General features: G+C 65.2%; 43 protein-coding genes and 1 pseudogene (2 of these 44 only partly in view). 21 read left to right on the plus strand and 23 right to left on the minus strand.

Features of this window, described 5'->3' with window-relative positions; all coding sequences use genetic code 11:
- Positions 1 to 659, minus strand: partial view of an AraC family transcriptional regulator gene (locus ACVWZM_RS19600; protein ID WP_057020892.1) — the 5' portion only. 244 nt of this gene lie to the left of the window's left edge; 659 of the gene's 903 nt are visible here — the first part of the coding sequence; its start codon is at positions 657 to 659; the stop codon falls past the left edge of the window.
- A gap of 302 nt (positions 660 to 961) precedes the next feature.
- Between ACVWZM_RS19600 and ACVWZM_RS19605 the strand changes: the two genes are divergently transcribed.
- Both ACVWZM_RS19605 and ACVWZM_RS19610 read left to right on the plus strand, forming a co-directional pair.
- Positions 962 to 2,602, plus strand: coding sequence for a flavin-containing monooxygenase (locus tag ACVWZM_RS19605; RefSeq protein WP_057020891.1), 1,641 nt, complete (start codon positions 962 to 964; stop codon positions 2,600 to 2,602).
- Positions 2,603 to 2,691: 89 nt separating this feature from the next.
- The gene (locus tag ACVWZM_RS19610; protein ID WP_057020890.1) at positions 2,692 to 3,885 is read left to right on the plus strand and encodes a methyl acetate hydrolase AcmB; all 1,194 of its coding nucleotides are present in this window, start codon (positions 2,692 to 2,694) and stop codon (positions 3,883 to 3,885) included.
- A 27-nt stretch (positions 3,886 to 3,912) separates the two neighbouring features.
- Here the strand turns inward: ACVWZM_RS19610 and ACVWZM_RS19615 are convergent, their stop codons facing one another.
- Both ACVWZM_RS19615 and ACVWZM_RS19620 read right to left on the minus strand, forming a co-directional pair.
- Entirely contained in the window at positions 3,913 to 5,046 is a 1,134-nt protein-coding gene (locus ACVWZM_RS19615; RefSeq protein ID WP_456854312.1) for a threonine synthase, read from the minus strand.
- Between the two features lie 38 nt (positions 5,047 to 5,084).
- Complete coding sequence (locus ACVWZM_RS19620; protein ID WP_456856715.1) at positions 5,085 to 7,163, minus strand: acetoacetate--CoA ligase; 2,079 nt, start codon at positions 7,161 to 7,163, stop codon at positions 5,085 to 5,087.
- A gap of 150 nt (positions 7,164 to 7,313) precedes the next feature.
- On the opposite strand from ACVWZM_RS19620, the gene ACVWZM_RS19625 reads away from it, so the two are divergent.
- Positions 7,314 to 8,315, plus strand: coding sequence for a glycoside hydrolase family 3 N-terminal domain-containing protein (locus tag ACVWZM_RS19625; protein WP_076834579.1), 1,002 nt, complete (start codon positions 7,314 to 7,316; stop codon positions 8,313 to 8,315).
- A gap of 376 nt (positions 8,316 to 8,691) precedes the next feature.
- On the opposite strand, the gene ACVWZM_RS19630 is transcribed toward ACVWZM_RS19625, so the two are convergent.
- A complete protein-coding gene (locus ACVWZM_RS19630; protein WP_456854314.1) occupies positions 8,692 to 9,087 on the minus strand; it encodes a hypothetical protein in 396 nt (131 codons plus the stop codon).
- 600 nt (positions 9,088 to 9,687) lie between these two features.
- Here ACVWZM_RS19630 and ACVWZM_RS19635 point away from each other — a divergent pair.
- Positions 9,688 to 10,290 (plus strand): helix-turn-helix domain-containing protein, encoded by a 603-nt coding sequence (locus tag ACVWZM_RS19635; protein WP_229192800.1) that lies wholly within the window; start codon positions 9,688 to 9,690, stop codon positions 10,288 to 10,290.
- 135 nt (positions 10,291 to 10,425) lie between these two features.
- On the opposite strand, the gene ACVWZM_RS19640 is transcribed toward ACVWZM_RS19635, so the two are convergent.
- From ACVWZM_RS19640 to ACVWZM_RS19650, 3 genes are all read right to left on the minus strand, one after another.
- The gene (locus ACVWZM_RS19640; protein WP_244559010.1) at positions 10,426 to 10,626 is read right to left on the minus strand and encodes a hypothetical protein; all 201 of its coding nucleotides are present in this window, start codon (positions 10,624 to 10,626) and stop codon (positions 10,426 to 10,428) included.
- Between the two features lie 204 nt (positions 10,627 to 10,830).
- Positions 10,831 to 11,550, minus strand: a complete 720-nt coding sequence (locus ACVWZM_RS19645) for a Crp/Fnr family transcriptional regulator (RefSeq protein WP_456854316.1) — start codon at positions 11,548 to 11,550, stop codon at positions 10,831 to 10,833.
- A gap of 188 nt (positions 11,551 to 11,738) precedes the next feature.
- A complete protein-coding gene (locus ACVWZM_RS19650; protein WP_063779960.1) occupies positions 11,739 to 12,449 on the minus strand; it encodes a Crp/Fnr family transcriptional regulator in 711 nt (236 codons plus the stop codon).
- Positions 12,450 to 12,999: 550 nt separating this feature from the next.
- Between ACVWZM_RS19650 and ACVWZM_RS19655 the strand changes: the two genes are divergently transcribed.
- The 6 genes from ACVWZM_RS19655 to ACVWZM_RS19680 all read left to right on the plus strand — a co-directional run bounded on the left by ACVWZM_RS19655 (position 13,000) and on the right by ACVWZM_RS19680 (position 19,810).
- Positions 13,000 to 14,523: a flagellin N-terminal helical domain-containing protein gene (locus tag ACVWZM_RS19655; protein ID WP_076834571.1), complete on the plus strand. Its 1,524-nt coding sequence runs from the start codon at positions 13,000 to 13,002 to the stop codon at positions 14,521 to 14,523.
- A 388-nt stretch (positions 14,524 to 14,911) separates the two neighbouring features.
- Positions 14,912 to 17,665 carry a hybrid sensor histidine kinase/response regulator gene (locus ACVWZM_RS19660; RefSeq protein WP_456854318.1) on the plus strand — a complete coding sequence of 918 codons (2,754 nt, stop codon included), beginning with the start codon at positions 14,912 to 14,914 and terminating at the stop codon, positions 17,663 to 17,665.
- A gap of 22 nt (positions 17,666 to 17,687) precedes the next feature.
- The gene (locus ACVWZM_RS19665; protein ID WP_253588546.1) at positions 17,688 to 18,161 is read left to right on the plus strand and encodes a chemotaxis protein CheW; all 474 of its coding nucleotides are present in this window, start codon (positions 17,688 to 17,690) and stop codon (positions 18,159 to 18,161) included.
- Between the two features lie 43 nt (positions 18,162 to 18,204).
- Positions 18,205 to 18,594: a response regulator gene (locus tag ACVWZM_RS19670; protein ID WP_018269419.1), complete on the plus strand. Its 390-nt coding sequence runs from the start codon at positions 18,205 to 18,207 to the stop codon at positions 18,592 to 18,594.
- A 37-nt stretch (positions 18,595 to 18,631) separates the two neighbouring features.
- Complete coding sequence (locus tag ACVWZM_RS19675) at positions 18,632 to 19,489, plus strand: CheR family methyltransferase (protein WP_168858878.1); 858 nt, start codon at positions 18,632 to 18,634, stop codon at positions 19,487 to 19,489.
- Between the two features lie 3 nt (positions 19,490 to 19,492).
- Positions 19,493 to 19,810: a pilus assembly protein PilZ gene (locus ACVWZM_RS19680; protein WP_076834731.1), complete on the plus strand. Its 318-nt coding sequence runs from the start codon at positions 19,493 to 19,495 to the stop codon at positions 19,808 to 19,810.
- Positions 19,811 to 19,948: 138 nt separating this feature from the next.
- On the opposite strand, the gene ACVWZM_RS19685 is transcribed toward ACVWZM_RS19680, so the two are convergent.
- A complete protein-coding gene (locus tag ACVWZM_RS19685) occupies positions 19,949 to 20,257 on the minus strand; it encodes a hypothetical protein (protein ID WP_456854320.1) in 309 nt (102 codons plus the stop codon).
- Positions 20,258 to 20,410: 153 nt separating this feature from the next.
- Here ACVWZM_RS19685 and ACVWZM_RS19690 point away from each other — a divergent pair, with 153 nt between their 5' ends.
- The 3 genes from ACVWZM_RS19690 (at position 20,411) to ACVWZM_RS19700 (ending at position 23,776) form a co-directional block, all read left to right on the plus strand.
- On the plus strand, positions 20,411 to 21,043 hold the full coding sequence (locus tag ACVWZM_RS19690) for a response regulator transcription factor (RefSeq protein WP_018269422.1): 633 nt from the start codon (positions 20,411 to 20,413) through the stop codon (positions 21,041 to 21,043).
- 175 nt (positions 21,044 to 21,218) lie between these two features.
- Positions 21,219 to 22,952: an L-arabinonate dehydratase gene (gene araD, locus ACVWZM_RS19695; RefSeq protein ID WP_057021243.1), complete on the plus strand. Its 1,734-nt coding sequence runs from the start codon at positions 21,219 to 21,221 to the stop codon at positions 22,950 to 22,952.
- Positions 22,953 to 23,056: 104 nt separating this feature from the next.
- The gene (locus ACVWZM_RS19700) at positions 23,057 to 23,776 is read left to right on the plus strand and encodes a ribonuclease activity regulator RraA (RefSeq protein ID WP_057021244.1); all 720 of its coding nucleotides are present in this window, start codon (positions 23,057 to 23,059) and stop codon (positions 23,774 to 23,776) included.
- Between the two features lie 224 nt (positions 23,777 to 24,000).
- Here the strand turns inward: ACVWZM_RS19700 and ACVWZM_RS19705 are convergent, their stop codons facing one another.
- The 8 genes from ACVWZM_RS19705 to ACVWZM_RS19740 all read right to left on the minus strand — a co-directional run bounded on the left by ACVWZM_RS19705 (position 24,001) and on the right by ACVWZM_RS19740 (position 35,902).
- The gene (locus ACVWZM_RS19705) at positions 24,001 to 26,109 is read right to left on the minus strand and encodes a S9 family peptidase (protein WP_456854323.1); all 2,109 of its coding nucleotides are present in this window, start codon (positions 26,107 to 26,109) and stop codon (positions 24,001 to 24,003) included.
- Between the two features lie 183 nt (positions 26,110 to 26,292).
- Complete coding sequence (locus ACVWZM_RS19710; RefSeq protein ID WP_456854325.1) at positions 26,293 to 28,008, minus strand: ABC transporter permease; 1,716 nt, start codon at positions 28,006 to 28,008, stop codon at positions 26,293 to 26,295.
- Between the two features lie 215 nt (positions 28,009 to 28,223).
- Complete coding sequence (locus ACVWZM_RS19715) at positions 28,224 to 29,288, minus strand: extracellular solute-binding protein (RefSeq protein ID WP_456854327.1); 1,065 nt, start codon at positions 29,286 to 29,288, stop codon at positions 28,224 to 28,226.
- A 22-nt stretch (positions 29,289 to 29,310) separates the two neighbouring features.
- Positions 29,311 to 30,363: an ABC transporter ATP-binding protein gene (locus ACVWZM_RS19720; protein ID WP_456856716.1), complete on the minus strand. Its 1,053-nt coding sequence runs from the start codon at positions 30,361 to 30,363 to the stop codon at positions 29,311 to 29,313.
- 319 nt (positions 30,364 to 30,682) lie between these two features.
- Entirely contained in the window at positions 30,683 to 31,867 is a 1,185-nt protein-coding gene (locus tag ACVWZM_RS19725) for a pyridoxal-phosphate-dependent aminotransferase family protein (RefSeq protein ID WP_057021087.1), read from the minus strand.
- Positions 31,868 to 31,998: 131 nt separating this feature from the next.
- Positions 31,999 to 32,832, minus strand: coding sequence for an LssY C-terminal domain-containing protein (locus tag ACVWZM_RS19730; RefSeq protein ID WP_229191476.1), 834 nt, complete (start codon positions 32,830 to 32,832; stop codon positions 31,999 to 32,001).
- A gap of 144 nt (positions 32,833 to 32,976) precedes the next feature.
- Positions 32,977 to 33,702, minus strand: a complete 726-nt coding sequence (locus tag ACVWZM_RS19735) for a thermonuclease family protein (protein ID WP_016845489.1) — start codon at positions 33,700 to 33,702, stop codon at positions 32,977 to 32,979.
- Positions 33,703 to 34,174: 472 nt separating this feature from the next.
- Positions 34,175 to 35,902 carry a hypothetical protein gene (locus ACVWZM_RS19740; protein WP_168859253.1) on the minus strand — a complete coding sequence of 576 codons (1,728 nt, stop codon included), beginning with the start codon at positions 35,900 to 35,902 and terminating at the stop codon, positions 34,175 to 34,177.
- A 372-nt stretch (positions 35,903 to 36,274) separates the two neighbouring features.
- Between ACVWZM_RS19740 and ACVWZM_RS19745 the strand changes: the two genes are divergently transcribed.
- Entirely contained in the window at positions 36,275 to 37,126 is an 852-nt protein-coding gene (locus tag ACVWZM_RS19745) for a caspase family protein (RefSeq protein WP_057021090.1), read from the plus strand.
- Between the two features lie 208 nt (positions 37,127 to 37,334).
- Here the strand turns inward: ACVWZM_RS19745 and ACVWZM_RS19750 are convergent, their stop codons facing one another.
- The 4 genes and pseudogenes from ACVWZM_RS19750 to ACVWZM_RS19765 all read right to left on the minus strand — a co-directional run bounded on the left by ACVWZM_RS19750 (position 37,335) and on the right by ACVWZM_RS19765 (position 44,112).
- Complete coding sequence (locus ACVWZM_RS19750) at positions 37,335 to 38,213, minus strand: efflux RND transporter periplasmic adaptor subunit (RefSeq protein ID WP_076834752.1); 879 nt, start codon at positions 38,211 to 38,213, stop codon at positions 37,335 to 37,337.
- A gap of 7 nt (positions 38,214 to 38,220) precedes the next feature.
- Positions 38,221 to 39,117, minus strand: coding sequence for an alpha/beta fold hydrolase (locus tag ACVWZM_RS19755; RefSeq protein WP_456854328.1), 897 nt, complete (start codon positions 39,115 to 39,117; stop codon positions 38,221 to 38,223).
- A 377-nt stretch (positions 39,118 to 39,494) separates the two neighbouring features.
- A pseudogene (locus ACVWZM_RS19760) lies at positions 39,495 to 41,934 on the minus strand (adenylate/guanylate cyclase domain-containing protein).
- 129 nt (positions 41,935 to 42,063) lie between these two features.
- A complete protein-coding gene (locus ACVWZM_RS19765) occupies positions 42,064 to 44,112 on the minus strand; it encodes an AsmA family protein (protein WP_456854330.1) in 2,049 nt (682 codons plus the stop codon).
- Positions 44,113 to 44,323: 211 nt separating this feature from the next.
- On the opposite strand from ACVWZM_RS19765, the gene ACVWZM_RS19770 reads away from it, so the two are divergent.
- Complete coding sequence (locus tag ACVWZM_RS19770; protein ID WP_057021095.1) at positions 44,324 to 44,998, plus strand: Crp/Fnr family transcriptional regulator; 675 nt, start codon at positions 44,324 to 44,326, stop codon at positions 44,996 to 44,998.
- Positions 44,999 to 45,242: 244 nt separating this feature from the next.
- On the opposite strand, the gene ACVWZM_RS19775 is transcribed toward ACVWZM_RS19770, so the two are convergent.
- On the minus strand, positions 45,243 to 46,103 hold the full coding sequence (locus ACVWZM_RS19775) for an AraC family transcriptional regulator (RefSeq protein ID WP_057021096.1): 861 nt from the start codon (positions 46,101 to 46,103) through the stop codon (positions 45,243 to 45,245).
- A gap of 185 nt (positions 46,104 to 46,288) precedes the next feature.
- On the opposite strand from ACVWZM_RS19775, the gene ACVWZM_RS19780 reads away from it, so the two are divergent.
- The 6 genes from ACVWZM_RS19780 to ACVWZM_RS19805 all read left to right on the plus strand — a co-directional run bounded on the left by ACVWZM_RS19780 (position 46,289) and on the right by ACVWZM_RS19805 (position 53,423).
- Complete coding sequence (locus ACVWZM_RS19780) at positions 46,289 to 47,866, plus strand: ABC transporter substrate-binding protein (protein WP_057021097.1); 1,578 nt, start codon at positions 46,289 to 46,291, stop codon at positions 47,864 to 47,866.
- A complete protein-coding gene (locus tag ACVWZM_RS19785; protein ID WP_057021098.1) occupies positions 47,863 to 48,864 on the plus strand; it encodes an ABC transporter permease in 1,002 nt (333 codons plus the stop codon). The genes ACVWZM_RS19780 and ACVWZM_RS19785 overlap by 4 nt, the downstream gene beginning before the upstream one ends.
- Complete coding sequence (locus ACVWZM_RS19790; protein WP_057021099.1) at positions 48,864 to 49,697, plus strand: ABC transporter permease; 834 nt, start codon at positions 48,864 to 48,866, stop codon at positions 49,695 to 49,697. Before ACVWZM_RS19785 ends, ACVWZM_RS19790 begins: the two co-directional genes overlap by 1 nt.
- Positions 49,694 to 51,382 carry a dipeptide ABC transporter ATP-binding protein gene (locus ACVWZM_RS19795; RefSeq protein WP_456854333.1) on the plus strand — a complete coding sequence of 563 codons (1,689 nt, stop codon included), beginning with the start codon at positions 49,694 to 49,696 and terminating at the stop codon, positions 51,380 to 51,382. The genes ACVWZM_RS19790 and ACVWZM_RS19795 overlap by 4 nt, the downstream gene beginning before the upstream one ends.
- Positions 51,379 to 52,680, plus strand: a complete 1,302-nt coding sequence (locus ACVWZM_RS19800) for an ArgE/DapE family deacylase (RefSeq protein WP_057021101.1) — start codon at positions 51,379 to 51,381, stop codon at positions 52,678 to 52,680. The genes ACVWZM_RS19795 and ACVWZM_RS19800 overlap by 4 nt, the downstream gene beginning before the upstream one ends.
- A 107-nt stretch (positions 52,681 to 52,787) precedes the next feature.
- Complete coding sequence (locus tag ACVWZM_RS19805) at positions 52,788 to 53,423, plus strand: pyridoxamine 5'-phosphate oxidase family protein (protein WP_057021102.1); 636 nt, start codon at positions 52,788 to 52,790, stop codon at positions 53,421 to 53,423.
- Here the strand turns inward: ACVWZM_RS19805 and ACVWZM_RS19810 are convergent.
- On the minus strand, positions 53,420 to 54,451 hold the full coding sequence (locus ACVWZM_RS19810) for a DDE-type integrase/transposase/recombinase (RefSeq protein WP_082654080.1): 1,032 nt from the start codon (positions 54,449 to 54,451) through the stop codon (positions 53,420 to 53,422). The two genes, ACVWZM_RS19805 and ACVWZM_RS19810, sit on opposite strands and share 4 nt — an antisense overlap.
- Positions 54,452 to 54,847: 396 nt before the next feature.
- Positions 54,848 to 57,671: the 3' portion of an efflux RND transporter permease subunit gene (locus tag ACVWZM_RS19815; RefSeq protein WP_057021104.1), read on the minus strand. Its footprint extends 329 nt past the window's final position; 2,824 of the gene's 3,153 nt are visible here — the last part of the coding sequence; the start codon falls outside the window, past its right edge; it ends in the stop codon at positions 54,848 to 54,850.

A 57,671-nucleotide genomic window follows, 5' to 3' on the forward strand; every position in this document is an offset into this window, starting at 1 on the left:
GTGCAATTGCAGATGTTCGCGAGCTCCTCCAGCGTGATGTTCCGGAAGATGTTCTGCTCGATATAGTCCTCGATCAGCCGGGCATGCGCCGGGCGGAAGCGTCCTTGCGCGCAGGGCATCTTGAACTCGATCGCCGCATATTTCCGCAGGATGTGCACGCTCGCCTGCAGCGCCAGCGCATCATAGCAGAGGCGTCCGCCGGGACCGCCCGCGGCGACTTCCTGGACCATTTGATCGTTGATCCAGGTCAGCATTGGGTCTTCGACCTTGAGCAGGTCGTGAATCTCGATCGTTTCGGCGTCGCGGTCGAAGGCATCGCTCGCGGTCTTCGTCATGAGGGCAGGGGAGATGTAGAAATGGCTGACCTCAATGTCGTTGTTCCAATGCCAGCTTGACGGCTCGGCGCGCGTCATGAGCGACGTGACGCCGCGACCGACCTGATCCTGCTTCCATGTGCCGGTGACGCGGCGGTTCATCGACGTGACGCCGTCGCGATAGAGCACTAGGAGGAAGTTTGCCGACGGCGGGACCCAGATGTCCGACGGCGCATAGCGGAAAATTCGCAGCCGGAAATCGCTTCTCCCGACTGACAAACTATCCAGCTTCATCTCGCCGGGAGCGTAGCGCGGCAGCTCCTCGACCGTGATCAACTGGCCCATCGCGTGAGCCTCCTCCCTGGGATTGGTGGCGCGGTTGACCGCTTGTTCTTGGCCGGACGGCTGAGCGCAGAATAGGCCGCTTTCGCCATTTGCCAAGCCGACCAACGGCTGGTGCTCGATTGCACGGTCGCGTTCCAGAGATTGTCGGTTTCATCCAAGCCGCGCGGCCGAACGGCCCGTAGCCTGCTCTGCGTTTCGGCGACAACGCGAACGGCCGAAACCCAAATTGACGCAACGCACCATCATCCGGCGACACCGCGGGTGGGAAGGTGCGTGCGAGAAGCCAGACACAGGAGGAAACCATGACCGAGACCGTCACAAGGTCGAATGGAAGCAATGGTGCGCATGCAACGACCAAGCTCGACGCCGTGGTCGTCGGCGCCGGCGTCGCCGGTCTCTATCAATTGTTCCGCCTGCGTGAGCAGGGACTGAGCGTGAAGGCGATCGATGCCGGGTCTGGCGTCGGCGGCACCTGGTACTGGAACCGTTATCCCGGGGCGCGCTTCGATTCCGAAGGCCACACCTATCAGTACCTGTTCTCCGAGGAGCTCTACAAAGGCTGGAGCTGGAGCGAGCGCTTCCCGGGCCAGCCGGAAATCGAGCGCTGGCTGAACTACGTCGCCGACCGCCTCGACCTCAGGAAGGACATCCAGTTCGGCACCACGGTGAAGAGCGCGCACTTCAATGAGGCGACGCAACGCTGGCTGGTCGCGACCGACCAGGGCGACGTGATCGATACCCAGTTCCTCGTCACCTGCTGCGGCATGCTCTCGGCCCCGCACGTGTCCTTCCCGGGACAGGAGACGTTCAAGGGCGAGCTGTTCCACACCGCGCGCTGGCCCAAGGGGCCGATCGAGCTCGCCGGCAAACGCGTCGGCGTGGTCGGCAACGGCGCGACCGGGATCCAGGTGATCCAGTCGATCGCCGGTGAGGTCGGCCACCTCAAGGTGTTCATCCGCACCCCGCAATACATCATCCCGATGAAGAACCCGAAATGGGACGCGTCGGATGCCGAGGCCTACAAGTCGAAGTTCAAATTCCTCACCGAGCGGCTGCCGAAGACGTTCACCGGATTCGAATTCGACTTCGAGCACGCCTGGGCCGACCTGACGCCACAGCAGCGCCGCGAGGTGATCGAGGACTGCTGGAACGACGGATCCCTGAAGTTGTGGGTCTCGTCCTTCGCCGAACTGTTCTTCGACGAAGCCGTCAACGCCGAGATCACCGAATTCGTCCGCGAGAAGATGCGCGAGCGGATCAAGGACCCCAAGCTGTGCGAACAGCTGATTCCCGCCGACTACGGCTTCGGCACGCACCGGGTGCCGCTCGAGAGCAATTTCCTCGAGGCCTTCCACCGGCCCAATGTCGAGATCGTCAGCGTCAAGAACAATCCGATCGCCCGCATCACGCCTGAGGGCATCCAGACCGCCGACGGCACGGTGCACGAGTTCGACGTCATCATCCTGGCGACCGGCTTCGACGCCGGAACGGGAGCGCTGACGCGGATCGACATCCGCGGCCGCGACGGGCGATCGCTGAAGGACGATTGGGGCAGGGACATCCGCACCACGATGGGCTTGCAGGTCCATGGCTATCCGAATCTGTTCACAACGGCGGTGCCGCTCGCGCCCTCGGCCGCACTCTGCAACATGACCACCTGCCTGCAGCAGCAGGTGGAGTGGATTGCCGACTGCATCAGATATTTGCGCGGCAAGAACCTGAACGTCATCGAGCCGACCAGGGATACCGAGGATCAGTGGGTGGCGCATCACGATGAGACCGCCAACGCAACGCTGATCGCCAAGACCAACTCCTGGTACCTGGGCTCCAATGTCGAGGGCAAGCCGCGCCGGGTGCTGTCCTATTGCGGCGGTGTCGGCACCTATCGCCAGAAATGCGATGAGGTCGCCGCGAGCGGCTATCGCGGTTTTGCCACGCAGTAGGGCTGACCGCATTTCGACCGCGTAGCCGGATGGAGCGAAGCGTAATCCGGGCTGCGCGGGTCAACATCACAAAACACAGGAGGAAGACAATGAGCACGAATTTCAGTGCAGCCGCCGATGCAATCCTTGACGGAGTCGTGACTTCAAACCCGCGCGTTCCCGGCGTCGTTGCGATGGTGACCGACCGCCATCGCAACATCTATGAAGGTGCCGCCGGCAAGCGCCGCCTCGACCAGCCCGCCGATATGACGGCCGATAGCGTGTTCGCGATCTTCTCGACCACCAAGGCGATCACCGGGACGGCCGTCCTGCAGCTCGTCGAGGAAGGCAAGCTCGATCTCGACGCACCCGCCAGGACCTACGCGCCCGACATCGGCAAGCTCCAGGTGATCGAGGGTTTTGACGACAAGGGCGAGCCGCGGCTGCGTCCGCCGAAGCGCGACATCACCACCCGCATGCTGATGGTCCACAGCGCGGGTCTGAGCTACGACTTCATCAATCACACCTATAACCGGCTGGCGCAAGAGAAGGGGCAGCCCAGCGTCATCACGGCATCCAAGGCTTCGCTGATGACGCCGCTGCTGTTCGATCCAGGCGAGCGCTGGGAATACGGCACCAACATGGATTGGTGCGGCCAGATCGTCGAGGCCATCGCCGGCAGGCGGCTCGGCGAGGTCTTCAGGACGCGGATCTTCGAGCCGCTCGGGATCATGGACACGACGTTCGAGCTCACCGACGCGATGCGTCGCAAGCTCGCCGGCATCCACGCCCGCAACGCCGACGGCTCACTCACGCCGATGGATTTCGAGCTGCCGGCCAATCCCGAGATCCACATGGGCGGCCACGGGCTTTACGGCACGATCGGCGACTACATGCGATTCATCCGGATGTGGCTGAACGACGGCGCCGGCGAGCATGGGCGGGTCCTGAAGGCGGAGACCGTGCGGATGGCGGAGAAGAACCATCTCGGCAACAACAAGGTCACCGCGATCACCGGCGTGATCACCTCGCTCGCCAACGACGCCGAGTTCTTCCCCGGTCAGTCGAAATCCTGGGCGCTGAGCTTCATGATCAATGAGGAGCAGGCTCCGACCGGCCGCCCCGCCGGCGCGCTCGGCTGGGCTGGGCTCGCCAATTTGTTCTACTGGATCGATCGGCAGAACGGTTTTGGCGGATACTGGGCGACGCAGATCCTGCCGTTTGGCGATCCGACGTCCTTTATCGGCTACATCAATTTCGAGACCGCGTTCTACGAATCCCTGAGGCTGCGCAAGGCGGGATAGGGACAGCCAATCGGAGCGTGCTAAAGGCTAGCTCGCTCCGAGCAGCTCCGTGATCAGCCCCGCCGCCTTGATCCCGGTGCCGCTGATGATGACGACGGTGCGCTCCGCCGGCCGGATCGCGCCGCGCGCCTTCAGGACATCGAGCGCGGCGGCGGCCGAGGCCGAGGTCGGCTCGACGAACAGACCGGTCTGCGCCAACCGCTTCAACGCGGCGACGATGCCGTCTTCGGGAATTGCGACGGTGCCGCCGCCGCTCTCCTTCAGTGCCGCGATCATCTGCTTCAGCCGCAGCGGATGCTTAATCGCGGTGCCCTCGGCGATGGTCTTGCGGACCGCGCGATCGACCGGCGTGTCGACGCCGGCGGCGAAGCTGGCATCGACCGGCGAGCAGTTGAGCGGCTGTGCCGCGAACAGGCGCGGCAGGCGCGCGATCTGCCCGGCCGCCAGCAGCTCGTTGAAGCCGATATAGCAGCCGAGCAGGCTGCTGCCGGCGCCGACCGGCATGATGACGTTGTCCGGCGCGGTGAAGCCGAAATCTTCCCAGATCTCATAGGCCAGCGACTTGGTGCCCTGCAGGAAGAACGGTTGCCAGTTGTGGCTGGAGTAGAAGATCTGCTTCGACTGGCGGATCGCCTCTGCCTCGGATTCCTCGCGCGGGCCTTCGATCAGCTGCACCTCGGCACCGAAGGCGTGCATCTGCGCCACCTTCATCGGCGACGTCGTCGCCGGCGCAAGGATCCTGACCCGCATGCCGCCGGCCGCGCCATAGGCCGAGACCGACGCGCCGCCATTGCCGGAAGAGTCCTCCAGCACCGCATCGACGCCGAGCTGGCGCAGGAACGACAGCATCACCGTGGTACCGCGATCCTTGAAGCTTGCGGTCGGATTGAACCATTCGAGCTTGAAATGCGGCCGCAGATCATCCCACGCCTTCTCGACGGCTGGCGTGCAGCCTTCGCCCATCGTGATCGGCCGCCTGATCTCGACCGGCAGCGCCGCGCGATAGCGCCACAGCGACCGCGTCGTGCGATCGATGTCGTCGCGGGAGATGCCCGGCAGCGGCGTTATCAGGAGCGGCTTGCCTTCGTCGGAGCACCAGCGCGGGATATCCAGCGGATAGAGCTTTCCGTTGAGCGGGTCGATGTAGCTGGGTGAAGGCATGTCGTGAAATCCCAAACGCGAGTGGCATTCAGCGGCCGTTACGCCGCGCCGGCCTGCCTGCTCAGATAACTCTTTGCAAAATCGAGATACCAGTCGAGGCATCCTGGATTGGCCATCGCATCGCGATTGATGATCTTCTCGACGGGGTGGCCGAGCAGCAGCTTCTTGACCGGCAGCTCCTGCTTTTTGCCGGACAGCGTGCGCGGAATTTCCGCCACCACGAAGATGTCGTTGGGCAGGAAGCGGCGCGACAGCCCGGCCTCGACCGCCTTGTTGATCTTCGCCTTCATCGCGGCATCGAGCGCGATGCCCTCGCGCAGCACCACGAACAGCGGCATGTAGCTGTCGCGGCCGAGATATTCGAGGTCGACGACCATCGAATCCAGCACCTCCGGCAGCGCCTCGATCGCGGAATAGAGCTCGCTGGTGCCCATCCGCAAGCCATGGCGGTTGATGGTGGCGTCGCTGCGGCCATAGATCACGCAGGAGCCGTCGGGGTTGATCTTGAGCCAGTCGCCATGCCGCCACACCGGGCCGCGGCCACTTCCGTCGAAATTGTCGGGGTAGGTCTCGAAATAGCTGGAAAGGTAGCGCGCATTGCCGGGATCGTTCCAGAAGCGCAGCGGCATCGAGGGCAGCGGCTCGGTGCAGACGAGCTCGCCGACCTCGTCGATCACCGCGCGGCCCTGCTCGTCGAACGCTTCCACCGCGCAGCCGAGCAGGCGGCATTGCATGATGCCCGGCGTCTGCGGCAATTCGCGATTGCCGCCGATGAAGGCGCCGGCGAAGTCGGTGCCGCCGGAAATATTGGCCCACCACATATCGGCCTGCGCGGCGTTGCCGTTGTGCTTCGCAAGCGCGGCGAAGCGCTCGTTGAACCAGGCCTGGGTGTCGGCGCTGAGCGGCGAGCCGGTCGAGCCGAGCGTGCGCAGGCCGGAGAGGTCGCCGACGGCAGCGAGATCGATTTCCGCCTTGGTGCAATTGGCAAAGAACGCCGCCCCTGCGCCGAAGAAGGTGGCCTTGGCGTCGGCGACGAAGCGCCACAGCGTGGTCCAGTCGGGCTTGTCCTTGGTGCCGCCGGGACTGCCGTCGAAAATGCAGCAGGTCGTGCCGTTGAGCAGGCCGTTGGCCTGGCAATTCCACATGATCCAGCCGGTCGAAGAGTACCAGTGGAAGCGTTCGCCGAACGAGTTTGGCTGATAGCTGCAGCCGATGTCGTTGTGCAGGGTCGAGAGCGGCAGCGCCACGACGATGATGCCGCCATGGCTGTGCAGGATCGGTTTCGGCAATCCGGTGGTGCCTGAGGAATAGACGATCCAGAGCGGATGATCGAACGGCAGCCATTCCGGCTCGAAGGCGTCGATCTCCGCGCTCCGGCCCGCGAGGATCGCTGACAATCGCGTCTCGGACGGCGCGGCGTCGCTGTGCAGGATGACATGCTGCACGGTCGGCAGCGCGCGCCGCAATTCCTCGATCACACCTTGCCGGTCGTGGCGGCGGCCGGCATAGGTCACGGCGTCGCAGGCGATCAGCACCTTCGGCTCGATCTGCTTGAAGCGATCGATCACCGCGGGTGCCGCCATGTCAGGCGCGCAGACGCTCCAGACCGCGCCCAGGCTCGCGGTCGCGAGGAACGCGATGATCGTCTCGGGAATGTTCGGCAAGTAGGCGGCGACGCGATCGCCGGCGCGCACGCCGTTGGCCTTCAGATGCAGCGCCAGCGCTGCCGATTTGCGCTGCAGCTCGGGCCAGCTCGTCTCCGAGAGCTTGCCGTCCTCTCCGCTCGAGATCAGGGCCGGCAGGCCTGCGGCATGCGCCGGCGCGACGTGGCGGAAGACCTGGCGCGCGTAGTTCACCGAAGCGCCGGGAAACCACACCGCGCCCGGCATCTTGCGCTCGGCCAGCACCGCCGAATGCGGCGTCGGCGAGCGCAGGTCGAAATAATCCCACACGCTCTGCCAGAAGGCGTCGATATCGGTGACCGACCAGCGCCGCATCGCCTCGAAATCCGCAAATTCAAGGCCGCGCGTCTGCTTCAGCCATTGGCGGTAAAGAGCCATTTGCGGGACGTAAGCTGCTGTCATGGGCGGTTTCCGAAAGTCCTTGTGTCGTGGCAGGCGACCGAGGCCCGCCAGCGTGTCTTAACATAGTGATGCGAGCACGGGGAACGCGGTCGAGCAGCAAGCTGCGTCATATTCTTACCGCCGCCGCAGCGTGCTATTCCATCGGGTGCGGCTGATTCCATGCGGCAACTGAATCGAGCGGCCATGTCCGTCGGCGAACTCTTCATTCTCGGCTTTTACGGCAAGGTCGTTCCGCCCTGGCTGAAGGAATTTGCCGCGCAGTTCGGGCTCGGCGGGGTAATCCTGTTCGACTATTCCTGCCAGACCCGGCAGTATGACAACAACATCGCCTCGCCCGCGCAGGTGCAGTCGCTCTGCGCCGAGATCGCGGCGCTGCCGTCGCGGCCGCTGGTCTTCATCGACCAGGAGGGCGGCCTGGTGCGCCGGCTCAAGGACAGCTGCGGTTTTCAGCCGCTGCCGAGCGCGAAGGAGTTCAACCTGCTCGCGCGCGCGGAAAAGCAGACGGTGCTGGCCGCAAGCTACGGCGAGCTGCGCCGGCTCGGCATCCGCTACAATTTCGCGCCTGTCATCGACGTCGACTACAATCCCGACAATCCCAACATCGGCAGGATCAAGCGGTCCTATTCGCCCGATATCGGTGAGGTCGAGGCCAATGCCCGGCTGGTCGACGCTGCGGCGCGGCAGGCGGGAGTAGGCCTCTGCCTGAAGCATTTTCCGGGCATCGGCGGTGCAAGCGTCGATTCGCACCTGGAGTTCATGGACATTTCCGATGCGCTGCGTCCCGAGCAGGAGGAGCTGTTCTACGCGTTGGCGCCGCGCACCTATGGCGATGCGGTGCTGGTCAGCCACGCCATTGTCCGGCAGTGGGACGCGCAGCGTCCGATGACATTGTCATCGGCCGGGCTCGGCCGGCTTCGCCGTCGTCTGCCCGAGACGCTGCTGATCACCGACGACATGCAGATGCAGGGGCTGCAGAAGGCGCTCGGCACAAGCGCGGCCAGCCTGCAGTCGATCGCCGCCGGCATGGACATGATCTGCATCGGCAACAATCTGTTCGACCAGGAGCAGGGGATGGCCGGCATCGCCGCGGCGGTCGCGGGTGCGGTGCAGGATGGATCACTCGATCAGGCCGCGGTGCGGCGATCCATTGCGCGCGTGCAAAAGCGCAAGGCGCTGTTCGCCTGACGGCGTTGAACCAAATTTTGCGTCGGGCGACCACAAGGTGTGGAACCAAATTTCATTGCCGCGATTTAACAATGACGCTCATCGGGGCTGACAACCATGAAGATGCTCAAGCGTCTCTTCCGATTGACCTGGCTACGTCGGGCCGCACGCAAACCAGCCGATTTTCCGCCTGCCTCCATCGATCCTGACGAATTCAGCCGCCTGCTTTGCAGCGGGCGCGCCGAGGATTTGCGGACACTGGCAAAGCGATTGAGCCAGCGCTCGCGGGCTCACGCATAGGCGGTGGATCGGATCCAATCGCTAGCCTGGTCTTCGGCCAAAACCGGCAAGTCCGGCGCGCGGCCCTGACTCCCGGCATCGGTCTCGATGCGACCCGCTACTGCTTTGCTTTTTCATGATTGCCGATCCCGACCGCCTTGTAGTCGTAGGTCGGGTAGAACTCGGTGTGGTAGGCGCCCCAGGCGCTGTTCTCGATGACGCGGTTGACCTCGCGCAGCCGCGATGCCGGCAACCGCAGCGTCACCACCTGGCCGATCCCCATCATCACGTACCAGCTGACGACCTCGACACCCTCGGGCGGAAACGCCTTGTAGAAGCCCTGCCGCTCAAGCTGGGCATTGAGCTCACCGAGCGGTCGTGACTGATCATGCTTGAAGAAGATGGTGAGCATGACCGCGGTGTCGGGCGTCGGCGTTGCATCGCTGGTCGGCGGGGTCTGGGCCTGCGCGCCTGCGCTAAGCAGCAGTGCCGCGGCGAGCGCCGCAATCGACATCAAGGAAATCCAGGATCCGTTCCGCCCTCGCTTCATGGCCGCGCCCTTATTGCTGATCGAGAGGCGGCGATCATCGCGACGCCTGCCGGGGCTGTAAATTGACATTCGCCTGATCCGGTGCCTGCCCGACGCTTCTCGGTTGATGTGAACCGTCTCATAGGTGCGCGCGCCCGCGTGCGGTATGCCGGGGCCATCCCGATGCCCAGAGGGATGATCGATGACGACCCGGCGAATGGCGTATTGGTGGTTCAGGTTCGTTCTTTCGGGGCGGTTCCTGCAGAAATTCCTTCGGCTCCGGCGCCCCTGAGGCGCCGGGCCGCGAATTCCGGCCTTTTTCAATCCGGAACCAGGGGGGCCGGAAATGGCTGCCCGAACCGTTGAAGGTCGATGCCCGGCGGAGAATCCCGCCGGTAGCAGCCTCGCCCATCCGTCCCGTAAGAATACTGTAATTCGACTCAAATATGCGAGATTCGTTGCCAAATCAGCGGTAACCTGCGCCTGCTTGGCAGGTCGGGGACCGAGGTCACAGTTGCGTCACCCGTAGTTCTACGGAGCCCCATGTTAACGCGGCCACAAGTTCACCTTTGGTAAACCATACTTATGACGCAACATGACAACCGAGCCGAGGCGCGCCTTCCGGCATGGACGGGTGGAACCGCGACGCTCGAGCCGCAGTCGCTTGACACTCAGGGACCCGCAGGGCCGCGGCCGCAGGCGGACGCCGGTGCCGCGATCGTCCGGCAGTTCAATGGGCCGGTGACGGCGCTGCTGCTCTATATGAACGAACTCAAGCAGCACAGTCAGCAATTCGCGCACGCGCCCGGCAACGGCGTCTATCTGCGGCAGGTGATCGAGAACGCGCTCGAGCAGACCGAGCGCGTGTCCGCGATGCTGAAGCAGATTTCCGACCTCTATCCCAATGCCGTCCCGGCCGCAGACCTCAAGCCGCCGGGCGACGACAAGCCGGCAGGCTCCCGGCCGCCGGATGTCGTGTTCGCACCGGAAGCCGGCCGCAAGCCATTGACCAAGCGCGAGCGTGAAGTGCTAAGCCTGATCAGCGACGGCTATTCCAACAAGCAGGGTGCGCTGCGGATGAACATCAGCCCGCGCACGTTCGAGAGCCATCGCGCCGAGGCGATGCGCAAGCTCGGCGCGCGCAACACCGCCGATCTCGTCCGCAAGGCCTTGCTGCATTCCGCATAGAGCGATTTCAAGCGAAGTGGTTCGCGCAAAGAAGACGCGTCAAAACTGAAAACCAGAGCCCCGTTCCGATTCCATCGGAATGGGGCTCTGAGCGGTGTTCGGTTCGTTAGGACCCGGTTCTCAGAAATCGTCTTTTCAGAAATCGTCTTCCGCGGCGAAGCACAGGCGCGGTGCGAGCCGCGCGGCCGTCGCGGATGCCTTCGGTTCATCCGGAACGATCGTGACCACCCATGCCGCGGTCGCGCCAGACCTGCTTTCGACGATCGCGCGCACGCGTCCCGTGACGATCGCGCCGGCCGACCGTATGGTGGCGGTCCGGCCGTTGAACTGGGCCATGCGGAAGCGCCGGGCTTCCTTCCGGTCGGTCGTCTGGTACGTGAACATCGGCTCCCCCGTGCGTCCACGTGAATGTGAGGAAACAGCGTTATCCGACGATGAAAATCGCACGCCGTAGAAGTACGGCTTGCACAGCGGTCAGAGCGCTTTTGAGCGAAGCGGGTGCCGGCTTGCGCGAAGAAGACGCGGCAAAAACAACAAACTCTAACGGCCGACTTCCTGACAATTCAGCAGTCCGGCATATTGCGCCTTGACCGCGGCGTAGCATTCGCACGCCGTCTTGATCAGCCCATCCGCGTTGGTGATCTCGATGTGCCCGCGGCTGTAGTGGATGAAATTGGCCTGTTGCAGGGTATGCGCGACCAGCGACACGCTGTTGCGGCGCGCGCCGATCATCTGCGCCATCGCCTCCTGCGTCAGGACGATCTTGCTACTGCCGGAGAGATCGCGCGTGTGCAGCAGGCATCGCGCCAGCCGTGACTCCACGGTGTGCGCGGCGTTGCAGCCGGCGGTCTGCTGGATCTGGGCATAGACGGCGAGCCCGTGCCGGATCAATCTCGCGCGAAGCGTCGGGCTCTGGCCGGCAGCTGCGCGCAACGGCTCGAGTTCCACGGTCGAGGCGACGCCGGGCACCAGCACCGTGGCGTTGTTGAGGACAGGCCCTTCGACGAGCGGGGCGAATGCGCCATAGATGCTGTCGCGGCCGACCATCGCGACCTGCACGCGCTCGCCTCTAGCCAGCTTGACCACCAGCGAGATCACGCCCTTGTGCGGCATGTATGTCCGCTTGAGCATCTCGTCGGTCTCGACCAGGACCGAATCGGCCGCGAGGTCGACCGTCCGCAGATGCGGCCGAATCAATTCGAAATCGCTCGCCGAGAGCGACGCCAGGAATCCGTTGGGTGATCGAGGAACCGTTTCCAAAGCAACCTCCAGCCTGCCGGCAAAGCTTGTCTCTGGGCCCAGGGCTGACGTGCGGCTGGACGTCCTTGCAACCTATTCTGGCACGCCAGGGTTCCAATGGAAACATGTCTTGGTTCCAATAGGAATAGACCTATCGCCGCACATTCGGGTTGTCTGCTCGATCACAGTTGGGGCTGGCGGCGCGCCAGTCAGTCTTCCGGCCCGATCAATTGTTCGGCGTGCGCCTTGACCGTCGTATAGCATTCACACGCCGCCTTCCGCAGGCCGTCGATATCGGTGATCTCGATATGACCGCGGCTGTAACGCAGGATGCCGGCCTGCTGAAACCCATGTGCGACAATCGAAACCGCATTGCGCCGGACGCCGATCATCTGCGCCAGCATCTCCTGGGTTAGCGGCAACGCCTCGCTGCCGCACAGATCGCGTGCGCGCAGCAGCCATCGTGACAGCCGTGCCTCCACCGGATGCGAAACATTGCAGGCGACGGATTGTTGCGTCTGCGCCATCAGCGCCTGCTCATAGAGCGCGACCAGGGTCCGGAAATCCGCGCTGCGATTTGCTGCCTCGCGGAAATCCTCCGCCCGCATCATCGAGGCTGAGCCTGGCACCACGACAATCGCATCGGCAAGCAGCGGCCGCTCGTGCAGGGCGGCAGACGCGCCCACGACGCCGTCGCGACCGACGGTTGCAATCTCGACAGATTGCCCGTCGGACAGATTGATCATCATCGAGACCACGCCGCTATGCGGAAAATAAACCCGCTGCACCGGCGCGCCGGCATCGGCGAGCGCCGTTTCCTTGGTCAGGTCGACGGTTTCCAGGAGGGGATGAAGTTGCGCGTACTCCGTGGGGGGAAGTGCTTGCAACAGACGATTGGGCGGACGCGATACCGCGGACATTGCTGCTCCTGCCGAGGGCGGGAGCACTACGGTCTCGCATCACCTACTCTTGGCGTGTGGAAGGACTGCGAACATAGCTTGCCTGTCCAATTGCACAAGGGTTGTGGTGTTGAAACTATACCCTCTGGAGGGCAGACGGCGTGGCCGCCGCCGGGACCGGTGATCGACGTCGATCCGCGCGGCGCGAGATCCCAGCGCGACTTTGTCTCTCATTTATTGATTTCCATTAACTCTGTTCCTCGCTGGACTTTGCATCGTGGTGACCTGCAACGCCGGCTATCGACGCGCCGGGCCTGCCGCGCCGGGATGTCGCAAGTCCTGCACATGCGCAGGAAATTCACGGCCATGACGTCGGTCCGGCGCCGACCGCGCGCTGCCGCGGCCAGCCATCGCGCCGGCCGCCCGTCGAATCACCGGCAAGGCCGTCCTGGGTATTTGTACGGACCAGCCCTTTAACGAACGGGTAGCGCGGACGGACCAGTGTGACGTGGGTCGCCGTGCGAAATTTACGGCGTCGCGTCAATCGTGTTCATCCAGAAGGGTATCCAGTATGTCCGGCATCGTTCTTTCGGCATCGGTCCGTCAAAACCTGCTTTCGCTGCAGTCGACCGCTGACCTGCTCGCCACCACGCAGAACCGCTTGTCCACCGGCAAGAAGGTCAACACTGCTCTCGACAATCCGACCAACTTCTTCACGGCGCAGTCGCTCGACAACCGCGCCAGCGACATCAACAACCTCCTGGACGGTATCGGCAACGGCGTGCAGGTGCTGCAGGCCGCCAACACCGGCATCACCTCGCTGCAGAAGCTCGTCGACAGCGCCAAGTCGGTCGCCAACCAGGCCCTGCAGGCCGCCGTCGGCTATTCCGCGAAGTCGTCGGTGACGACCGCCGCGATCCCCGGCGCGACCGCCGACAACCTGCTCGGCACCGCGACCCCGACCAATGCGACCCTCACCAGCACCGCCGCCTATACCGGCATCGACCTCACCGCGGCCGGCGCGAACCTGACGTTCCAGATCAACAGCCAGACTGTGACCTTGAACTCGGGCACGAACTACTCCGCCACCCAGGTTCGCGATGCGATCAACACGCAGGTCGGCGCCAGCGCCAAGGTCGCCGCCTCGATCGACGGCACCGGCAAGCTGGTCCTGACCAGCACCAACACCGCCGGCACCGGCGACACGCTCACCGTCGGTACGTTCAGCTCGGGCGACGCGACGCAGCTCGGCCTCCCGGCCGGTGCTACGGCAACCGCAACCGGCACGGCTGGCGCGAGCCCGCTGGACACCCTCACGCTGACCATCGGCGCAACCGGCAACGGCACCGCGACCAACATCACCTTCGGCACCGGTGCCGGCAAGGTGAAGTCCCTCAACGACCTGAACGCCGCGCTGGCGGCCAACAACCTGCAGGCCTCGCTCAGTGCGGCCGGTGCGCTCACCATCAGCACCACCAACGATGCCGCTTCGGCGACCATCGGCACGATTGGCGGCACGGCGGCCGGCGCCGGCAAGCTGTTCAACGGCCTTGCGGGCAGCGCTCCGGTGCAGGACCCGACTGCGCTGGCGAACCGCGCCAACCTGGTCAACCAGTACAACAACATCCTGGACCAGATCACCACGACCGCCCAGGACGCGTCGTACAACGGCATCAACCTGCTCAATGGCGATCAGCTCAAGCTGACCTTCAACGAGACGGGCTCCTCGACGCTGAAGATCCAGGGCGTGACCTTCGACGCCACCGGCCTCAACCTCACCAAGCTGACCGCCGGCACGGACTTCGTGGACAACGCTTCGGCCAACGCGACGCTGAAGACGCTGAACAGCGCGAGCGGCCTGCTGCGCACCCAGGCTTCGACCCTTGGTTCGAACCTGTCGATCGTGCAGATCCGCCAGGACTTCTCGAAGAACCTGATCAACGTGCTGCAGACCGGCTCGTCCAACCTGACGCTGGCAGACACCAACGAGGAAGCGGCCAACAGCCAGGCGCTGTCGACCCGCCAGTCGATCGCGGTGTCCGCGCTGGCGCTGGCCAACCAGTCGCAGCAGAGCGTGCTGCAGCTGCTCCGCTAAGCGTAGCCGCGACAGGCATCGACTATCGAGGCGGCGGAGGAAACTCCGCCGCCTTTCCTTTGGCTGCGCTTAGCCATCCCGCCGGGTTCAACCAATGAGCGATCGCGTTCGGATGCAGGCGGTCGTCATGTCGCGAACGTTTTGCCAGACTTAGCGGTCCTCAATTCCAATTAGTTCAAATTGCGATGACCGGTGGAGCGGCCTCTTTCCCGTCCGGGTGGTAAGGCCTGTCCTTGTGAGACCGGCTGTGTTGTCGTGATGCGTCGTCGAACTGCAGAAGGGCTTCATCGTCCGTATTTGCACGGACGGCAAAATTAACGTCGCCGTGAAGCCGGCCAAGTTATCGATGCAAGGCGAGCGTTCCGTAGCACCTTGAGGGGACCTATCCATGGACGATCTGTTGCGCGAGTTCCTGACGGAGAGCAGCGAGAGCCTGGATACGGTCGACAACCAGCTGGTGCAGTTCGAGCAGGATCCGAACAACGCGAAGATCCTGGATAACATCTTCCGGCTGGTGCACACCATCAAGGGCACCTGCGGCTTCCTCGGGCTGCCGCGGCTCGAGGCGCTGGCGCATGCCGGCGAGACCTTGATGGGCAAATTCCGCGACGGCATGCCGGTGAAGGCGGAAGCCGTGACGCTGATCCTGTCCTCGATCGACCGCATCAAGGAGATCCTTGCAGGGCTCGAGGCGACCGAGGCCGAGCCTGAAGGCAATGACCGCGATCTGATCGATCAGCTGGAGGCCATGGTCGAGCACGGCATGGCGGCGATGTCCGATTCGACGCAGTCGATATCGTCAGGCTCGACGCAGTCGATGCCGGTTGCTGCCGATGAAGATGTGCCTGTCGTCGAAGCTCCGTCCGTGCAGGCGGCAATGACCGAAGGCGCGCTGGTGGTGCAGACGCTGGAGCGTCCGCTGCGTCCGGGCGAGGTCTCGCTCGACGAGCTCGAGCGCGCCTTCCGCGAGACCGAGACCGAAGTCGCCGCACCGGCGCCGGCCGTGAAGCCTGCACCTGCTGCCGCCGAGCCGGCTGAGGCTGCGAAGAAGCCGGCCCGCAAGGCGGCCGCTGAGGACGTCCAGGAAGGCGACAAGATCGCCAACCAGTCGATCCGGGTCAATGTCGACACCCTCGAACACCTCATGACCATGGTCTCCGAGCTGGTGCTGACCCGCAACCAGCTGCTGGAGATCTCTCGCCGCAACGAGGACACCGAGTTCAAGGTGCCGCTGCAGCGGCTCTCCAACGTCACCGCCGAGCTGCAGGAAGGCGTCATGAAGACGCGCATGCAGCCGATCGGCAATGCCTGGCAGAAGCTGCCGCGCATCGTCCGCGATCTCTCCGGCGAGCTCGGCAAGCAGATCGAGCTCGAGATGCACGGTGCCGACACCGAGCTCGACCGCCAGGTGCTCGACCTGATCAAGGATCCGCTGACGCACATGGTGCGCAACTCCGCCGATCACGGGCTCGAGACCACCGCCGAGCGCCTCGCAGCCGGCAAGCCGGAACAGGGCACCATTCGCCTCTCCGCCTACCACGAAGGCGGCCACATCATCATCTGCATCGCCGACAATGGCCGCGGGCTCAACACCGAGCGGATCAAGGCCAAGGCGCTCCAAAACGGTCTCGTCACCGAGGCCGAGCTCGAGAAGATGACCGAGGCCCAGATCCACAAGTTCATCTTCGCGCCGGGCTTCTCGACCGCCGCGCAAGTGACTTCGGTGTCCGGCCGCGGCGTCGGCATGGACGTGGTGCGCACCAATATCGACCAGATCGGCGGCACCATCGACATCAAGAGCGTGGCCGGCGAGGGCGCCTCGGTCACCATCAAGATCCCGCTGACCTTGGCGATCGTCTCCGCTTTGATCGTGGAAGCCGGCGGCGACCGCTTTGCGATTCCTCAATTGTCTGTCGTCGAGCTGGTGCGGGCCCGCGCCAACTCCGAGCACCGCATCGAGCGGATCAAGGACACCGCAGTGCTGCGCCTGCGCAACAAGCTGCTGCCGCTGATCCACCTCAAGAAGCTCTTGAAGATCGACGACGGCGCGACGACCACGGATGCCGAGAATGGCTTCATCGTGGTCACTCAGGTGGGCAGCCAGACCTTCGGCATCGTGGTCGACGGCGTGTTCCACACCGAGGAGATCGTGGTCAAGCCGATGTCGACCAAGCTGCGGCACATCGACATGTTCTCCGGCAACACCATTTTGGGCGATGGCGCCGTGATCATGATCATCGACCCCAATGGGATTGCAAAAGCCCTCGGCGCGTCCGGCTCCTCGGCCCATGACCTCGCCGACGACAATGCGAACGCCCACGCCGCAAGCGGCGAGCAGCTGACCTCGCTGTTGGTGTTCCGCGCCGGCTCCTCGCAGCCCAAGGCGGTGCCGCTCGGCCTCGTCACCCGGCTGGAGGAGATCGCAACCGACAAGATCGAGCTCTCGAACGGCCGCTACATGGTGCAGTACCGCGAGCAGCTGATGCCGCTGGTGCAGATGGCCGGGGTCGAGGTGCAGTCGCAGGGCTCGCAGCCGATCCTGGTGTTCGCCGACGACGGCCGCTCGATGGGGCTCGTGGTCGACGAGATCATCGACATCGTCGAGGAGCGGCTCAACATCGAGGTTGCGGGTTCGCAGGACGGCATTTTGGGCTCGGCCGTGATCAAGGGCCAGGCCACCGAGGTGATCGACGTCGGCCACTTCCTGCCGATGGCGTTCGCCGACTGGTTCTCGCGCAAGGAGATGCGGCCGTCGGCCTCGGCGCAGTCGGTGCTGCTGGTCGATGACTCAGCCTTCTTCCGCAACATGCTGGCGCCGGTCTTGAAGGCCGCCGGCTACAAGGTCAGGACCGCGGGCGGCGCGCAGGAAGGGCTCGCCGCGCTGCGTTCGGGACAGAGCTTCGACGTCGTGCTGACCGACATCGAGATGCCCGAGATGAACGGCTTTGAGTTCGCCGAGAACATCCGCTCGGACCACAATCTGATCGGGCTGCCGATCATCGCGCTGTCGGCGATGGTGTCGCCGGCGGCGATCGAGCGCGGCCGGCAGGCCGGCTTCCACGACTATGTCGCCAAGTTTGATCGTCCCGGGCTGATCGCGGCGCTGAAAGAGCAGACCGCCGAACTGCGCCGCGCGGCCTGACACGGGATAAGGACAGGGATCGATGACCAGCAAGACCGAGACAAGCGAAGGCGCGATGGCCGAATACGTCACCGCCGTGATCGGCGGGCAGCTGTTCGGCCTGCCGATCTCGCGGGTGCAGGACGTGTTCATGCCGGAGCGGCTGACGCGGGTGCCGCTGGCCTCCAGCGAGATCGCCGGCGTGCTCAATCTGCGCGGACGTATCGTCACCGTGGTCGACATGCGCGCCCGGCTCGGGCTGCCGAAGGCCGACGACGGTAAGCCTCCGATGGCGGTCGGCGTCGACCAGCGCGGCGAATCCTACGGCCTGTTGATCGACCAGATCGGCGAAGTGCTGCGGCTCTCCGAAAACAGCCGCGAGGACAATCCGGTCAACCTCGATCCCCGCATGGCCAAGCTCGCCGGCGGCGTCCACCGCCTCGACGGCCAGCTCATGGTCGTCCTCGATATCGATCGCGTGCTCGAACTGGTGCCCAAAACAGCTGCTGCAGCGTAACACTCCACCGCGGAGACGGTGGATTCCACAAGGAGGCCAACACATGAAGACATGTCTCGTCGTCGACGATTCCGGCGTGGTGCGAAAGATCGCGCGCCGCATTCTGGAAGGAATGGAGTTCACGGTCATCGAGGCCGAGGACGGCGCGGTCGCGCTCGAAGCCTGCAAGCGCGCGCTGCCGGATGCCGTGCTGCTCGACTGGAACATGCCTGTGATGGACGGTTTCGAATTCCTCGTGCAGCTCCGCCGCATGCCCGGCGGCGATCAGCCCAAGGTCGTGTTCTGCACCACCGAGAACGGCATCGACCACATCTCGCGGGCGCTGCATGCCGGCGCCAACGAATACATCATGAAGCCGTTCGACAAGGACATCGTGATCGCGAAATTCCAGGAAGTGGGCCTGCTGGCGCTCGACGCGTCGGCCGAAGCCTGACACCCAGTTTCACCATTCAGTCCCTTGTGAGGCTCCCGTGACGCCCCCCGACTACGAGTATCTGCGTAAGCTCCTGAAGGACCAGTCCGGTCTCGATCTGTCCGCGGACAAGCAATATCTGATCGAGAGCCGCCTGCTGCCGCTGGCGCGCAAAAGCGGCCTGTCCGGCATTCCCGACCTGGTCGCCAAGATCAAGGCGGGCTCGTCCACGCACACCGTTCAGGTGATCGAGGCCATGACCACCAACGAGACGTTCTTCTTCCGCGACAAGGTGCCGTTCGAGCACTTCCGCGACACCATCATGCCGGAGGTGCTGAAGGCACGCGCCGCGCGCCGCAGCGTCCGGATCTGGTGCGCCGCCGGCTCGACCGGCCAGGAGCCCTATTCGCTGGCGATGTGCCTGAAGGAAATGGGCGCGGCGCTTGCCGGATGGCGCGTCGAGATCATCGCGACCGATCTGTCGCAGGAGGTGCTGGAGAAGTCGAAGGCCGGCATCTACAGCCAGTTCGAGGTGCAGCGCGGACTGCCGATCCAGATGCTGGTCAAGTACTTCAAGCAGTCGGGTGAGTTCTGGCAGGTCAATCCCGAGTTGCGCGCGATGGTCCAGCACCGCCAGCTCAATCTGCTGCACGATTTCTCCCAGCTCGGCACGTTCGACGTGATCTTCTGCCGCAACGTGCTGATCTATTTCGATCAGGACACCAAGATCAACATCTTCAACCGTCTCGCCCGGTTGATGGAAACCGACGGCTTCCTGGTGCTGGGCGCCGCCGAAACCGTGGTCGGCCTGACCGACACGTTCAAGCCGATTCCCGAGCGGCGCGGCCTGTACCGGCCGAGCGGGGTGCGGGCCGGGCTCGGCATGCCGAAGCCTGCCATGGCGGTCGGATATTGAGCGATGACCGAGGACGGCAAATCCATTGAGCGGGTCACCTTCAGCCGGGGTGTCGATGTCTGCATCATGGCCATCGACGGCACCTGGCGGCGCGACTGCCAGCTCAATGCCATCTCGGACACCGATGCCTCGCTGACCGTCGAAGGTTCCATTCAGGGGCTCAACCTGAAGGAGTTTTTCCTCCTGCTGTCCTCGACCGGCCTTGCCTATCGCCGTTGCGAACTGGTCCGCGTCAACGGCACCGAAATGGACGTCAGTTTCCTCAAGGGCAAGCCGAGCAAACGCCGATCGGCCGCGGACGAAGAGCGGGCCAGGGCCTGACGTCAAGAAGGCCTATCCGACCGGGCGGGCAAGGCCCGCGGCCAATCCGGACGATGCGTGGAACGGATCGTCGCCTGATGGGTTGGGCGTCGTCGGGACAATCGAGGTGATTGGGCCGAACCCGTCGGTGGTGGCGGGTCAGTTCAGCGGACGCGCTGCTGCCCCGGAATCGCACAGGCGGTCGAGCGTCGTGCCGAGGCCGGCATCGCATGTCTTCAGGGCGGTGGATGCTGTGAGATAGCGCGGGGTAACGTCGTCGAGAACGACGGTGTCGACGTCGGCCTGCCGCGCGGCCAGCACGGCCTCGCGCGCGATCGCCGCTTCGATCAGCCGCAGGCTCGCCTGGACATGGCCAATCAGCGCGACCAGGTCCGTCACGATCAGACCGTAGGGATCATGGCCCTCGTCCAAGCGCGCTGCAACGCGGTCCGACGCTGCATTTTCCATGCATGTTTCTCCACACCCCCCACTTTAAGGGAACGCGGTGCTACTTGTGCGTTAAGCGGACGTCCCGTACAAATACGGGTCCATTGATCGAGATGGTCGAGTTAGTTCTTGTGCGGTCAGGGCAGCACGCTTCACCACTGATGGACGATGCATATGGTTGAAAATGGCGCTCCGCGCGGGGAAATCTTTGTAGTCGACGACGATCCTGCCGTTCGCGAGACGCTTTCAGTGGTCCTGTCGACCGCTGGTTACAAGGTGATCTGCTTTGCGGACGGCGCGGCGTTGCTCGCGGTGGCGCGCAGCAGGACGCCAGCCTGCATCCTGCTCGACGTGCATATCCCCGGCAAATCCGGCCTCGATATCCTGAGAGAGCTGCATGGCGAGGATTATCCGGCGCCGATCTTCATGATCTCCGGTCAGGGTGACATCGCGATGGCGGTCAGCGCCATCAAGAACGGCGCGCTCGACTTCATCGAGAAGCCGTTCCGCGGCAACGAGATCGTGAGCCGTCTGAACGAGGCGATCGACGCCTACACCAGGCGCCAGGCCGAGACCTCCGCGTCGCGGATCGCCGCGCTGCACTTCCCGGGTCGCGAGCCGCTGACCCGCCGCGAGCGCGAGGTGCTCGAGCAGTTCACCGCGGGCGCCTCCAACAAGGAAGCCGGGCGCCACCTCGGGATCAGTCCGCGCACGATCGAGGATCACCGCGCCAACATCATGAAGAAGCTCGGCGCGCGCAACGCCGCCGATCTGGTCCGCATCGTGATGACGGCGCAGCAAAAATAACCTAGGGCCGGTTTACGTTCCGATTGCCACATTGCGGAGCGTGTGCGGCGCACGTTCAGCGAACGGCACGTCTGCGCCGGGGGCGGGACGACATGTCTGAAAATCGAGTGTATGCCTGACGCAGGGCAAGCGCGCCGGAACCGCGCGCGTGCGAGCAATGTCGAGACCCATGCCGATGACGAAGAAGACCCCTGATCAATTGCGCAGCGCGCGCTGGTTTGCGCCCGATGATTTGCGCGCCTTCGGCCACAGATCGCGGGCGATGCAGATGGGTTACGCGCCGGAGGAGTGGCGCGACCGGCCGGTGATCGCGATCATCAACACCTGGTCGGATGCGCAGCCCTGCCACATGCATTTCAAGAGCCGGGTCGACGACGTCAAGCGCGGCGTGCTGATGGCCGGCGGTTTTCCGCTCGAGCTGCCGGCGCTGTCGCTGTCGGAATCCCTGTTGAAGCCGACCACGATGCTCTACCGCAACATGCTGGCGATGGACGCCGAGGAACTGCTGCGCGGCCATCCGGTCGACGGCGTGGTGCTGATGGGCGGCTGCGACAAGACCACGCCCGGCCTGCTGCTCGGGGCCACCAGCATGAACCTGCCGGCGATCTACCTGCCCGCCGGACCGATGCTGCGCGGCAACTGGAAGGGCCGCACGCTCGGCTCCGGCTCGGACGCCTGGAAATACTGGGACGAGCGCCGCGCCGGCAAGATCTCCGACAAGGACTGGGTCGACATGGAGGCCGGCATCGCCCGCAGCTACGGCACCTGCATGACCATGGGCACGGCCTCGACGATGACCGCGATCGCGGAAGCCATCGGCATGACGCTGCCGGGCGCCTCGTCCATCCCCGCGGCCGACGCCAACCACATCCGCATGAGTTCGGAGGCCGGCCGTCGCATCGTCGAGATGGTGTGGGAGGATCTCACGCCGCAGAAGATCCAGACCCGCAAGGCCTTCGAGAACGCGATCACGGTCGCGATGGCGATGGGCTGTTCGACCAACGCCATCATTCACCTGATCGCGCAGGCGCGCCGCGCCGGCCAGGACATTTCGCTGGACGATTTCGAGAAAGCGAGCCGCAAGGTGCCTGTCATCGCCAATGTGCGGCCGAGCGGCGACCTCTATCTGATGGAGGATTTCTTCTATGCCGGCGGGCTGCCCGGCCTGATGAACCGCATCAAGCCGCATCTGCATCTCGACTGCATGACCGTGTCAGGCAGGACGCTCGGCGAGAACATCGATGGCGCCGAGGTGCACAATGACGACGTCATCCGCACCGTCGACAACCCGATCTACAAGGAGGGCGCGCTCGCGGTGTTGAAGGGCAATCTCGCGCCCGACGGCTGCGTCATCAAGCCAAGCGCCTGCGATCCGCGTTTCCTCAAGCACACCGGGCCTGCGCTGGTGTTCGACGACTATCCGTCGATGAAGAAGGCGGTCGATGATCCCGATCTCGACGTCACGGCCGATCACGTGCTGATCCTGCGCAATGCCGGTCCGCAGGGCGGGCCGGGCATGCCGGAATGGGGCATGCTGCCGATCCCGACCAAGCTGGTGAAGCAGGGCGTGCGCGACATGGTGCGGCTGTCGGACGCGCGGATGAGCGGCACCAGCTACGGCGCCTGCATCCTGCACGTCTCGCCGGAATCCTATATCGGCGGCCCGCTGGCGCTGGTGAAGAACGGCGACCGCATCACGCTCGACGTCGCCGCGCGCACCATCAATCTTGATGTGCCGGAGGCCGAGCTCGCCAGGCGCCGCGCCGAATGGAAACAGCCCGAGCAGCGCTTCGAGCGCGGCTATGGCTGGATGTTCTCGAAGCACGTCAAGCAGGCCAATGAGGGCTGCGACTTCGATTTCCTCGAGACCGGCTTTGGTAAGCCGGTCGGCGAGCCGTCGATTTATTGATCACTGTCGTTCCGGGGCGATGCGCAGCATCGAACCCGGAACCTCGAGATTCCGGGTTCGGTCGCTGTAGCGCCCGCCCCGGAATGACAATCGGAAAAATCATCATGTCAAAACTCAGCGACACCACCCGCAACAAGCTGAAATCCGTCTCCACCGCGACGGTCGCGACCGCGCTGTTCAAGCGCGGTTTCCGCATCCAGATGATCCAGGATGTTCATCCCCTGGGCCCGGATCAGCCGACCATGGTCGGCGAGGCCTTCACGCTGCGCTACATGCCGGCGCGCGAGGACCTCAACAAGATCGAGGTGTTCCGCGATCGCGCGCATCCGCAGCGCAAGGCGATCGAGGAGTGCCCCGTGGGCGCGGTGCTGGTGATGGACAGCCGCAAGGATGCGCGCGCCGCGTCGGCCGGCGCGATCCTGGTGACGCGGCTGATGAAGCGTGGCTGCGCCGGCGTTGTCACCGACGGCGGCTTCCGGGATTCGGCCGAGATCGCGCGGCTCGGCTTCCCGGCCTTTCATCATCGCCCGAGCGCGCCGACCAACCTCACGCTGCACCAGGCGATCGAGATCAACGTTCCGATCGGCTGCGGCGATGCGCCGGTGTTTCCCGGCGACGTCGTCCTTGGCGACAGCGACGGCGTCATCGTGATCCCGGCGCATCTCGCCGACGAGATCGCCGACGAGACCTTCGAGATGACCGCGTTCGAGGATTTCGTCACCGAGCAGGTCCAGAACGGTCGCGGCATCTTCGGGCTCTATCCTGCGACCGACGAACAGACGCTGAAGGATTTCGCGACGTGGCGGAAGGCGAAGGGGCGGTAGCGCCTCACTCTCCGCCGTCGTCCTTGATAAGCGATCGCCATACATCCCGCCGTCGTCCCGGCGAAAGCAGGGACCCATAACCACAGGGAGGAGTTTGGCGAAGACTGGCAGTTGCGTTGTGTGCCGTAATACTGTGACTGCCTTGCTCGATAGATCACGCGGTATGGGTCCCGGCCTTCGCCGGGACGACGATGGGGAGGGGACCGCGCAAGCCAACCGGCACCCTACACCTCCGCCTTGTCAGCCATCCCGACCGCCCACAGCGCGAACGCATAGACGATCGCGACCTCGTCGAGGCGGTTGAAGCGGCCGGAGGCGCCGCCGTGGCCGGCGCCCATGTTGGTGCGCAGCAGCACCGGGCCGCCGCCGCGCATGGTGGCGCGCAGCCGCGCGATCCATTTCGCCGGCTCCCAATAGGTGACGCGCGGATCGGTGAGCCCGCCCATCGCCAGGATCGCCGGATAGTCCTTGGCCGCGACATTGTCGTAGGGCGAATAGGACAGGATGGTGCGGAAATCCTTCTCGCTCTCGATCGGATTGCCCCATTCCGGCCATTCCGGCGGCGTCAGCGGCAGCGTGTCGTCGAGCATGGTGTTGAGCACGTCGACGAACGGCACTTCGGCGACGATGCCGGCGAACAGCTCGCCGGCGCGGTTGGCCACCGCGCCCATCAGCATGCCGCCCGCCGAGCCGCCATGGCCGACGATGCGCTTCTCACCGGTGTATTTCGTCTCGATCAGCGCACGCCCGGCGGAGGCGAAATCGTCGAACGTGTTGGTCTTCTTCTCGCGCTTGCCGTCGAGATACCAGCCCCAGCCCTTGTCGGCGCCGCCACGGATATGCGCGATCGCATAGACAAAGCCGCGGTCGACCAGCGACAGCCGGTTGGCGGCAAACGAGGCCGGCATCGCCATGCCGTAGGAGCCGTAGCCATAGAGCAAGAGCGGCGCCTTGCCGTCGCGGACAAAATCCTTGCGATGCAGGATCGAGACCGGCACTTGCGCGCCGTCATGCGAGGTCGCCATGATGCGGGTGGTGACGTAGTCGGCCGGGTTGTGGCCGGACGGGATCTCCTGGCGCTTGCGCAGCACCCGCGTCCGCGTCGCCATGTCGTAGTCATAGACTTCCGACGGCGTCGTCATCGACGAATAGGCAAAACGCAAGTTGGTGGTGTCGAACTCGTAGCCGCCCATGGTGTCAAGCGAATAGGCCGCCTCGTCGAAGGCGATCGCGTGCTCTTCGCCGCTGTTGAGGTCGTGGATGATAATCGCCGGCAGCGCATTGGCACGCTCCAGCCGCACCATGTGGCCGGCATAGAGCTCGACGTCGAGCACATAGACGCCTTCGCGATACGGGATCAGGTCGCGCCAGTTGCTGCGCTCGGGCGCGGTGAGCGGCGCGGTGACGACCTTGAAGTCGATGGCGTCGTCGGCGTTGGTGAGGATGAACAGCTCGTCGCCGCGGTCGGCGATCGAATATTGTACGCCTTCCTCGCGTGCCGCGACCAGCCGCGGCGGCGCGTCGGGACTGGAGAGATCGATCAGCCGCTGTTCCGAGGTCTCATGGTCGCCGCCCGCGATCACGCAGAAGCGGCCGCTCGCGCTCTCGTGCAGGTGGGTGAACCAGCCGGAATCCTGCTCCTCATAGATCAGGGTGTCGTCGGCCTGTTTGGTGCCGAGCTTGTGCCGCCACACCTGCATCGGCCGGTGATTGTCGTCGAGCTTGACGTAGAAGAAGCTTTTGGAATCCGCGGCCCAGACCACGCCGCCGTCGGTCTCCTCGACGAGGTCGTCGAGATCACCGCCGGTGGCCCAGTCGCGCACCCGGATCGAGAAATATTCGGAGCCCTTGGTGTCGGCGCTCCAGGCGTGCAGGCGGTGATCGTTGGAATGCCGGCTGCCGCCGAACTTGAAATATTTGTGGTCCTTCGCCAGCGCGTCGCCGTCGAGCACGACATGGGCGTCGCCGCCATCGCGCGGCGTGCGGCAGTACAGCTCGTGCTGGCCGCCCTCGCGGAACTTGCGGAAATAGGCGAACGGGCCGTCCGGCGACGGCACGCTGGAATCGTCCTCCTTGATCCGCCCGCGCATCTCCTTGACCAGCCGCTTCTGCAACACGTCGGTATGGCCGAGCAGGCTCTCGGTGTAACCGTTCTCGGCTTCGAGATAGGCCCGGATGTCGGGATCGAGGATCGAGGGATCGCGCAGCACCTCCTGCCATTTCGGATCCTTGATCCACGCATAGTCGTCGGTCACCGTGATGCCGTGGGTGGTGAAGGAATGCGGCCGGCGCGGCGCGACCGGGGGCGATGTTGTGGTGGCGGATTTGGTCACACGATCCTCATGGTGCGGGGTTCCGCTCTATATCGGGATGAATGTGGCGATTGCCAGATGGGGCGGGCATCCTTGGTTGCCTCGTCATTGCGAGCGAAGCGAAGCAATCCATCGTTCCCCGAAGGGATAGAATGGATTGCTTCGTCGCTTCGCTCCTCGCAATGACGACGTGGTTAGGGCGAGCTACCCGTTCCGCAGCCGCGCGCCGGCATTGCCGCCGGACATCGGAATCCGGTTCACTGCCAGCACCACGGCGAAGGTGATCACCAGCATCGCGATGCCGAGCACCGCGATCGCGGCGAGGTCGCCGCCTTCGTTGAGGTCGTAGATCAGGACCGACAGCACCTTGGTCTGCGAGGTGAACAGCACGATCGCCGCCGACAGTTCCCGCATCACGCCGATGAAGATGAAGCACCAGGTCGCGATCACGCCGGTGCGCAGCAAGGGCGCGGTGATCTGGCGCAGCGCCTGCAACCGGGTCGCGCCGAGAATGCGGCTTGCCTCCTCGAGCTCGGGATGGATGGTCGCGAACGCCGCCTGCAATTGCTGGTAGGCAGAGGGCAGGTTGATGGTGAGGAACGCCAGCAGCAGGATCCACAGCGTGCCGTAGAGCACGAAGGGCGGCCGCGTGTAGCTCAGGAACAGGCCGACGCCGAGCACGATGCCGGGGACCGCGACCGGCGCGGTGGCGAGGAAGCCGAGCACGCGGTAGCCCGCGATCACCTTGCGCGTCGTGACATAGGCGATGACGAGCGCGAGGATGGTGCCGATGGTCGCGGTCGCGGTGCCGAGGATCACGGTGTTCTTGAGCGCGAGCTGGGTCGACGACAGCTCGGTGAACACGAAGACGATGTTGTGCAGCGTCGCCGTCGATGGCGTCACCAGCGTGGTCGCGTTCGGCGAGAACGCGGCGTTGAGCAGCGCGAGGTAAGGCAGGAACACCGGGTTGAGCAGCACCAGGAGGCAGAAGCCGAGCGCGGCCCAGCGCCAGCCGCGCAATTCGACCCGGCGCGGCGCGCCATATTTGCCGCCGATCACCGAATAGCCGCGGCGGCCGAGCAGCGCCTTCTGGCCCTGCAGCAGCAGGATGGTCAGCACCAGCAGCGGCACCGCGGCGGCGGCCGCGAGCTCGAGCTTCGGCGGATACTGGAACAGGCTCCAGATCTTGGTCGTCATGGTGTGGAAGCCGGCCGGCAGCGCCAGGATCGCGGGCGAGCCGAACAGCGTCATCGCCTGCAGGAACGCGATCAGGGCGCCCGCGACCAGCGCGGGCAGCGCGAGCGGGATCGTCACCCGCCGCGCAGTGGTCCAGGCATTGCCGCCGAGGATCGCGGAGGCGTCCTCGAGCTCGCCCGGCATGGTGTCGAGCGCATTGGCCACCAGCACGAACACGAACGGGAACGTGTAGCAGGAGATCACGAAGATGATCCCGGTCATCGAATAGATGTTGAACAGCGCGTCGGCGTCCTCGCCGGCGAACAGCCGGTAGAGCTGGTTCAGCAGCCCGGAATTCGGCGCCGCCAGCAGTTCCCAGGCGACCGCGCCGAGAAATGGCGGCGTCACGAACGAGGCCGTGACCAGTGCGCGGATGGTCTGCCGCCCCGGCATGTCGGTGCGCGACACCAGCCAGCTGATCGGCGCCGCGACGATGCAGCAGATCAGCGCCGACGTGGTCGCGATGATCGCGGTCGTCAGCAGCGGATCGAGGAAATCCGGATTGCTGAACAGCGTGACGAAGTTTTGCAGCGTCGGATGCCGGCTCTTGTCGGTGAAGGCAAACACCGCGAGCCACGACAGCGGCAGCAGGATCAGCAGGATGAGCAGCGCCGCGAACAGCCACATCACGGGGCGTGTCCAGTCGATGCGGGGCTTTGCGGCGGGGGAGGCGGTTGTTGTCATGTTGGCACGCTGCAAGCTGTTTCGACTCCCTCGCCCCGCTCTTGCGGGGTCGAGACAAGCGAAGCTTGCTCTTGGAGGGGTGGGGTGAGGGGCTGCCTCCGCAGACACCGAATGCGCGGAGAGTCCCCCTCACCCGCCGCGCATCTTGCGATGCGCGTCGGCCTCTCCCCGCAAGCGGGGCGAGGCAAGGAAGTGTGCACCGCGCCCTTCATCGCTCAAACCCTGAACAAGCGCGCATAGCGCGTCTTGATTTCTTCGGTCATCGCTTCCACCCCCGCCGGATCCTCTTTCATCAGCTTGATGTCGGAAAGCTTGCGCCGGCCGGCCTTCGGCTGCACCTGGGCGTGCAGCGAATATTGGCCGGTGAAGTCGACGAAGAATTGCTGGGTCGCGCGGGTGTGCAGCCAGGCCTGGAACAGCTTTGCGGCGTTCGGATGCGGCGCACCGGCGAAGATGCCGGTGGGACCAGAGATCGTCGGCGTGCCTTCGGTCGGATAGACCGGCTCGACCGGCTGTCCGGCTTCCTTCAAGAGCACGATGCCATACTCATTGCCGTCGGCCATCACGGCGCGCTCGCCGAGCGAGAGCTTCTTCGGCGGGTCGGTCGAGGACTGCACCTGCATCACGCGCTGTTTTGCGAGCTTTTCGAGGTAAGGCCAGCCGAGCTCGCGCACGATCTGGAATGTGGTGGTCATGATGGTGCCGCTATAGGCCGGATGGCCCTTCACCATCTTGCCCACCCATTTCGGGTCGAGCAGGTCGGCAAAGCTCTTCGGCGCGTCCTCCGCCTTCACCAGATTGGTGTTGTAGGCGATCGACGACAGCCACAGCCGCGTGGTCACGGCCATGCCGTCGGGGTCGCGGTAATTGTCGGGAAAATGCTTCGCGACGTCTTCGGGCACGAACGGCATCAGCCAACCGCTCTTCTTCCAGGGGATGAAATGCGAGGCATCGGCGCTGTTGACGACGTCGGCGGCGTGGATGTTGGAATCGAATTCCTGCGCCACGCGCTGAAACAGCCGCTCCGAGCCTGAGCGTTCGATCTGCACGGTGATGCCGGGATAGGCGGCCTCGAACGCCTTGCCGAGCTTTTCGCCGACCGGCAGGTCCATCGACGAATAGAACACGAGCTTGCCTTCCTTGGTCGCGGCGGCGACGAGATCGGGCGTGATCGCGACCGGCTCGGGCGCGGCGGCGCGTACCGGTGACGCGAACACCTTGCCGACCGCAAGCGCCGCAGAGCCTTTCAGGACGCCGCGTCTGGAAATCGGCTTCGGCATCGGCTCGCTCCGTTTCTTGTTGTTATCGGCTCAGCGCCCGGCAGCGCGCGGGCGGCAAGGTCAGCCAGACCTCGCTGCCCTTCTCGACTGCGGTTTCGGTCGGCGTGGTCACCCGCAGCGATGTGCCGTCAGCGGTCTCCAGCATGTAGTCGCGATTCATGCCGAGATAGACCTGCCGCGTCACGATGGCTTTGAGCGTGTTCTGCGCCGCCGCGGGCGGTTGCGTCGCGAGCTGGATTTCGTGCTGGCGGATCGCGACCGGCGCACTCTGGCCGGCCGTCAGCGTGGCGCCGACCACCTCGATCGTTGCGCCGGCGAACTCCACGTGGTTCGCATCGCGCGCGGTGCCCTTGATCACATTGGCGGCGCCGATGAAGCGCGCGACGAATTCGGATTCCGGCCGCGCATAGATGTCCTCAGGCGCGCCGAGCTGGTCGATCTTGCCGGCATTCATCACCGCGATCAGATCGGCGGTCGTCATCGCCTCGGACTGGTCGTGGGTGACATAGACCGTGGTGTAGCGATATTCGTCGTGCAGGCGGCGGATCTCGAATCGCATCTCCTCGCGCAGATTGGCGTCGAGATTCGACAGCGGCTCGTCGAGCAGCAGCGTCTCGGGGCCGACGATCAGCGCGCGCGCCAGCGCGACGCGTTGCTGCTGGCCGCCGGAGAGCTCGCCCGGATAGCGCTGCGCCAGTGGTTCCAGCTTGGTGGTGGCCAGGATCGCGGCGAGCTTCTTGGCGATGGTGTCGCGATCCATTTTGCGCAAGCGCAGGCCGTAGACGATGTTCTCCGCCACCGTCATATGCGGCCACAGCGCGTAGCTCTGGAAGATCATCGACATGTTGCGCTGCTCGGGCGGCAGCGTGCGCGCCTTCGATGACACCACGCGCTCGCCGACGCGGATCTCGCCGTCGGATGGTTCGAGGAACCCGGCGATCAGCCGCAGCGTGGTGGTCTTGCCGCAGCCGGACGGCCCGAGCAGGCAGACCAGCTGGCCATGATCGATCGTGAGCGAAACATCATCAACCGCGACAAACGATCCAAACCGCTTGACCAGGCCGCGCAATTCCACCGATGCCAAGCGGTCCCTCCATTTTGTTGTGTCGCAGGGATCCGTGCCCGGCTGTTGCCGGCAGTAAAGCGGAAAATGATGGCGACGAAAAGTGCTCGTGCCCCGTCAAAAAGTCGTGGCACCTCTTCGTTGCGCTATTCCCCGACCACTCTTCCGTCATCCTGAGGTGCGAGCGGAGCGAGCCTCGAAGGATCGACGGCCCGGCTACTTCCGCGCACTCCGATTCGATCACGGCGGGAGCGCGGCCGTCGATCCTTCGAGACGCCCGACTTTGGCGGGCTCCTCAGGATGACGGGTTAAAGCCTCAGACCGCCTCGGCCTACGCCTTCACGTTCTCGCCGAGCCACTGGATGGCGGCGTCGGCGCCGGCCTTGCCGTGCGGGATGTTCAGCGCTGTCAGCGCGACCTCGACGACGCCGAGGGTGCCGAGAATCATCGGGGCGTTGACGTGGCCCATATGCGCGATGCGGAAGGCCTGGCCCTGCAAATCGCCGATGCCGGTGCCGAGCACGACGCCGCATTTCTCCTTGGCGTAGCGCTGGATCGCGGCGGGGTCGGCGCCCTTCACGGTCACCGTCGTCACGGTGTTGGAACGCTCGGCGGGCTCGGCGATGTTGAAGCCGAGCACCTGTCCTTCACCCCAGACCGCGACCGCGCGGCGCACCGCTTCGCCGAGCAGGCGATGCCGCTCAAAGGCATTCTCCAGGCCTTCGGCGTGCAGCATGTTGATCGCCTCGCGCAAAGCGAACAAGAGATGCACCGGCGCGGTGCCGGCATATTTGCGGTAGTGCTCGCTGCCCTCGCGCTCGGTCCAGTCCCAATAGGGCGTGCGCAGATCGGCCTTCTTGTGGGCGTCCCAGGCGCGGTCATTGGCGGCGACGAAGCCGAGGCCGGGCGGCGTCATCAGGCCCTTCTGCGAGCCACTCATCGCGACGTCGACATACCATTTGTCCATCTCGAACGGCATGCAGCCGAGCGAGGCCACGGTGTCGACCATGTACAATGCGGGATGGCCGGCGGCCTTGATCGCCTTGCCGATTGCCTCGATGTCGTTATAGGCGCCGGACGCGGTGTCGACCTGTACCACCAGGATCGCCTTGATGGTGTGCTCCTTGTCGCGCCGCAGCCGCGCCTCGACCTCGGCCGGACGGATCGCGCGGCGCCAGTCGCCCTTCAGCACCTCGACCTCGGCGCCCATCGCGGCCGCAGCCTGGCCCCACCCGATCGCGAAGCGCCCGCTCTCCAGCACCAGCACCTTGTCGCCGCGCGACAGCACGTTGGAGAGCGTCGCCTCCCACGCGCCGTGGCCGTTGGAGATGTAGATGTAGGACTTGCCCTGGGTGGCGAACAGCCTCGAGAGGTCGCGCAGCAGGCTCTCAGTCAGTTCGACCATCTCGTTGGAGTAGATGTCGAGCGCCGGGCGGTGCATTGCCTGCAGCACCTGATCGGGCATCGTGGTGGGCCCGGGGATGGCCAGAAATTCCCGGCCCGCGCGAACGGTCATCGTCCTGTTCCTTTTGGATAAAGCGCGCAAATCATGCGTGTGAGGGGTCAAGCGCGGAGACTATTCCATCGCGGCTTCGATTGCGAGCAGGACGAAGCAATCCAGCGTTTCCAAAACCGCGGGACACGATGCTATTTGCCGATCGATTCGACGACCGCGCGCCAGATCTGGTCCTTCAACTCGGTCGCGGCGGGGCTCGGGAGCTGCTCGACGGTGCCGTTGTTCTTGCGGCAGGCCTCGACCAGCCGCAGCACCCAGATTTCGCCGTCGGTGTAATAGGGATCGCCGCCGCCATTGCGGCCGTTGAAGGTCGGGCCGATGCCGGTGACCTGATATTTCGCGGTGACCATGCCGGCGGACTCGAGGTCAGTGGCGAGCAGCGCGCGTTCGGCGTCGAGGTCGGCCGCGATGTGATGCGTCACCGCGCCGGTGTAGTGGCTGACGCCGACGCTGCGGTCGAGCGTCGCAGCGCCCAGCCACACCGGACGTTTCTCCTCGCCCTGGTCGAGCACTTTCCAGAACCGGACATGGTTGCGGCGGTCCGCGCTCGATCCGACCGGCCGCTCGAAGGCGAGATCCTCGCGGCGGTCGAGATAGAACAGGTTGCTCACCGGCGCATCCTTGTAGGGACGATCGAGCAGCACGCTGCCCACGATCTCGATCGAGGATTTCAGCGTCACCGGATCGGCCGGAAACCAGCCGGCCTCGTGCATCGCGCAGACCACATCCTTGGTGTCGCCGATCAGCCCGACATTCATCGGATCGCCGGGAATGCCCTGCGCGGTGCGCGTCACCATCGGCAGATTGGCGAGGCCCTTCTGATGCTCGTAATGCGTCCACAGTGCCGGCAGCAGCAGATAGGCTGCGATCAGGTAGATCGCCAGGACGAGCAGCAATGCCATCTGCGCTTGCCTAAGGCGGCTGCGCCGGCGCACGGAAGGCGGATCGATCTCGACATCGGTCATGCCGTGGTCCTTCACCTCTCCCGCTTGCGGGGGTCGAGACGAGCGAAGCTCGCTCTTAGGTCGGATTGCATCGAAGATGCAATCCGGGTGGGGGCTTTCTCTTCATAAAGAGCGTCGCAGGCTACAACTCAATCGCACTTCCGACTAGCGCCGCGTCTCGCGGCAGCCGGCGGCCTCGGCTTCCTCGACCGAGCAGAACCAGCGCGTGCCCTTGCTGATCTTCATTTCGATCTTGGCGTACCAGCGACTGGTCCGCTGGTGAAAGATGCATTCACCGGAGCGGTTGACGTTGCCCTTGATGGTGCAGTCGGGCGAGGGCGCCACCGGGCCGGAGGCCGAGGCGAGCAGGATCGCATTGGCGCCATCCGGCGGCTTCACCGCGCCGAGCACGGTGGTCTTCTTGTTGCGCACCCGCCAGTCCCACGGCGCGATGAAGGCGCCCTGCCACATCCCGGCTTTTGCCTCACGCGCGGCCTTCTCGTCGGCTTCGTAGTCATGCGAGGCGCGGGTGTAGGCCAGCGCCCAGCCGCTCGCGACCAGCCATTTCTGGATGTCCTCGCCGTCGACCTCGCAGCGCGCGATGGTGCGGCCGCGACGATCGACCGAGCGGGCGTGGCAGGTCCAGCTCTTGCTGCCGGCATGCTTGATCAGCTCGTCGCGCGCCGCGACGCCGCAGGTCCAGCGCTCGCCTTTGGTGTTGAGGCAAAGCTGGTCGGTCGACGGCGCGTCGACGCCTGCGAGCCGGATGCGGACGCTGCCGATCATGAGCTGGTCGCCGTCGCGGATCTTCGGCACGCCGGTGATGTCGGCGGCGACAGCCAGCGTCGGCAGCGAGAGCAGCAGGCCCGCGGTGAGCAGCGTCTTGAACATCGGCGTTCCCGGCCAGGTTCTTATCGTTCAAATGGCTTTTAGCGTGCAGTGGTCAGTGCCCAACGATTGTGCGGGCAATTGGGCAACCGTGCCAGTGCTGTTGCGTTTCCGCCAGTTTCAACTTCGCGTCATCCCCGATGTCCGCCATCCTCCCCTGGAGGGGGAGGATCGGGTCGCATGAAGCGCAGCGCAATGCGAGCCGAGGTGGGGTGAAGGTCTGTCCACTTGAGCAGTGCCCGTGTTGAGAGATCACCCCACCCCATATCGCATCTTGCTTCGCGCGACGCGATACGACCCTCCCCCTCCAGGGGAGGGTGAAGTCCCGCAGCCCGGATGAGTAGAGCGCAGCGTCATCGGGTATCAACGAGGCGTTGGTCTTTATCCGTAGCCCGGATGGAGCTCCGCGCAATCCGGGAATCTTTGTCGGCGGGCAACACCCCGGATTACGTTGCGCTCCATCCGGGCTACGAAACTACACCGCGGCCATTCGTCGCTTCGCCAGCGCCAGCGCCATCAGCACGAACGCCGAGGTCACCTCCGGCCCGCCGACCAGGATGCGGGTTGGCGTCTTCATCTTATTCCACTCATAGGCCCGGTAGGGCCCCTTGCGGCCGCCCTCGCCGAGGCCCTGCACGATGCAGTGCAGCGCCGGCGTGAAGGTCGAGACCTCGGCGCCGAGATGCGCCAGCGCCATCAGCGCCAGCGCGGCGTCGAACGGGTTCATCTCGTGGGCGATCAGCTCGTGCGTGACATAGCCGAGCACGCGGGCGCGGATCAGCGCGAACACGTTGCCGGGATCGATGATGCGCTGCGCCGCCAGCGGCAGCGCGACGAAGGCGGCATAGCAGCGGCCGAAATAGGCCGAATAGAGCTCGGGCAGATAATAGATGTGCGAGCGCGGATTTTTAAACGCGCCGCTTTCGACCAGATTCTTCTGGAAGGCGATGATGCGATGCACGGTCTCCAGCCGCTGCGGCGTCTCGATGATCTGCCAGCGGGCGAGGTTGCGGAACGAGACCTCGAGGATGTCGAGATTCAGCGTCGGATCGAGGTCGTTGCCATAGGGCCGCTCGCCGGCGAGATTGTCGATCCAGGTGACGACGCCGCCCTCGTAGTCAAGATGATCGTTGAGCGGCACGGTGACACGCGGCTCGTTGGCGCCCGATCGCACCTGGTAGCCGTGGTAGAAGTCGAGCAGCGGCTGCTGCAGGATCGGGTCGTCGGAGCCGGCCTGGGTCGCGGCCGAGAACGAGCACGCCGTGGTGTCGCAGTCCGGCACATAGATGCCGAAGCCGAGATCCTGCTTGATCTGGGCGAAGAAGCGCGAGAAGCGCGGATGCCGGCCCGGCGCCAGCGCGGTGATGACCTTCACCGTCGAGCCGTCATGCGACGGCACCTCCTCGGCGCTGGTCTTGAGGCAGAAGTCCACCATGTCGGCGATCGCGCGCCGCGCGGTAACAGCTTCATCCGGCGAGGCAAGCCCGGTCTCGACGAAGCCGAGCAGCGCCTCGGTGAAGAAGGCGTCGTAATAGGCCGAGCGGTGGCGGATCTGCACCGGCTCCCACATCGGCTCGGCGATGCCGCGCCAGGCCGGGTTGATCAGCGCGCGCGCCGGCGAATGCGCGATGAAGATCCGCGCCAGATTGAACAGCAAGGTCGAGTTCTTGTAGCCGCGCGCGTTCAGCCCGGTCAGCGCCATCAGCAGCTCGCGCCCGCCGACGTCGGGGTCGCCGATCAGGTTGAAGGCGGCATAGGTCGGGATGAAGCCGTTCCTGCCGAACGAGCGCAACAGATGCGCGCCGGTCAGGCGGATCACGCGGTCGATCTCGGCGATCTCCGGCGGGCGGCCAGGTGCGGTCGCGGCGGGCGGTGCCGGATGGCGCACACCGATACCGTCCATCAATACTGCGACGGGCGTGCCGATCGCGGCCCAGTCCGGCGTCTCGACGTCGCGCGCCGCGGTGAGCGCCGCGCGCAGGCCGGAGAGGCGGTCGGGATCGTTGAGCGCGGGCAGGCCGGTGCGGCGGAGCAGCGCGCGCAGCGGCGGATTGCCGAGCGCGGTCCGGTAGAATTTTCCGAGATGGGCATCGCCGCCGCGATAGGCCTGCAGCACGGGGTCGCAGACATCGTACAGCGACGGGCCGTCCTTCTTGACAGTCAGCGACCGGCACACCGCGCCTGCGATCTCGTGAAGACCCAAGAAGCTCAAACAATCCCCTTTCCCGAGGAACCGGTTAACGCCGCCGCCCGACGGAGTTTCCTGTCGCTCTGCCCCAAACCCGCAAGCCTTTGGAAAGCTACATGAATCCCTGAAGAATACAAATGTGACAGAGATCACGTAACGGGATCTTAACGGCGTCAATGGCCTCTGCCGGGCGGCGGCATGCGGCAATTCGGGTTGCCCCGGGCGGCCGTCCGGGTTAAAGGAGCGTTTGTTGCGGCGCCGCAAATTGAGTTCAATTCAACGGCACACACACCTCAACCCCATTAAACCTGAACGTCTTTGACGCGACTAACTGGCGCGATCTTCGCTTGAGCGCCATCGGGATAAGAATTGGGACTTAGGAACGCTATGGACCTTAGGCAGCTTCGCATTTCCCGCCGCACCATCGCCGTCTGCGTGGCGGTGGCCGGCACGGTGTCGCTGGCGATTGGCGCCCATGCCGCGCTCAACAAGCGCACCCTCGATGTCGCCAAGGGTGGCGACAAGATCGCCCCCACCGAGCTGACCGGCAGCATTCCGGCAGGCACGTCCCGCCTCGCGCTGATCATCGGCAACGGCCATTATCCGGACGCCGCGGCGCCGCTGGCCCAGCCGATCAACGATGCCCGCACCCTGTCGTCGGCGCTGCGCCGCGAGGGCTTTGACGTCGACGTGGTCGAGGATGCGACCAAGGACGACATGTTCCGCGCGGTCGAGCGCATGAAGGCCAAGATCCGCCCCGACACCGTCGTGATGCTGTTCTTCGGCGGCTACGGCGTGCAGGTCGGCCGCGAGAGCTACATGATCCCGGTCGATGCCACGATCTGGAAGGAAGCCGACGTCAAGCGCACCGGCGTCAGCGTCGAGTCCGTGCTCGATGCGATGAAGGAGCGCGGCGCCAAGGCCAAGCTCGTCGTGCTCGACGCCTCGCGCCGCAATCCCTATGAGCGCCGCTTCCGCGCGTTCTCGCACGGCCTCGCCCCGATCAGCCCTCCGGAGAACACCATCGTGCTGAGCTCGGCGACGCCGGGCAAGGTCGCCGACGATAGCAAGGCGCCGAACAGCGTGCTGGTCTCCGAGCTGCTCAACAACCTCAACGCCCAGGCCGGCGCCGAAAGCGCCTTCAACAAGACCCGCGTCGCGATCTCGCGCGCGAGCGAAGGCGAGCAGGTGCCGAGCGTGTCGTCCTCGCTGCTGGAAGACATCAAGCTCGGCGGCTGAGCTTCCTTTGCTCTATCCACACGTCGTCCCGGCGAAAGCCGGGACCCATAACCACAGGGCCGCATTGTTGAAGCGCGCTGTGGCCACAGCTCTTCAGACAATTCACATTGGTGGTTACGGGTCCCGGGTCGCGCGGAGCCTGTCATCGGGCGGCGCTTTGCGCCGACCCGTTGGCTTGCCCGGGACGACGCTGTAGATGGAGCGCCGCCTACTTCGCATCCGCGCTGGCGCCGACTGGCCGCACCGGATCGCCCTCGCGCAGCAGGGCGCCGGCGCGGGCGACGACGATGTCGCCTTCCTGGATGCCGTCGCGGATCTCGACCTGGCCGGCCGACATCAATCCGGTCTCGACCCGCCGCGTCTCGACGCGGCCGCCGCGCACCACTTGCACCACGGTGCCGGCGGTGGAATAGAGGATCGCGGTCAGCGGCACCGCGACGCCGCAGCTCTGCCCGGTCTTGATCTGGGCGCGGCCGGACGAATTCACCAGCAGCCGCTTGTTCGCGCCGATGCCGATGAACACCTGGCCGAGCTGGCTGTTCGGCTCGACCGTCGGCGCGATCCGCCGCACCTTGCCATCGAGATCGCCGGCGCCGAGGACCTTGAGCTGCGCCGTCTGCTCGGTCTTCAGCTTGGCGATGTCGCGGGTCGGCACCATGCCGACCAGATCGTACTCGCTCTTGGCGATGATCGAGAACAGCGCGTCCTTGCCCGAGGCCGGGCTGCCTACAATCGCCGACGACGCCGAGATCGTGCCCGCCACCGGCGCCGTGACGTTGACCGAGTTGGCCCCATCGGTCAGCTTCGCCAGCACCTGGCCGGCGGTGACAGTGTCGCCGGGATCGACCATCACCTCCGCCACCTTCAAGCCGAAACGGTCGGGCCGGATCTGCTGCTCGTCACGCGGCAGCACGATGCCCGAGACCTCGACGATATTGCCGAAGCAGAATTTCGAGGCCTTCAGCACAGTCACCGCCGCGCCCTTCGGCACGGCGTCGGCTTCGCCCGCGGCAAGCGCGGGAGAGGCCGCGAGCACGAGCAGCGCGGAGGCGGCAAGGGCTGGGGCGCGCGTGCGAGGCAAAATCATTGGCAAACTATTCCCAAAATGAGGGCCTCCTGAATACCAGATGCCGCCGGGCCGAACCAGCCGCCTGCGCTGCCTCGGCCGGCCCCGCATTCGCCGCCAGCTCCAAATTCGCCAGCTCCTCGGCGCGCCAGATATGCCGCAGGATCTCCGGGTTGACCCGATCGGCATGCGTCACCGGCAGCATGTGGCCGGCACCCGGCAGATGCCGCAGCTCGGCGCCATCGATCAGCGCGGCGAGTTTGGCGACAATGCGCTGCGTCACATAGGGCGACAGCCCGCCCGAGATCAGCAGCGTCGGCACCTTCAAGGCACGCGCGGCTTCCGCCACGGCGTCGAGGTCGAGCGCGGCGCTGAAATCGCAAGGCAGCTTGTCGGCCTGCTCGATCATCCGCAGCCGCCCGCTCGGCGAGAACTGCTCGCGCGGCCCGGAGCCGGCCCAGAACGCGGTGAACGCCTCGACCGCCTCCATCACGGCGCCGTCGACAATATCCTTCGAGACAATCTGCGCGATCCGCGCGAAGCGATCGTACAGCCGCGCATCGGCGGGCGTGTCACGAAGCAGCGTGGGCAGCACCGGCTCGATCAGCGTCAGGCTGCCGATGTACTGCGCATAAGGCAAGGCGGTCGCCAGTCGGAACGCGATCGCCCCGCCATAGGAATGCCCGATCAGATGGATCGGCCCGTCGGCCCTGGCGAGCCAGGGCTCGAGACGCGCGATCTCGCCATCCAGCGTCTGTGGCCAGTCGCGCCCGCAGGCGGCAACGCCATAGCCGGAAATATCCGGCGCCATGAACCGATCGCCGCCGAGCGCCGCCGCAAGCTTGGTCCATTGCCGTCCCGACCCCAGCGAGCAATGCAGCGCCACCACCGACGCCGCCGCGTGCGTCCCATCCAAACCCGTCATCAAACCCATCCTGCTTGTTCTTGTTGTCGCCGGGCGCGCGTTCGCACGCGCCCGTCATGACGCGAGCGATGCGGGGGAGGGGTTATTCCTGGCAGGGGAGGGAGGGGGGCGGGATCGTGATTGCGGAGGTGATCAGATTCACTGGATGTTGATTTGAGGCTCGTGGCAATCGGCGCCCGGCCTTCCCTGCGCCCTCTCCTGTGTGAGGCTGGATTGATCGCATGACTCGGGCGCGATCGCGTCGCGAGGATGCGGGCGTGTGCTTCTCCCCTCGGGTCTATCCCTTGGCTGTTTGATAGTTGAATCAGAAACGGGGCCGCATATTCAGTGTCGTCCCGGCTTTCGCCGGGACGACGTGGGAGGGAGCCGTGTCTTGACTACTCCGCCGCCGCTTCCGCTGATGGCTCGCCCTTCCAGCTCAGGATCTCCGCGGCAAGGATCGGATGATTGAATCCCTTCAGCACGAGGTCGTCCATGGCGCGGCCTTCGACGTAAGGCTCGACCATGCCGTAGACGCGGCGGCTCACCACGATCTGGCCGGCCTTGGCCTCGCCGCACAGGGCGCGAGGCGAGGTTGGTGACGCTGCCGATCGCGGCATATTCCAGCCGCTGCTCGAAGCCGACCTGGCCGAGCGTGGCATAGCCGAGCGCAATGCCGATGCCGAAGCCGAGACTGTGCCCGCGGTTGCGCCACTTCTCGGTCAGCGGGCCGACCGTGTCGCGCATCTCCACCGCCATCTTCACGGCGCGCGCGGTGTGGTCGGCAAGCTGGATCGGCGCGTTGAACAGGATCATCACGCCGTCGCCGGCATATTTGTCGAGGGTGCCTTCATATTTGAAGATCAGCTTGCCGAGCGCGGCGTGATATTCGCGCAGCACGTTCATCGCCTCTTCCGGCTCGGTTGCCTCGGTGAAGGCGGTGAAGCCGCGCAGATCGCAGAACACCACGGTGACCTCGCGGCGGTGGCTGTCGAGCAGGCCCTCGGGATTGTCCGACGAGGCGATCAGCTGCGCAACCTGCGGCGCCAGGAAGCGCTCGAGCCTTCGGACGCGCTCGAGCTCGCCGAGCTGGGTCTCGACCCGCTGCTCCAGCGACTTGTTCCAGTCCTTGAGCGCCTCGGTCTGCTCGCGCAGCTTGTCGGCCTGCTCGCGCACGGTGGCATTGGCCTCTTCCAGCGCGTGGCTCTTCTGGTCCACCTCGGTGAACAGCCGCGCGTTGCGCATCGCCAGCACCGCCTGGTGCGCAAAGGTTTTCATCAGGCCGATCAGGCTCGCCGGGAAGTCGCCGGCCGCCTTACGCAGCACCACCAGCGCGCCGAGCACGCCCTGCTGATCGACCAGCGGCACCACGAGCACCGAGTGGAAGCCGGCGCCGACCACGACATCGCGCAGCGGATGATTTGGCTGGTCGGTGAGATCCGGGAACGCCAGCGGCTCGCCCTTCGCGGCGGCTTCGCCGAGCGGGCTGCTGTTCGCCGCATCGATCGCGCGATGATGGCCTTCGGTCGCAGCGTCGATGCCGATCGATTGCGTCAGGTTGAAGCTGCGCTGTGCGGCGTCATAGCCATAGATCAGCACGGCGTCGGCATGGGTGATCTCGAGCGCGCGGGCGGCGACCGTCGGCAGCACGGCATTGAGGTCGAGCGAGGACGCCACCGCGCGGCCGACCTCCTCCAGCACCTTCAGCTCGTTGATCGATTGCGCGAGGTCGCGGGTGCGCTCCTTCACCTTGGCCTCGAGGTCGGAATAGGTCTCGGCAAGCTGGGTGGCCATGCTGTTGAACTGGCCGGCGAGCTCCTCCAGCTCATCGGATGTCTTCACCTCGATGCGATGGCCGAAATCGCCGGCCCCTAACCGACGCGCGCCGGTGCGCAGCGCGGTGATCGGCTCCAGCATGCGCCGCGCCAGGATCGTGCCGGCGATGATCGCGACCACGAGGCCGAGCGCGATCAAAAGCGCAATGCGCACCAGCTGGTCGCGGATCGGCGACAGCGCCTGCGCGGTCGGCTGCTCATAGAACACGTGCCAGCCGAGGTTCGGCGCGGCCGTTGCTGTTGTCAGCACCGCGTTGCCGTCGACATCCTTGCCGGAGGCGATCGGCCTGCCGCTTGGCGACAGCACCGCAGCGACCTGCGGCAGCGCGGCAAGGTCCTTGCCGACCTCCGGACCCTTCGACGAGCTCGCCAGCACGCGGCCGTTGCCGTCGACGACATAGGCATGAGCGAGGCGGCCGACCTGGGAGTCGCCGAAATAGTCATTGAGGAAGCGCAGGTCGATCTCGGCCATGGTGACGCCGGCATTGAAGCCGGAATGCTGCTCGCCGATCGACATGAACGGCCGCCCGTCGCGGAAATACGCCGGCGCGTAGGCGGTGCCGCGGGCGATGGTCTCGGTGAATCTGACATCGCGGGAGAAGTCGGCGTTGGAGTTCACGGTGGTGGTCTGGCGCGACAGCCGCAGCAGCTCGCGGCCCTGGCCGCTGATCAGGGTGAGCTGGCTCACCGCCGGCACCTGGCCGAGCAACTGCGCGTAGTCGGCGCGGCGCAGCTCGATCGTGTTGGAGGAGGCGCGGGTCACCCAGGAGATCTGCCGTTCGAGATCGGAGATCGCTTGCTCGATGCGCTTGGCGGAGGCGTCCGCCTTCTCGCTCATCGCGTCCGTCAGCGTGCCCTTGATGCCGCGGTAGCTGATCCAGGTCTCGAGCGCGCCGTTGACCGCCAGCACGAACACGACGAGGCCAACCAGCGCGAGGACATATTTGGCGAACAGGCCGCCGCGCAGGAACCAGTTCTTGCCCTTGTCCGTAGCCGCGTTCATCCAGCCTCGTCCGGCCCCCAATCGGGTGCGCCGCATGATCCGCCGCTATTTAGCACGGATCGGCGGGGCGGGGCGGCCGCTCGGGCCGCATGGTTATCCCTTCATATCGGCGGGGGATATCCGGGAATATCAGCGATTGAACAGCTGACGCAGCACGTCCTTCATCGCCGGACTGTCGTGCTGCTCGGCGGTCTCGCCGGGCGGAGGGGGCGGTGGCGGCGGGGCCTGGTCGGGGGCCGGCGGCGCGGGCTGGCTCAGGTCGCGGCTCGGGCGCGATGCGTTGCTCTGGTTGAGGGTGGAAAGGCCCTGCTGCAGCAAATTGCCGATGGTGTCGCCAAGCTGCCCGCCGAGCGGGTTGCTCTGGCCGGCGCCGCCGCCCTGGCCGCTGCTGCCGGGCTGCGCGCCGCCCTGCACGCCATTGAGCAGATTGGTCAGCCCGTTGAGGCCCTGACTCAACCCCTGGCCGTTCGCCCCGAACAGGCCCTTGCCCATTTCCTTGAGCTTGGCATAGGCCGCCTGCGGATTGTCGAGCATACCCTGCATCTCCGGATAGATCCGCGGCGATACCCAGGGTCCCTCGAGCATCACGGGGATGCCGAGGCCGACCGGATTGTCGGCCCGGCCCTGGCCTTCGGTGGTCATCACGAGCTGCGGCTCGACGCGGAACCCGATCTGGCGGGTGTTGAGGTCGATGGTGCCGACCCCGGTCATCTTCACCAGCGGGCCGATCAGGTTGAGATCAGTGGTGACGGCTTGGCCCTTGTCGACCTTGAACGAGGCCGAGAGCTGGCTGAGATCGGTCGACAGCTCTTGGCTCTCCTGCCAGCCCGACAACGTGCTGGTGGTGAGGTTGCGGATCATCTGCGCCACGTTGAGGCCGAGGATCTTGCCGTCCTGGAACACGACGAAGGCGGTGCCGGCGAGATTGCCGACGATGGCACGCTCGCTGCCGCCTTGCGAGGTCAGCGCGATCTTGGCCTGCATCTTGCCGTCGAGCTTGTCGAACTCGGCAAGGTTCTTCAGCACCGGCAGCGCGCGCACGCCGGCGAGGTCGAGCCGTAGCGCGTAGGTTGGATTCGTAGCTCGCGCGTCGATGGTGACGTCGCCATCGGCGGTGCCCTCATAGGCGCCGAGACTGGCGAGCCGGCCCTTCAGCACGCCGCTGTCGATGGACGCATCGATAGCCGCCTGTGTGAAGCGGCCGTCGCCGATCACGAGCTCCGCCGCCGAGATGCGCGCCTGTGCGTCGACATAGTTGAGCCCGGCAAGATCGACCGACGCGTTGCTCCACGTATTCGTACCCAGCGGCTGCGTGGAGCCGGCCTGCCCCGGCGGCATCGCGATCGCAATGTGCTGGAAGTCGAGATCGAGCTTCACCAGCGGCTTGTTGCTGGCGAAATCGACCGAGGCCCAGCCGGTGAAGCCGCCGTCGCCGAGCGTGCCGGAGACGCCGTTGAACATCACCACCGTGCCGTTCAGCCGCGCTTCCGCATTCGCCTTGATCGCCGCGGGCAACAGGCCGGGCGCATCGATGCTGAATTCGGCCGGCACGCTCTGACGCTCCAGCGGTGCTTGCGGCGCGGTGGCGCGGATCTCGAATTTCAGCGGCTTGTCGCCGGCGCGTGCGTCACCCGTGACGACGATCTTGCGGTCGTCGCCGATGGTCGCGTCCGCATTGAGCGTCTCGATCCGGCTCTCGATCCGGTCGCGCACATTGGCGAAGACGATGGTACCGCCGCTGACGCTGACATGCCGGATCGTGATGCCGCCGCCGTTGGACGCGGAGGATTTCGCCGGCGGATTGTGGTCGCGGGTGCGCTCGCGCTGCAGCGGCAGGTTGATCACCGGCTTGACGATCGAAAGGTCGGTGATATCGGGCCGGCCCGACCACAGGCTCGACAGCGTCATCTCGGCCTCGACGCTGCTTGCCGCGAACCGGTTGTTGACGTCGCGCGCGCGCGCGTCCTGCAACACGACGTCGCTCAGCGTCAGATTGACCTTCGGCCAGAGGCCGATCTTGGCGCCGCCATTGATGGTGAGCTTGTAGCCGGTCTCGCGCTCGACCCGATCGGTGATGGTCGATGTGAGGAACGAGGACGGGATCCCGACCACGGCCACCAACGCAATGATCACGATCACGGCAGCAATGGCGGCCCCGGCGAATTTCAGTGCTCTCATGTCGTTGTTCCAGGCCGGGCGAGCGGGGTTCCGTTGCAGAAAGTCACGGCCGATCACACGAGTTTATCCCGCAAGCGGGATCTGGCTCCAATGACCGGAAAAATAATCCGTTACCGCATGAACTTATGTGACCTCTCCCACACTCTTATGAGGGTGATTTTTGCTAACCGGGCGTCAGGGGACTGCTCGGATGGATTTGGAAGGCAGTACAATGAGCAAACAGGCCGAATTTGCGGTCATTCTGAAGATGAATCCGATGTTCGCCGATCTCGGTGCGGACGAGTTGCAGCGGCTTTCCGGCCTCTGCCACACCCAGCAACTCGCGACCGGTGAGGTGCTGTTCCAGAAAGGCGATCCCGGCGATGCCCTGTTTGGGGTCCGCCGCGGCCAGATTCGGATCGAGACCGGTGCTTCCGACGGCAGCCGGCTCACACTCAACTTCATGGGATCCGGCGACCTGTTCGGCGAAGTCGCCGTGCTCGACGGTCAGGACCGCACCGCGGATGCGACCGCGGGCGAGCCTAGCGAATTATTCGTGTTGCGGCGGCAGGATTTCCTCGGCTTCCTCGAGCGCGAGCCGAAGGTTGCGGTCAGGCTGATCGAATTGCTGTGCCAGCGAATTCGTTGGCAGAGCGAGCGGATGGAAGAATCCGTGCTGCAGCCTTTGCCGGTCCGCCTCGCACGGCGTCTGTGCGCGCTGGCCGAGGATTTCGGTTCCGAGGTGCACATCTCGCAGGAACAGCTCGGCATCTTCGTCGGCGCCGCGCGCGAAAGCGTCAACCGGCAGCTGCAGACCTGGCGCAAGGACGGCATCGTCGACCTGCAACGCGGCCGGATCATGCTGCACAACATGACCAAGCTGACCGCGGTCGCCCGCAACGACTAGAGCGGACTGCATGCAACGCGCGCGGGAAGATTCAATTCTCTCGCGTGCTTTGCTTGCGGATGTTGACGCACTCCTGCCTAAAAGACGTGCTTGCATGATGAGGCCGGTACCGCTTTCATCCGGCCGCCGGTCCTTGGGGTGACACCCAGCCTTGCTGGCCTCACGCCATCCACCTGCAAACCCCTGCGGTCTCTCCCGTTGACCGCAGGGGTTTTGCATTTCGATAGATGCGTGACGCGAGCGCCTACCGCATCACCACTTCGGCATCGGCCCAGCGCAGATACTGGCGCGGCGCGGCGCCGAGCTCGCGCTTGAACATCGCGGCGAAAGCGCTCGGACTTTCATAGCCGACGTCGAGCGCAACGCAGGTGACGGCCTCGCCGGCGCCGAGCCGCGCCAGCGCTTCGAGCAGCCGCACCCGCTGGCGCCAGGCCGCAAAGCTCTGGCCGGTCTCACGCCGGAACAGACGCGTCAACGTCCGCCGGCTGAGCTGGCAGCGATCGGCCCATTCGTCGAGCGTGAGATCGGAACTCGGATCGACCAGCACGGCTTCGCAGATCGCGGCGAGCCGCGGATCGGGCGGCACCTGCACATGCAGCGACACTTCCGGCATCCTGCCGATCTCGTCGAGCAGGAAATCGACCAACCTGCCGTCGCGCCCTTCCGGATCGTAACGGGTCGGCATGTGCACCGCTTCTTCCATCAACGCCTCGACCAGCGCGGAGACCCTGATCAGGCGGCATGTCGCCGGAGCATTCCTGATGCGGTCAGGCGTGACATAGATGGTCTGGATCTCGACCTCGCCCCATGCCCGCGACTGGTGCGCGATGCCGGCTGGAATCCACAGGCCGTGGCCGGGCGGCACGACGAAATGGCCGCGCTCGGTCATCATCGAGGTCACGCCCGCGGTCTGCAGGATGAATTGATCGCGTCGGTGCGCGTGTCGCGCGCTGGTGCTTTCGTTCGGATAGGAGGCCGCCATCGCCGCGAGCGGCCGTTCGACCTGTTGCAGCTGTCCGGCATAGTGCGCGGCGGCTGCGGGACCCGATTGCTTGCGGCAAACGCGCAAGCCGGTGGTGTCATTTCGTCGCGCTGCGACTTTCAAGTGTCGTGAGCTCCTGATCGATCGTCGTTTTCGCAGGGTGCTCATGCATCTTCCGGGCCACTTGGCCCGATCGCGATGGTTGTTGTCCCCCTTCAGGTAGCGCGGGATATGGCGTTTGGCAACAATGCCTCACCCCGCGGCATTCGCCGAAATCGAATGTGAGAACGCGGAGACGGAGAGGTCCGATGAACAGACGCGAATTCACCAAGGCAATGCTGGCCTGCGGTGCAGCCATCCCGTTCGGCATCACGCGGGCGGCGGGCCAGACCCGCGGTGGGACGCTCAACACCATCATCCAGCCCGAGCCACCGGTCCTGGTGACCGCGCTGAACCAGCAGCAGCCGACCTTGACGCTCGGCGGCAAGATTTACGAAGGCCTGCTGAAATACGGCGCCGATCTCAAGCCGATGCCCGGCATGGCGCAGTCCTGGGAGATTTCGCCCGACGGCCTGACCTATACGTTCAAGCTGTTTCCCGGCATCACCTTCCACGACGGCAAGCCGATGACCTCGGAGGACGTGGTCTTCAGCTGCATGAAGCTGCTGGTGGAGACGCATCCGCGCGCACGGCAAAACTTCGCCCGCGTGGCGACGGCGGAAGCGCCCGATCCGCTCACCGTCGTGTTCAAATTGAAGCAGCCGTTCGCGCCCTTCATCGGCTGCTTCGATTGCACGTCTGCACCGATCGTACCCAAGCACATCTATGACGGCACCGACTACCGCAAGAACCCGGAGAACGACAAGGCGATCGGCACCGGCCCCTTCAAGCTGAAGGAGTGGGTGCGCGGCTCGCACGTTCATCTCGTCCGCCACGATGGCTACTATCAGAAGGACCAGCCCTATCTCGACGAGATCGTCTACCGCGTGATTCCGGATGCGGCCTCGCGCGCGCTGGCGCTCGAGAACGGCACGGTGCAGCTCGTGCAATGGTCCGACGTCGAATTCTATGACGTGCAGCGCTTCAAGGCGCAGAAGAATCTCGAATTCACCACCAGGGGCTACGAGTATTTCGCGCCGCATCAGTGGCTCGAGATGAACAACCGCATCGCGCCGATGAACGACAAGCGGTTCCGGCAGGCGGTGATGCACCTGATCGATCGCGAGGCGTTCAGCAAGCGAGTCTATTTCGGCAATGCCAAGGTGGCGACCGGACCGATCTCGTCGAAGACGCGGTTCTACGATCCGAACGTGAAGCGCTACGAGTTTTCGGTCGACAAGGCCAAGGCCCTGCTCGACGACATGGGACTGAAGCCTGGCGCCAACGGCAAGCGCGCCGAGATCAAGTATATCGTGCCGCCCTATGGCGAGTCCTATCAGCGGGCCGGCGAATTCTTCCGCCAGAGTTTTGCGCGGGTCGGCATTGATCTCGTGCTTGTCGGCACCGACATGGCCGGATGGGCCGAGAAGGTCGGCAACTGGGATTATGAGATGACCCAGAATCTGCTCTACCAGCTCGGCGATCCCGCGCTGGGCGTCGCCCGCACCTATATTTCGTCGAACATCAAGAAGGGCATCCTGTTCTCCAACACGCAAGGCTATTCGAATACCGAAGTCGACAAACTGTTCGACGAGGCCGCGGTGACGCTCGATGAAGCCAAGCGCCAGGAGCTCTACAGCAAGGTGCAGCAGATCCTGGTCGAGGATGTGCCGGTGGCCTGGACGCTCGAGATCGAATATCCCATCATCTACGACAAGGCGTTCAAGAACATCGTGACGACGGGCATCGGCTCGCACGAAACCTTCGGGTCGGTCTACAAATCGTGACCCGGCTCGGCAGCGCCGCGACGATCGGACTTCAGGCGGTCAGCCGCATCGCCCAACTCGTCGCCGTGATCCTCGTCATCGCGACGTTCAATTTCGTGCTGGTGCGCGCCGCGCCCGGCGATCCGGCCCAGGTCATGGCCGGGCAATCCGGCGCGTCCGATCCAAAACTGCTCGACGACCTGCGCAAGGAGTATGGCCTCGACAAGCCGTATTTCGTGCAGCTCGTGAGCCACCTCGGCCGCGTCATCAGGCTCGACCTCGGCTATTCCTATCGCCAGCGTCGTCCGGTCGTTGATCTGATCCTCGAACGGCTGCCGGCGACGCTGCTGCTGTCCGTCACGGCGTTTTGCCTCGCGCTCCTGATCGGCACCGCGCTCGGCGCGCTGGCCGGGCTCGCGGCCGGCAGCGTGCTCGACACGGTGTTCACCGTGCTCTCGCTCGTGCTCTACGCGACGCCGGTGTTCTGGCTCGGCCTGATGCTGGTGCTGGTGTTCTCGGTGACGCTCGGCTGGTTGCCGCCGTTCGGTTACGAGACCATCAACGTCCAGCTCTCGCCGGTCGAGCATGCGCTCGACATCATGAAACACATGATCATGCCGGTCACGTCGCTGGCGGCGATCTATCTGGCGATCTATGCGCGGCTGATGCGATCCTCGATCATCGAGGTCGCGCAGCAGGATTTCATCAAGACCGCGCGCGCCAAGGGCTTGTCCGGAACGCGCATCGTGGTCGGCCACATGCTGCGCAATGCGCTGGTGCCGGTCGTCACCGTCGCCGGCATGCAGGCCGGCGCGCTGGTCGGCGGCGCTGTGGTGATCGAGACGGTGTTTGCCTGGCCGGGCCTTGGCCGCTTGACCTTCGAGGCACTGTTGCAGCGCGACTATCCGGTCCTGCTCGGCATCTTCCTGATCCTCTCGATCGTCGTGATCGCGCTCAACCTGCTCACCGACCTGGTCTACCGGTTGATTGATCCCCGCATGACCACGGGAGCGGCGTGATGGACACGGTGCGCGCCTTCCTGCGTCATCCGAGCGGAATGATCGGCCTCGTCCTGCTGCTCGTCGTTGTTGTCGTCGCGATCGTTGCGCCGATCGCGTTTCCGGTCTCGCCCTGGGAGATGGTCGGCGCGCCGTTCACGCCGCCCGGCGAGGACGGATTATGGCTCGGCGGCGATACGCTCGGCCGCGACGTCGCCGCCGGCGTCGCCTATGGCGCACGCGTGTCGCTCCTGATCGGCATCGCCTCAGCGCTCGCGGCGATGGCGATCGGCGTCGTGATCGGCGCGATCTCAGGCTATTTCGGCGGCAAGGTCGATCTGGTGCTGATGCGGATGACGGAATTGTTCCAGACCATTCCAGCCTTCGTGCTGGCCATCCTGCTGGTCGCGACCTTCAATCCGTCGCTGCTCACGATCATCCTGACCATCGGCGCGGTGAGCTGGCCGCCGCTGGCGCGGCTCACGCGCGCCGAATTCCTCCGTCTGCGGCACCGCGAATTCGTCGAGGCCGCGCTGTGCCAGGGCGAACGCACCTGGCGCATCGTGCTCGGCCATATCCTGCCGAACGCGATCTCGCCGATCCTGGTGGTGACGTCGCTGACGGTTGCCACTGCGATCCTGCTGGAAAGCGCGCTGTCCTTCATGGGGCTCGGCGATCCCAATCTGATGTCGTGGGGCTTCATGATCGGCGCGGGCCGCACCGTGATCCGGAACGCGTGGTGGATGAGCGTGTTTCCCGGCCTCGCCATCCTCGTCACCGTGCTGGCGATCAACCTGTTCGGCGAGGGACTGTCTGATGTCCTCAACCCGCGCGTCTCGAGGCGCCGCTCATGAGCGAAGCCATGCAGTCCGGTGCGCCTGTTCTTGCCGTCGATGGTCTCTCGATCGCGCTCCCCAAGGGCGGTGATCGGCCCTTCGCGGTCGAGAACGTCTCCTTTGAGATCAAGCCAAACGAAGTGGTTTGCCTGGTCGGCGAGTCCGGCTCCGGCAAGTCGATGATCGCGCATGCGGTGCTGTCGCTGTTGCCGCGGGGCGTCGACATCGCGTCCGGCGCCGTGGCGGTCGCAGGGCGGGATCCGTCGAAGCTCGACGGCCGCGCTCTCCGCAAGCTGCGCGGCGGCAACGCCGCGATGATCTTTCAGGAGCCGTTGTCTTCGCTCAATCCGCTGAAGCGCGTCGGCAGGCAGATCGAGGAGATGATCCTGGCGCACCAGCGGCCTGCGCCCTCGGCGACCGAACTCCGCGAGCGGGTGCTGACGCTGCTGACCCAGGTCGGACTGCCGAATCCGCAGCTGCTGGAAAAGAGCTACCCGTTTGAGCTTTCCGGTGGCCAGCGCCAGCGCGTGATGATCGCGATGGCGATGGCCAACCGCCCCGCGCTCCTGATCGCAGACGAGCCGACGACCGCGCTCGATGTCACGACCCAGCGCCAGATCCTGCGCCTGATTGACGATCTCCGGCGCGAGCGCGGCATGGGCGTGCTGCTGATCACCCATGATTTCGGCGTTGTCGCCGACGTTGCCGATCGCGTCGTGGTGCTGCGCCATGGCAAGGTGGTCGAGCAGGGCACGGCCAGCGAGGTGCTTCGCAATCCGCAGGCCGCCTACACGCGCGAACTGATCGACGCGGTTCCGAAGGCGCGCCTCGCCGACATCCACGAGGCCATCCTGCGTCCCGAGCCGCTGCTCGAGGTCATCGGCCTGCAAAAGACCTTTCGGGTCAAGCGCGGCTGGCTGCAGCCGCCACGCGAGGTGACCGCCGCTGATGGCATCTCACTGACGCTGCACGAGGGCGAGACGCTTGCGGTGGTCGGTGAATCCGGTTCCGGCAAGTCGACGCTCGGGCGCATGATCATGCGGCTCACCGAACCTGACGCCGGCGCCATCCGCTTTGGCGGCGCGGATCTCCGGCAGCTGCGCGGCGAGGCGTTGCGCCAGGCGCGGCGCCAGCTCCAGATCGTGTTCCAGGATCCGTTTGCCAGTCTCGATCCGCGCCAGAAGGTCGGCGATGCCATCGCGCGCGGACCGATGGCCTATGGGACGTCGCGGGCCGAGGCGATGGCCCAGGCGAACAAGCTCCTGGTGCGGGTCGGCCTGTCGGCGACCGCCGCCGATCGCTACCCGCACGAGTTCTCGGGCGGCCAGCGCCAGCGCATCTGCATCGCGCGGGCGCTGGCGCTGAAGCCGCGGGTTCTGATCGCCGACGAGGCGGTGTCGGCGCTGGACGTCTCGGTGCAGGCCCAGGTGCTGGCGCTGCTCGCCGAGCTGCGCCAGGAGATGCGGCTTGCGATGATCTTCATTACACACGATTTGCGGATCGCCGCCGAGATCGCCGACCGCGTCATCGTCCTGCAGAAGGGGCGTATCGTCGAGGAAGGCACCACCGCCGAAGTGTTCACCGCGCCGCGCCAGGCCTACACTCGCGATCTGCTCGACGCGATTCCCGGGCGCGATTTCTTCGACCAGCCGGGCTTTGCGGCCGTGGCCGATACACGCCCCACAGCAAGGATCAATTCATGACCGACAGCCGTTCAGTTCCCCTTCCGGCCGGCGCGCGCGAGCGCATCGAGGCGGCTGTCGACGCCGCCTTCGAGCAGCAGCTCGCGACCACGATCGCCTTCTCGTCGATTCCCAGCACGCGCGGCCAGGAAGGTCCGTGCCAGGACATGTTCGCGAAGCTGCTGCGCGAGCGCGGCTATGAGGTCGACGACTGGGTCATCAATCAGGACGAGCTGAAGACCTTGCCCGGCTACGGGCCGGTCGAGACCGATTTTTCCCGCGCGCGGACCGTCGTCGGCACCTATCGGCCGGCGCGCGAGGAGGGGCGTTCGCTGATCCTTCAGGGGCATTGCGACGTGGTGCCGGTCGGGCCGCTCGACATGTGGGAGCGGCCGCCGTTCCAGCCGGTGGTCCAGGACGGCTGGCTCTATGGCCGCGGCACCGGCGACATGAAGTCGGGCACCATTGCCGCGCTCTACGCGCTCGATGCGGTGAAGGCCGCGGGCTTTGCGCCGAAAGGCCGCATCCATCTGCAATCCGTGATCGAGGAGGAGAGCACCGGTCTCGGCGCGCTCTCGACGTTGCAGCGAGGTTACCGTGCCGATGCCTGCCTGCTGCCGGAGCCGACCGAGGAACGGTTGATGCGCGCCCAGGTCGGCGTGATCTGGTTTCGCCTCAGGGTTCGCGGAATCCCGGTCCATGTCGCGCGCGCCGGCACCGGCTCCAATGCCATCCGTGCCGCCTATCATCTGATCGGCCATCTCGACGCGCTCGAGGCGGAGTGGAACGAGCGTGCCAAGTCGCATCGCTACTTCGGTGCGGTGCATCACCCGCTCAACTTCAATCCCGGCATCATCAAGGGCGGCGATTGGGCCTCCAGCGTACCGGCGTGGTGCGACGTCGATTGCCGGATCGGCATCCTGCCAGGATGGAAAATCGCCGACTGCCAGGCCGAGATCGTCGACTGCGTGACCAAGGCCGCCAGGGCCCATCCGTTCCTCGCCAACAATCCGCCCGAGATCGTCTGGTCCGGCTTCCTGTCGCCGGGCTATGAGGCGACCGAGGTGCAGGAGAGCGAGGCCGTCCTCGGCTCGGTCTACGAGCATGTGTTCGGGCGCAAGCTGACGGATTTTCCCTCGACCGCGCTGACGGATGCTCGCTTCTATGGCCTGGATTATGGTGTTCCCGCATTCTGCTTCGGCGCCAGGATGGAGAACGCGCACGGCTTCAATGAACGGGTCCAGCTCGATTCGCTGAAGAAGGTGACCAAGGCCTACGCCCTCTTCGTCGCGAGCTGGTGCGGCATCGACGCGGTATAGAGCATGATCCGGAAAAGTGCGACGCGGTGTTCCCTCGCGACAAACGCGGAGCGTTTGCGCGGAGATCATGCTCAACGAATTGAGACAAACCAAACGGGAGGTTCGCTATGGGTGGCCAGAGTGCGGGCGGCAAGCCGCCGGTCAAATCGCACGAGGATCTTCGTGCGCATTTCGGGCAATTGAGCCCGCTCGCCGAGAAAAAGGTGCTCTATCATCTCGACAAGTTCTGCCGCGACTTCATCGCGCTGTCGCCGTTCCTCGTCATCGCTTCCAGCGACGGCAAGGGTCATGCCGACGCCAGCCCGCGCGGCGATGCGCCGGGCTTCGTCTCCGTGCTCGACGACAAGACGCTGCTGATCCCGGATCGGCGCGGCAACAACCGGGTCGATACGTTCGGCAATATCATCGCGTCGCCCGGGATCGGGCTGATCTTCATGGTGCCCGGCATCAACGAAACGCTGCGCGTCAACGGGCGGGCCGAAATCTCGCAGGAGGCGGATCTGTTGACGCCGCTGACGGTGCAGAACGTCACGCCGATCATCGGGCTCAAGGTGCATGTCGATGAGACCTACTTCCACTGCGGCAAGGCACTGATGCGCTCGAAGCTCTGGAATCCCGCCGCGCAAGTCGAGCGCCACAGCTTTCCGACGCTCGGCCGGATCATCGCCGAGCAGACCGCCGCGATCGAGGTCGAAGTCGCCGAGAAGGCGATGGAAGAGGCCTATCGGACGCGGCTGTATTAGAACTTGAGATCACCCGCATGCGCAGGCGATGACACCGCCTGGTGTAACGCCCTGAATCGATATCCTTCCTTACCGTCGTCCCTGCGAAAGTGTTCGGTCCCGTGTGATTGGCGAGGGCCTGGATTGGCGCCAGGTAGCCGAGGCATTTGAGGCGGGTCCGATTGTAGTCGTGGACGAACTTGGCGATGAAGGTGTCGCGGTCGGCGTGGTTGACAAAGGTACGGCGCGCGCTGCCCCGTTTGTGTTTCGCGGCCAATGGCTTCGGCGATGCGCCGGTTGAAGCGTTCGACGAGGCCGTTGGTCTGCGGATGGTAGGGCTTGGTCAGGCGATGCTGGATGGCGCACTGTCGGCAGAGTTGATCAAAGGGGTGGTCGCCGGAAGGCTTCCCGGGCGGCTTGTTCTTCTTGTCGACGGCGAAGCGGTCGGTGAACTCGGCACCGTTGTCGGTGAGGATAGTGTGAACCTGGTGCGGAAAATCAGCCAGGAAGCGCTTAAGGAAACCGGTCGCGGTCGCTCCGTCCCGCCTGGAATGGACCTCGACAAAGACGTAGCGGGTGGCGCGATCGATGGCGACAAAGGCATAACTGGTGCGGCGCTGCAGTGCCGGCAGATACTTCACGTCGATATGGATGAAGCCGATACTGGCATTCTCGAAGACGCCGGCTTTGGGCTTGTCAGGCTTGGCAAGCCGGCTGATGCCATTGCGTTGCAGGCAGCGGTGAATAGCACTACGGGACAGCTTGGCGTTGATGCATCGCCGCATCACCTCAACGATGTCGTCCAGCGGCAATTGGAGCGATGTCCGTAGTTCACAAACGGCCCTTTCTTCAACCGCGGAGAGGCTGGTCGTGAGGTGCTTCGGCCGGTGCGAGCGGTCTTCGACCGTCGTGCGGCTGCGCCAGCGATAAATCGTGGTCTCGCTGACCCCCAGTTCGGCCGCCAACTGAGCGACCGACTTCCTGCTGCGCTGGATGTAGGCACGTGTCTTCGGCGTCGTCGTGGCGTTCGCGTGCAAGCTCAGTTCCATGACACGAGGCGCTCCCTAACAAAGGCCACGCCTCGTTCTACACCGATTCCATCCAACCAATCTGCAGGGACCAAACACGAAAGCAGGGACCCATAACCACAGCTGCCAATCGTTGGGCGATGCTGGAACGACGAGTCGCTGCAACAAGGTCCGCCGCGGCGTATGGGTCCCTGCTCCCGTGCGCAATTGCGCACCAGGCAGGGACGACGTGTTGGAGGAGTCGCGGACTCACACCATGATTTCGGAATAATGGAAAAATATCGCTGATTTGTCCGACGTGTCAAGTCGCCGTGTCGGATTCCGGCCGCCGTCGGCTCCTTTGCATGGGGTTGTTTTCGATATTTTGGAGTACGTCATCTCGTACGGGTCGCACCGCTGGCGAGGCGCGGCCTCAGCTCATTCCGCGGCGGGCGAGATCATGTTCGGCGGGCCGGGCGGGCGCTTGGTGTCGTCGGACTGGTGCTCGTTCGGGGTCAGCTCGTGGTCGGCATGCGAGACCACGAGCCGCTTGCCGAAGCGCCAGATCAGGCCGCCGACATCATCCATCACCATGAACATCGCCGGCACGAACACCAGCGACAGCGCGGTCGAGAAGATCAGGCCGCCGATCACTGCGAGCGCCATCGGCGAGCGGAATTCGCCGCCCGCGCCGAACGCAAGCGCTGACGGCATCATGCCGGCGGCCATCGCAATCGTGGTCATCACGATCGGGCGGGCGCGCTTCATGCCGGCGTCGATCATGGCTTCCTCGCGCGCCTTGCCGTCGCGGATCGCCTCCACCGCGAACTCCACCAGCATGATGGCGTTCTTGGTGACGATGCCCATCAGCATCAGGATGCCGATCCACACCGGCGTGGTGAGCTGCTTGCCGGTCAACAGCAGTGCGCCGATCGCGCCGCCGATCGAGAGCGGCAGCGAGAACAGGATGGTGATCGGCTGCAAGAAGGTGCCGAACAGCAGCACCAGCACGGCATAGACCATCATCAGGCCGGCGGTGATCGCGGTGGCGAAACCGTCGGACAGCTCGGCGAGGCTCTCGGCGTCGCCGGACGGGCTGACTCTTACGCCCTTCGGCAGGGTCTTCATGACCGGCAGGTCGTAGATCAGCTTGGTGGCGTCGCCGAGCGCGGCATTGCCGACAAGGTCGGCGGCGACGGTGGCCTGCCGCTCGCGGTCGTAGCGGTTGATGCTGGTCGGGCCCTGGTCGAGCTGGATGTCGGCGACGACGGAGAGCGGCACGCCGCCGCGTTCGCCGCGCTGGCCGAGCGGCACCCGCAGCTGCTCCAGCATCTGCAGGTCGCTGCGCGCATTGTCCTCGAGCTGGACGCGGATCGGCACCTGGCGGTCGCCGGCGTCGAACTTCGCCAGCGCCGGGCCGACGTCGCCGATGGTGGCAACGCGAATGGTCTGCGACAGGCTTTCGGTCGAGACGCCGAGCCGCGCCGCGAGCTCGGCGCGCGGACGGATGCGCAGCTCGGGCCGGTCGAGCGCGGTCTCCGAGATCACGTTGGCGATGATCGGAATCCGCTTCATCTGCGTCGCGAGTTCGCTGGCCACGTTGTTGACGATGTTGCTGTCGGTACCGGTGACGACCAGCGAGATCGCGCGCAGGCCGTTCTCGTCGAGGAACCAGAACCTGATGTCAGGAACGTTATCGAGCTCCTTGCCGATCGACAGTTCGAGCTCGCGCTGGGTGATCTTGCGGTCGGCCTTCGGCGTGTAGTTGATGATCAGCGCGGCGCGGCGCACCTCCTGCAGGCCCGGCGGCACCCGGCCGCCATCGACGAACACGCTTCGTACCTCGGGCCGCTTGCGCAGCCGCGCCACGATCTCCTCGGTGACCTTCTCGGTGTAGGCAAGCTGCGAGCCTGGCGGCAGCTCCATCGCGAGCAGCGAGCGCGCGGTGTCCTGCGCCGGCAGGAAGCCCTGCGGCAGCAGCGTGATGCTCCAGATCGACGCGGCGAAGATCGCAAAGCCGATCAGCACGGTGACGAAGTAATGCTTCACCGACCAGGTGACGAGGCTGTGATAGCCGCGCAGGATCGGGCCGGGCGGAGGATCATCGTGGTCATGATGCTTGAGGAAATAGGCGGCCAGCATCGGCGTCACGAAGCGCGCGGCGAGCAGCGAGAAGAACACCTGCACCGACACGGTGATGCCGAACTGCTTGAAGAACTGCCCGGCGATCCCTGACATGAAGCTCGCCGGCGCGAAGATCGCGATGATGGTGAGCGAGATCGCGATCACCGCAAGGCCGATCTCGTCGGCGGCTTCGAGGGCGGCACGATAGGGCGTCTTGCCCATCCGCATGTGGCGGACGATGTTCTCGATCTCGACGATGGCATCGTCGACCAGGATGCCGGTCGAGAGCGTGATGGCGAGGAACGAGACCAGGTTGAGCGAGAAGCCGAGCAGATCCATCGCCCAGAAGGCCGGGAAGATCGACAGCGGCAGCGAGACCGCCGCGATGATCGTGGCACGCATGTCGCGCAGGAACAGCAGCACGATGATCACGGCGAGGATCGCGCCCTCGAACAGGGTCGAGATCGCGGCCTCGTAATTGCCCTTGGTGAACTCGACCGAGGTGTCGATCAGCTTCAGGTCGACATCGGGATAGGCCACCTTCAGCGCGTCGATCCGCTTCTGCACCGCGGCCGCGACGACGACGTCGCTGGCGCCCTTGGAGCGCTTGATGCCGAGCGCGACAACCGGCTCGCCGTTGAAGCGGGCGAAGGTGCGCCGGTCGGCGATGGTGTCGGTGACGGTGCCGAGATCGTCGAGCCGGATCTCGCCGCCGCCGAACAGCGGGATCATGGTGCCGGCGAGCTCGTTCAGCGTCTTGGCGCCGGCCAGCGTGCGGATCGCCTGGTCGTTCTTGCCGATCTCGGCGCGGCCGCCGGCGACGTCGACATTGGTGCCGCGCAGGATCTGGCTGACATTGACCGCGGTGAGCCCCACCGCCTGCAGCTTGTCGGGATCGAGCGAGACCAGGATCTCGCGCTCGACACCGCCGATGCGCTCGACCTGGGCGACGCCGCGCACGCCCTGCAGGGCGCGCTTGACCACGTCGTCGACGAAATAGGACAGCTGCTCCGGCGTCTTGCCGGGCGAGATCGCGGCATAGGTCACGATCGGCAGGCCGATCACGTCTACCCGCTGGATCAACGGCTCGGTGACATTCTGCGGCAGGTTGGCGCGCACGCGCGTCACCGCATCCTTG

The organism is Bradyrhizobium sp. USDA 4501, assembly GCF_054062115.1.

Coding starts and splice junctions, on each gene's coding strand:
- ACVWZM_RS19605 (WP_057020891.1), top strand. CDS start 962: ATGACCGAGACCGTCACAAGGTCGAATGGAAGCAATGGTGCGCATGCA.
- ACVWZM_RS19610 (WP_057020890.1), top strand. CDS start 2,692: ATGAGCACGAATTTCAGTGCAGCCGCCGATGCAATCCTTGACGGAGTC.
- ACVWZM_RS19615 (WP_456854312.1), bottom strand. CDS start 5,046: ATGCCTTCACCCAGCTACATCGACCCGCTCAACGGAAAGCTCTATCCG.
- ACVWZM_RS19625 (WP_076834579.1), top strand. CDS start 7,314: ATGTCCGTCGGCGAACTCTTCATTCTCGGCTTTTACGGCAAGGTCGTT.
- ACVWZM_RS19630 (WP_456854314.1), bottom strand. CDS start 9,087: ATGTCGATTGCGGCGCTCGCCGCGGCACTGCTGCTTAGCGCAGGCGCG.
- ACVWZM_RS19635 (WP_229192800.1), top strand. CDS start 9,688: ATGACGCAACATGACAACCGAGCCGAGGCGCGCCTTCCGGCATGGACG.
- ACVWZM_RS19640 (WP_244559010.1), bottom strand. CDS start 10,626: ATGGCCCAGTTCAACGGCCGGACCGCCACCATACGGTCGGCCGGCGCG.
- ACVWZM_RS19650 (WP_063779960.1), bottom strand. CDS start 12,449: ATGTCCGCGGTATCGCGTCCGCCCAATCGTCTGTTGCAAGCACTTCCC.
- ACVWZM_RS19655 (WP_076834571.1), top strand. CDS start 13,000: ATGTCCGGCATCGTTCTTTCGGCATCGGTCCGTCAAAACCTGCTTTCG.
- ACVWZM_RS19660 (WP_456854318.1), top strand. CDS start 14,912: ATGGACGATCTGTTGCGCGAGTTCCTGACGGAGAGCAGCGAGAGCCTG.
- ACVWZM_RS19665 (WP_253588546.1), top strand. CDS start 17,688: ATGACCAGCAAGACCGAGACAAGCGAAGGCGCGATGGCCGAATACGTC.
- ACVWZM_RS19670 (WP_018269419.1), top strand. CDS start 18,205: ATGAAGACATGTCTCGTCGTCGACGATTCCGGCGTGGTGCGAAAGATC.
- ACVWZM_RS19680 (WP_076834731.1), top strand. CDS start 19,493: ATGACCGAGGACGGCAAATCCATTGAGCGGGTCACCTTCAGCCGGGGT.
- ACVWZM_RS19685 (WP_456854320.1), bottom strand. CDS start 20,257: ATGGAAAATGCAGCGTCGGACCGCGTTGCAGCGCGCTTGGACGAGGGC.
- ACVWZM_RS19690 (WP_018269422.1), top strand. CDS start 20,411: ATGGTTGAAAATGGCGCTCCGCGCGGGGAAATCTTTGTAGTCGACGAC.
- araD (WP_057021243.1), top strand. CDS start 21,219: ATGACGAAGAAGACCCCTGATCAATTGCGCAGCGCGCGCTGGTTTGCG.
- ACVWZM_RS19700 (WP_057021244.1), top strand. CDS start 23,057: ATGTCAAAACTCAGCGACACCACCCGCAACAAGCTGAAATCCGTCTCC.
- ACVWZM_RS19710 (WP_456854325.1), bottom strand. CDS start 28,008: ATGACAACAACCGCCTCCCCCGCCGCAAAGCCCCGCATCGACTGGACA.
- ACVWZM_RS19715 (WP_456854327.1), bottom strand. CDS start 29,288: ATGCCGAAGCCGATTTCCAGACGCGGCGTCCTGAAAGGCTCTGCGGCG.
- ACVWZM_RS19725 (WP_057021087.1), bottom strand. CDS start 31,867: ATGACCGTTCGCGCGGGCCGGGAATTTCTGGCCATCCCCGGGCCCACC.
- ACVWZM_RS19730 (WP_229191476.1), bottom strand. CDS start 32,832: ATGACCGATGTCGAGATCGATCCGCCTTCCGTGCGCCGGCGCAGCCGC.
- ACVWZM_RS19735 (WP_016845489.1), bottom strand. CDS start 33,702: ATGTTCAAGACGCTGCTCACCGCGGGCCTGCTGCTCTCGCTGCCGACG.
- ACVWZM_RS19745 (WP_057021090.1), top strand. CDS start 36,275: ATGGACCTTAGGCAGCTTCGCATTTCCCGCCGCACCATCGCCGTCTGC.
- ACVWZM_RS19750 (WP_076834752.1), bottom strand. CDS start 38,213: ATGATTTTGCCTCGCACGCGCGCCCCAGCCCTTGCCGCCTCCGCGCTG.
- ACVWZM_RS19755 (WP_456854328.1), bottom strand. CDS start 39,117: ATGACGGGTTTGGATGGGACGCACGCGGCGGCGTCGGTGGTGGCGCTG.
- ACVWZM_RS19765 (WP_456854330.1), bottom strand. CDS start 44,112: ATGAGAGCACTGAAATTCGCCGGGGCCGCCATTGCTGCCGTGATCGTG.
- ACVWZM_RS19770 (WP_057021095.1), top strand. CDS start 44,324: ATGAGCAAACAGGCCGAATTTGCGGTCATTCTGAAGATGAATCCGATG.
- ACVWZM_RS19780 (WP_057021097.1), top strand. CDS start 46,289: ATGAACAGACGCGAATTCACCAAGGCAATGCTGGCCTGCGGTGCAGCC.
- ACVWZM_RS19790 (WP_057021099.1), top strand. CDS start 48,864: ATGGACACGGTGCGCGCCTTCCTGCGTCATCCGAGCGGAATGATCGGC.
- ACVWZM_RS19795 (WP_456854333.1), top strand. CDS start 49,694: ATGAGCGAAGCCATGCAGTCCGGTGCGCCTGTTCTTGCCGTCGATGGT.
- ACVWZM_RS19800 (WP_057021101.1), top strand. CDS start 51,379: ATGACCGACAGCCGTTCAGTTCCCCTTCCGGCCGGCGCGCGCGAGCGC.
- ACVWZM_RS19805 (WP_057021102.1), top strand. CDS start 52,788: ATGGGTGGCCAGAGTGCGGGCGGCAAGCCGCCGGTCAAATCGCACGAG.
- ACVWZM_RS19810 (WP_082654080.1), bottom strand. CDS start 54,451: ATGGAACTGAGCTTGCACGCGAACGCCACGACGACGCCGAAGACACGT.